General features: G+C 36.3%; 46 protein-coding genes, 2 pseudogenes and 1 riboswitch (1 of these 49 only partly in view). Of the genes and pseudogenes, 21 read left to right on the forward strand and 27 right to left on the reverse strand.

Annotation, left to right across the window (positions count from 1 at the left end; translation table 11 throughout):
• Positions 1-310: 310 nt before the first annotated feature.
• From AC1MGI_RS00310 to AC1MGI_RS00325, 4 genes are all read left to right on the forward strand, one after another.
• Positions 311-1789, forward strand: coding sequence for an MFS transporter (locus tag AC1MGI_RS00310; protein WP_480347663.1), 1479 nt, complete (start codon positions 311-313; stop codon positions 1787-1789).
• Between the two features lie 292 nt (positions 1790-2081).
• Positions 2082-2486: a CidA/LrgA family protein gene (locus tag AC1MGI_RS00315; RefSeq protein ID WP_480347665.1), complete on the forward strand. Its 405-nt coding sequence runs from the start codon at positions 2082-2084 to the stop codon at positions 2484-2486.
• Positions 2456-3148: an LrgB family protein gene (locus tag AC1MGI_RS00320; RefSeq protein WP_480347667.1), complete on the forward strand. Its 693-nt coding sequence runs from the start codon at positions 2456-2458 to the stop codon at positions 3146-3148. Before AC1MGI_RS00315 ends, AC1MGI_RS00320 begins: the two co-directional genes overlap by 31 nt.
• Positions 3149-3462: 314 nt before the next feature.
• Positions 3463-4047 carry a YitT family protein gene (locus tag AC1MGI_RS00325; protein WP_480347669.1) on the forward strand — a complete coding sequence of 195 codons (585 nt, stop codon included), beginning with the start codon at positions 3463-3465 and terminating at the stop codon, positions 4045-4047.
• 409 nt (positions 4048-4456) lie between these two features.
• Here AC1MGI_RS00325 and AC1MGI_RS00330 read toward each other — a convergent pair whose 3' ends face one another.
• From AC1MGI_RS00330 to AC1MGI_RS00340, 3 genes are all read right to left on the reverse strand, one after another.
• The gene (locus AC1MGI_RS00330) at positions 4457-4909 is read right to left on the reverse strand and encodes a YoqH family protein (protein ID WP_480347671.1); all 453 of its coding nucleotides are present in this window, start codon (positions 4907-4909) and stop codon (positions 4457-4459) included.
• A 387-nt stretch (positions 4910-5296) separates the two neighbouring features.
• Positions 5297-5509 carry a DUF3006 domain-containing protein gene (locus tag AC1MGI_RS00335; RefSeq protein ID WP_480347673.1) on the reverse strand — a complete coding sequence of 71 codons (213 nt, stop codon included), beginning with the start codon at positions 5507-5509 and terminating at the stop codon, positions 5297-5299.
• A gap of 13 nt (positions 5510-5522) precedes the next feature.
• A complete protein-coding gene (locus AC1MGI_RS00340; RefSeq protein ID WP_480347675.1) occupies positions 5523-6983 on the reverse strand; it encodes an MBL fold metallo-hydrolase in 1461 nt (486 codons plus the stop codon).
• A gap of 359 nt (positions 6984-7342) precedes the next feature.
• Between AC1MGI_RS00340 and AC1MGI_RS00345 the strand changes: the two genes are divergently transcribed.
• From AC1MGI_RS00345 to AC1MGI_RS00360, 4 genes are all read left to right on the forward strand, one after another.
• Complete coding sequence (locus AC1MGI_RS00345) at positions 7343-8017, forward strand: response regulator transcription factor (RefSeq protein ID WP_480347677.1); 675 nt, start codon at positions 7343-7345, stop codon at positions 8015-8017.
• On the forward strand, positions 8017-9399 hold the full coding sequence (locus AC1MGI_RS00350) for a sensor histidine kinase (protein WP_480347678.1): 1383 nt from the start codon (positions 8017-8019) through the stop codon (positions 9397-9399). The genes AC1MGI_RS00345 and AC1MGI_RS00350 overlap by 1 nt, the downstream gene beginning before the upstream one ends.
• A 75-nt stretch (positions 9400-9474) precedes the next feature.
• Positions 9475-10575 (forward strand): ABC transporter permease, encoded by a 1101-nt coding sequence (locus AC1MGI_RS00355; RefSeq protein ID WP_480347680.1) that lies wholly within the window; start codon positions 9475-9477, stop codon positions 10573-10575.
• Positions 10575-11261, forward strand: coding sequence for an ABC transporter ATP-binding protein (locus AC1MGI_RS00360; RefSeq protein ID WP_480347682.1), 687 nt, complete (start codon positions 10575-10577; stop codon positions 11259-11261). Before AC1MGI_RS00355 ends, AC1MGI_RS00360 begins: the two co-directional genes overlap by 1 nt.
• 110 nt (positions 11262-11371) lie before the next feature.
• On the opposite strand, the gene AC1MGI_RS00365 is transcribed toward AC1MGI_RS00360, so the two are convergent.
• The 4 genes from AC1MGI_RS00365 to AC1MGI_RS00380 form a co-directional block, all read right to left on the reverse strand.
• Positions 11372-12238 carry a YitT family protein gene (locus AC1MGI_RS00365; protein ID WP_480347683.1) on the reverse strand — a complete coding sequence of 289 codons (867 nt, stop codon included), beginning with the start codon at positions 12236-12238 and terminating at the stop codon, positions 11372-11374.
• 487 nt (positions 12239-12725) lie between these two features.
• Complete coding sequence (locus AC1MGI_RS00370; protein ID WP_480347685.1) at positions 12726-13919, reverse strand: NupC/NupG family nucleoside CNT transporter; 1194 nt, start codon at positions 13917-13919, stop codon at positions 12726-12728.
• A 298-nt stretch (positions 13920-14217) separates the two neighbouring features.
• Positions 14218-14319, reverse strand: a riboswitch (purine riboswitch).
• A gap of 254 nt (positions 14320-14573) precedes the next feature.
• Positions 14574-15032, reverse strand: coding sequence for a DinB family protein (locus AC1MGI_RS00375; protein ID WP_480347687.1), 459 nt, complete (start codon positions 15030-15032; stop codon positions 14574-14576).
• 85 nt (positions 15033-15117) lie between these two features.
• Entirely contained in the window at positions 15118-15528 is a 411-nt protein-coding gene (locus tag AC1MGI_RS00380) for a cytidine deaminase (protein WP_480347689.1), read from the reverse strand.
• Positions 15529-15659: 131 nt separating this feature from the next.
• Between AC1MGI_RS00380 and AC1MGI_RS00385 the strand changes: the two genes are divergently transcribed.
• A complete protein-coding gene (locus tag AC1MGI_RS00385) occupies positions 15660-16070 on the forward strand; it encodes a (deoxy)nucleoside triphosphate pyrophosphohydrolase (protein WP_480347690.1) in 411 nt (136 codons plus the stop codon).
• Between the two features lie 649 nt (positions 16071-16719).
• On the opposite strand, the gene AC1MGI_RS00390 is transcribed toward AC1MGI_RS00385, so the two are convergent.
• The 9 genes from AC1MGI_RS00390 to AC1MGI_RS00430 form a co-directional block, all read right to left on the reverse strand.
• Positions 16720-18540, reverse strand: coding sequence for an AIPR family protein (locus AC1MGI_RS00390; RefSeq protein WP_480347692.1), 1821 nt, complete (start codon positions 18538-18540; stop codon positions 16720-16722).
• Positions 18541-18542: 2 nt separating this feature from the next.
• Positions 18543-19568, reverse strand: coding sequence for a PD-(D/E)XK motif protein (locus tag AC1MGI_RS00395; RefSeq protein ID WP_480347694.1), 1026 nt, complete (start codon positions 19566-19568; stop codon positions 18543-18545).
• Between the two features lie 18 nt (positions 19569-19586).
• Positions 19587-22178 carry a Z1 domain-containing protein gene (locus AC1MGI_RS00400; protein ID WP_480347696.1) on the reverse strand — a complete coding sequence of 864 codons (2592 nt, stop codon included), beginning with the start codon at positions 22176-22178 and terminating at the stop codon, positions 19587-19589.
• Positions 22165-23643: an ATP-binding protein gene (locus AC1MGI_RS00405; protein ID WP_480347698.1), complete on the reverse strand. Its 1479-nt coding sequence runs from the start codon at positions 23641-23643 to the stop codon at positions 22165-22167. Before AC1MGI_RS00405 ends, AC1MGI_RS00400 begins: the two co-directional genes overlap by 14 nt.
• Before the next feature lie 137 nt (positions 23644-23780).
• Positions 23781-25583 carry a DNA cytosine methyltransferase gene (locus AC1MGI_RS00410; RefSeq protein ID WP_480347700.1) on the reverse strand — a complete coding sequence of 601 codons (1803 nt, stop codon included), beginning with the start codon at positions 25581-25583 and terminating at the stop codon, positions 23781-23783.
• A gap of 233 nt (positions 25584-25816) precedes the next feature.
• Positions 25817-26398, reverse strand: a complete 582-nt coding sequence (locus tag AC1MGI_RS00415) for a competence protein ComK (RefSeq protein WP_480347702.1) — start codon at positions 26396-26398, stop codon at positions 25817-25819.
• A 442-nt stretch (positions 26399-26840) separates the two neighbouring features.
• Positions 26841-27884 carry a DNA sulfur modification protein DndB gene (locus AC1MGI_RS00420; RefSeq protein ID WP_480347704.1) on the reverse strand — a complete coding sequence of 348 codons (1044 nt, stop codon included), beginning with the start codon at positions 27882-27884 and terminating at the stop codon, positions 26841-26843.
• 1 nt (position 27885) lies between these two features.
• Positions 27886-28977 carry a DNA sulfur modification protein DndB gene (locus AC1MGI_RS00425; protein WP_480347705.1) on the reverse strand — a complete coding sequence of 364 codons (1092 nt, stop codon included), beginning with the start codon at positions 28975-28977 and terminating at the stop codon, positions 27886-27888.
• 729 nt (positions 28978-29706) lie between these two features.
• Positions 29707-30618 carry an EamA family transporter gene (locus tag AC1MGI_RS00430; protein WP_480347706.1) on the reverse strand — a complete coding sequence of 304 codons (912 nt, stop codon included), beginning with the start codon at positions 30616-30618 and terminating at the stop codon, positions 29707-29709.
• Positions 30619-30956: 338 nt separating this feature from the next.
• On the opposite strand from AC1MGI_RS00430, the gene AC1MGI_RS00435 reads away from it, so the two are divergent.
• Together AC1MGI_RS00435 and AC1MGI_RS00440 are read left to right on the forward strand one after the other, a co-directional pair.
• Positions 30957-31175, forward strand: coding sequence for a DUF1659 domain-containing protein (locus AC1MGI_RS00435; RefSeq protein WP_062176294.1), 219 nt, complete (start codon positions 30957-30959; stop codon positions 31173-31175).
• Between the two features lie 29 nt (positions 31176-31204).
• Entirely contained in the window at positions 31205-31423 is a 219-nt protein-coding gene (locus tag AC1MGI_RS00440) for a DUF2922 domain-containing protein (RefSeq protein WP_480347708.1), read from the forward strand.
• Between the two features lie 224 nt (positions 31424-31647).
• Here the strand turns inward: AC1MGI_RS00440 and AC1MGI_RS00445 are convergent, their stop codons facing one another.
• The 3 genes from AC1MGI_RS00445 to AC1MGI_RS00455 all read right to left on the reverse strand — a co-directional run bounded on the left by AC1MGI_RS00445 (position 31648) and on the right by AC1MGI_RS00455 (position 35131).
• On the reverse strand, positions 31648-32106 hold the full coding sequence (locus tag AC1MGI_RS00445; RefSeq protein ID WP_480347709.1) for a FixH family protein: 459 nt from the start codon (positions 32104-32106) through the stop codon (positions 31648-31650).
• Between the two features lie 27 nt (positions 32107-32133).
• Complete coding sequence (locus AC1MGI_RS00450; RefSeq protein WP_480347711.1) at positions 32134-33534, reverse strand: PepSY-associated TM helix domain-containing protein; 1401 nt, start codon at positions 33532-33534, stop codon at positions 32134-32136.
• Positions 33535-34252: 718 nt separating this feature from the next.
• Positions 34253-35131 carry a radical SAM/SPASM domain-containing protein gene (locus tag AC1MGI_RS00455; RefSeq protein WP_062176266.1) on the reverse strand — a complete coding sequence of 293 codons (879 nt, stop codon included), beginning with the start codon at positions 35129-35131 and terminating at the stop codon, positions 34253-34255.
• Between the two features lie 1245 nt (positions 35132-36376).
• Between AC1MGI_RS00455 and ltrA the strand changes: the two genes are divergently transcribed.
• Positions 36377-38173 (forward strand): group II intron reverse transcriptase/maturase, encoded by a 1797-nt coding sequence (gene ltrA, locus AC1MGI_RS00460; protein WP_480345917.1) that lies wholly within the window; start codon positions 36377-36379, stop codon positions 38171-38173.
• A gap of 257 nt (positions 38174-38430) precedes the next feature.
• On the opposite strand, the gene AC1MGI_RS00465 is transcribed toward ltrA, so the two are convergent.
• The gene (locus AC1MGI_RS00465; RefSeq protein WP_480347713.1) at positions 38431-39324 is read right to left on the reverse strand and encodes a LysR family transcriptional regulator; all 894 of its coding nucleotides are present in this window, start codon (positions 39322-39324) and stop codon (positions 38431-38433) included.
• Positions 39325-39641: 317 nt separating this feature from the next.
• Between AC1MGI_RS00465 and AC1MGI_RS00470 the strand changes: the two genes are divergently transcribed.
• From AC1MGI_RS00470 to AC1MGI_RS00480, 3 genes are all read left to right on the forward strand, one after another.
• On the forward strand, positions 39642-41588 hold the full coding sequence (locus AC1MGI_RS00470) for an FUSC family protein (protein ID WP_480347714.1): 1947 nt from the start codon (positions 39642-39644) through the stop codon (positions 41586-41588).
• 459 nt (positions 41589-42047) lie between these two features.
• The gene (locus tag AC1MGI_RS00475; protein ID WP_480347716.1) at positions 42048-42266 is read left to right on the forward strand and encodes a DUF1659 domain-containing protein; all 219 of its coding nucleotides are present in this window, start codon (positions 42048-42050) and stop codon (positions 42264-42266) included.
• A 29-nt stretch (positions 42267-42295) separates the two neighbouring features.
• Positions 42296-42514 (forward strand): DUF2922 domain-containing protein, encoded by a 219-nt coding sequence (locus AC1MGI_RS00480; RefSeq protein ID WP_480347717.1) that lies wholly within the window; start codon positions 42296-42298, stop codon positions 42512-42514.
• 163 nt (positions 42515-42677) lie between these two features.
• Here AC1MGI_RS00480 and AC1MGI_RS00485 read toward each other — a convergent pair whose 3' ends face one another.
• Both AC1MGI_RS00485 and AC1MGI_RS00490 read right to left on the reverse strand, forming a co-directional pair.
• Complete coding sequence (locus AC1MGI_RS00485; protein ID WP_480347720.1) at positions 42678-42887, reverse strand: hypothetical protein; 210 nt, start codon at positions 42885-42887, stop codon at positions 42678-42680.
• 282 nt (positions 42888-43169) lie between these two features.
• On the reverse strand, positions 43170-46253 hold the full coding sequence (locus AC1MGI_RS00490) for an efflux RND transporter permease subunit (protein WP_480347721.1): 3084 nt from the start codon (positions 46251-46253) through the stop codon (positions 43170-43172).
• A gap of 100 nt (positions 46254-46353) precedes the next feature.
• Between AC1MGI_RS00490 and AC1MGI_RS00495 the strand changes: the two genes are divergently transcribed.
• Together AC1MGI_RS00495 and AC1MGI_RS00500 are read left to right on the forward strand one after the other, a co-directional pair.
• On the forward strand, positions 46354-47187 hold the full coding sequence (locus AC1MGI_RS00495) for a TetR/AcrR family transcriptional regulator (protein WP_480347723.1): 834 nt from the start codon (positions 46354-46356) through the stop codon (positions 47185-47187).
• A gap of 146 nt (positions 47188-47333) precedes the next feature.
• Positions 47334-48128: a histidinol-phosphatase HisJ family protein gene (locus AC1MGI_RS00500; RefSeq protein WP_480347725.1), complete on the forward strand. Its 795-nt coding sequence runs from the start codon at positions 47334-47336 to the stop codon at positions 48126-48128.
• A gap of 125 nt (positions 48129-48253) precedes the next feature.
• Here AC1MGI_RS00500 and AC1MGI_RS00505 read toward each other — a convergent pair whose 3' ends face one another.
• Entirely contained in the window at positions 48254-50560 is a 2307-nt protein-coding gene (locus AC1MGI_RS00505; protein ID WP_480347727.1) for a glycoside hydrolase family 2 protein, read from the reverse strand.
• A gap of 228 nt (positions 50561-50788) precedes the next feature.
• Between AC1MGI_RS00505 and AC1MGI_RS00510 the strand changes: the two genes are divergently transcribed.
• Entirely contained in the window at positions 50789-52021 is a 1233-nt protein-coding gene (locus AC1MGI_RS00510; protein WP_480347728.1) for a helix-turn-helix domain-containing protein, read from the forward strand.
• A 243-nt stretch (positions 52022-52264) separates the two neighbouring features.
• Complete coding sequence (locus AC1MGI_RS00515) at positions 52265-53470, forward strand: MFS transporter (protein ID WP_480347730.1); 1206 nt, start codon at positions 52265-52267, stop codon at positions 53468-53470.
• A gap of 184 nt (positions 53471-53654) precedes the next feature.
• On the opposite strand, the gene AC1MGI_RS00520 is transcribed toward AC1MGI_RS00515, so the two are convergent.
• Together AC1MGI_RS00520 and AC1MGI_RS00525 are read right to left on the reverse strand one after the other, a co-directional pair.
• A complete protein-coding gene (locus AC1MGI_RS00520; protein ID WP_480347732.1) occupies positions 53655-54011 on the reverse strand; it encodes a nuclear transport factor 2 family protein in 357 nt (118 codons plus the stop codon).
• A 483-nt stretch (positions 54012-54494) separates the two neighbouring features.
• Positions 54495-55079, reverse strand: coding sequence for a LysE family transporter (locus tag AC1MGI_RS00525; protein ID WP_480347734.1), 585 nt, complete (start codon positions 55077-55079; stop codon positions 54495-54497).
• Positions 55080-55189: 110 nt separating this feature from the next.
• Between AC1MGI_RS00525 and AC1MGI_RS00530 the strand changes: the two genes are divergently transcribed.
• Positions 55190-55744 carry a helix-turn-helix domain-containing protein gene (locus AC1MGI_RS00530; RefSeq protein WP_480347736.1) on the forward strand — a complete coding sequence of 185 codons (555 nt, stop codon included), beginning with the start codon at positions 55190-55192 and terminating at the stop codon, positions 55742-55744.
• 254 nt (positions 55745-55998) lie between these two features.
• On the opposite strand, the pseudogene AC1MGI_RS00535 reads toward AC1MGI_RS00530, so the two are convergent.
• Positions 55999-56217: pseudogene (locus tag AC1MGI_RS00535) on the reverse strand (GNAT family N-acetyltransferase); the annotation flags it as partial.
• Positions 56218-56325: 108 nt separating this feature from the next.
• On the reverse strand, positions 56326-56631 hold the full coding sequence (locus AC1MGI_RS00540; protein ID WP_480347738.1) for a hypothetical protein: 306 nt from the start codon (positions 56629-56631) through the stop codon (positions 56326-56328).
• A 566-nt stretch (positions 56632-57197) separates the two neighbouring features.
• Between AC1MGI_RS00540 and AC1MGI_RS00545 the strand changes: the two are divergent.
• Positions 57198-57671: pseudogene (locus AC1MGI_RS00545) on the forward strand (hypothetical protein); it runs 701 nt beyond the window's last position.

Below are 57671 nucleotides of genomic sequence, written 5' to 3' on the forward strand. Positions count from 1 at the left end.
ACCCACTATTTTGTGATAGTAGATCGATTCATTGCTCCCATTAAACGGCTGTTTCTTCAACCAGAATCAATAGGCTTATCGAAAAAAAAAACAAAATTATTTTTTTTAAAAAAACATCTTGCTATTTAAAGCGCTTACATTTATTATTTAGTTAATAAATAGTTAGTTTATCAAACGAATAAATTATTTTGCATACATATCAACTGAACATGAGAAATAATTATTTCGTTAGATAATTTTTTTGATTTAAATTTTCTAAAAATTCTGTTAACCGAAAGATTCTACATCAAAATCAAAGGGGGTAATTTTAATGTCAAGTACTACAATGCAAGGTGGTCCCAAATACAACTCGTCGAAGTTATGGCAAATTGGTTTTTTTACATTAAATAACACATCAACAAATCTCCAAATGTTCTTGTTAGGGTTTGTCACGTATTATGCAACCGGAATTGCTGGACTCGCTGTTATGGTAATAAGTACGGTTTTAATGGCCACGCGCCTATTTGATGGTATTATTGATCCTACTATTGGCTATATTATCGATAAAACAGAATCCAGGTTCGGAAAATTTAGACCATTAATTATTATAGGATATCTCATTTCAGTAGCTACCATATTAATTGTATACAATGTAACTCATTTATTACCGGAATCCCTTCAATTAATTTTCTTTGTTGCAATGTTAGTAGTCAATAAAATTGGTTATTCACTTCAATGTAGTGTGACGAAAGCAGCGCAAACTGTTTTGACAAATGATCCAAAGCAACGACCACTTTATGCTATATTTGACGGAATTTTTAATGTAGGAGTGTTTACTGGCGGGCAAATTTTCGTTTCCTCTTATCTGATTGCAAAACATGGTGGATTTAATATGCCATTGTTTACTGAATTAAATTCTTATGGACTTATTCTTTCAGGCATATTTGCTATTTTAGCAATGGTGGGCATTTGGGCGAAAGATCGTAAAGAATTTTATGGCTTGGCTGAGGATACGACAAAAACAAGCCTTCGTGATTATTGGCCAATTATTAAAGGGAACAGACCATTGCAAATGCTCTCTCTTTCCGCTTCTTTTGACAAACTTGCAACTAGTTTGCTCAGACATTCAGTCGTAGTCGTCATGTTATTTGGTATTTTACTAGGAGATTATGCACTAAGTGGTACAATCGGATTAATTACACTAATACCACAACTTTTGATAACATTCATAGTGGTTTCAGTTGCAAGAAAATCAGGATTAAAAAATTCATATGTTAAATCGGCTTGGATCGGTATGCTGTCATTTATTGGTCTGATTGCGCTATTCTTGATCATTGACGATCCGACAACGATATCCCTTAGTAATATCGGGATAACCACTATATTGTTTTTAGTTTTATATTCATTAGGTCTTGGCTTTGGTGGCATTCCAACTACTCTTGTCGTTCCGATGATTGCCGATGTTTCTGACTATGAAACGGCTAAATCAGGTCGTTATGTCCCTGGCATGATGGGTACAATCTTCTCATTTATTGATCAATTAGTTTCATCTTTAGCTCCGGTGATCGTTGGTGCTGTAGTGGGCATGATCGGATATAGTTCAGAATTCCCGCAAGTTGGCGAAGCATTAACTACCCCTTTATTTGCAGTAACATTACTATTAGCATTCGGTTTACCAGCACTTGGCTTGGTCGTGTCAATCATTGCAATGAAATTCTATAAATTAGATAGTAAGAGAATGGAAGAAATTCAAAAAGAGATTGCAGAAATTAAAGAAAAAACTACTAAGAAAGAGTCTATTGTCTCTTGAAGTAAGGAATCTACACAACTTGGAGTTAAAAAATATAAGTACAATAAATCACGTTCAGTAATAAGGTTGTCTCGTAGAAATACGAGACAATTTTTATTTTTGTAGAAAAATTTTTCAATTGATAAAAACCTCGTTCATCCTGACTATTCGAACCTCAAACATGCCACATTTATCTTCTGAGCCATTAAACTATACATTGACACATATAATTATAGTTGTATCATAGTATGGTAAGTTTATAAGTTTTCATTCAAAGAGAGGTGGAAAGCTGTTCAAAACTGCAGCTAGATACATGAAAATCATAAAAATCATCATCCAGATTGCGATTCTTTATGCCTTTTCCTTTATCGGAGGTGTTTTGCATGACTTTTTTAATCTTCCAATTCCAGGAAGTATCATTGGTATGCTCTTGTTATTGGTTGGTTTGTCTTTAAAAATTATCCCGCTACAATTTATTGAAGCTGGAGTTGGATTTTTATTAAAATTTTTATCCTTGTTATTTATTCCAGCCATGTTGGGGATCATGAATTATCCTTCTTTGGTTTCGTTTCAAGGTGTACTATTAATTGTCATTACTGTCATAAGTACGATGATAACGATGGGGGCAGCTGGAATGATAAGTCAATATCTTGAAAAGCGGGCACAAATAAGAAAGGAGAAAAAGAAATGCAGCAAACACTATTCGCAATCATTGTAATCATATTAACAATTACCGCATATATTCTCATGAATCAGCTATATATACGCTTTTCTTACCCACTTCTCCTGCCTGTTTTGACAACAACAATCATCTTAATCATTCTACTTACCCTCTTTCATATTCCCTATTCGAGCTATATGATTGGCGGACAGTGGATTCAATCCCTTCTAGGGCCTGCTGTAGTAGCACTTGCCTATCCTTTATACAAACAGCGCCATATCGTCGTGAGCTATTGGTTCCCCATTATAAGTGGCGTATTCGTCGGCTTAATTACTGGTATGATCAGTGTTCTCCTATTCGCGCATGTTTTAGGAATCGACCAAACACTTATATTATCCATGTTACCTAAATCTCTTACTACCCCAGTAGCTCTCCAAGTTTCAGAAGTACTTGGCGGTATTCCTCCCATGACGACTGTCTTCGTCATGATTGCAGGATTCACTGGCGTCATCTTAGGTCCGACCTTCATGAAACGACTGCGAATTAACAGTTCATTAGGAAAAGGTATTGCCTTTGGTAGTGCTTCCCATGCTTTAGGCACAGCAAAATCCGCTGAATATGGTGAATTTACTTTGTCCATGAGTTCCGTTTCCATGACATTAAGTGCCATACTAGGATCGATTATCGGACCAATCGTCGCTTGGCTCATCACAATTTAAATGATCTACCTGAAGTCACAGCAATATAGGAAGAATCAAGATTTATTGTATAAGGCGGAACGTCAGGAAAATACAGCTTTACTAGATTAAGAATAATCTAGTTTTAATAAATCCCAATCTCTCAGTACCATAAATGAGAGATTGGGATTTATTGTTTACGCAATTGCATCCAATTGTGGAATTTTGTAAAATGCGAAAGTACGTCTCCTCAGTTATTTCACTTCCATTCCTTTGTGTAATGATGTATCAAATGAATAGATTATAGCAATTAGGAATATTTCCGGGACAACCATCATAGGTATTATGTAGGCTTTTTGTTAGTAATTAATGGGGTGGTTAAGATTTTTGCTAGAGTGGCAGCTTTGGTGATTGGCAGCATTCTACTTGGAATTGGGATTAATGGATTTTTGGTTCCCCACCAATTGCTTGATGGGGGAATTATTGGTATAGCACTTATTCTGCATTATTATTTTGATTTTCACGCGGGATTATGGTCGGCGTTGTTAAGTATTCCATTAATCATCTACGCGTGGGTAAAGGATCGAAAACAGTTTCATGGTAGCGTTTATGGAATGATTGCCACAGCCATTTTTATTGATTTACTAGCTCCATATCAGTTTTTTCTGCCGATTTGGCTGAGTGCCATTCTAGGAGGGGCCCTTTGTGGAATTGGAGTTGGCTTAATGCTTCGGTATAAGACAAGTACTGGGGGGACCGATCTAATCGCCTACTTCATTGCGAAAGCCACTCCACTGAATATTGGATTTCTTATTGCGTTCATGGATGGATTAATCGTTTTACTTGGATATCAAACATTAGGTCTACAAAGTGTCATGTTCTCAACGATTACAATTGTAACCGCAGGCCTCCTCGCATCCGTATGTTATGAGCGATTTTAAGTAGATGAACAGTTATTTAATTTTAAATATTTCTGTATCGTAGGATGCCCCCGTAAGATTACGAGATACAGCCTTATTATCTTTATATATTTGGGGTACCGTCAGGAAGTTTACAACGTTAAGGAAATCTAAAATAAAAAAAGCCAAATGTCTCGGTTTTGTATGAAGGACATAGGGACGGGGCTTCGCGACTTACTAGTATAGTCAATCTATTTATCAGGTATACTGATTTTACCTTAGAAAGCATCTAAAATTCCGGCTCCGCACCGCAACCATTGAGATTAGGCGAATGTAGCGTGCTACAGGATGAATCCTTCATAGTAAATGGTGGCGTTTTAACGCCATATTTGTTTTGTAAGTGAGAAATTTGACTTAGTTACTTCATAAAAGCTACCTTTAGCTGAATAGACTACTTACAGGATTTAATGCTTTTTGTTAAAATCCTTGGTCCTAACTTCTTAGTTTTTGAATTAGAAAGACGAACTTGAACTTCAGCATTTTCCATTTTTGCTGTAATTAAATCAAATCTTCCAGCCCACGTTGGACTTTCCTCTTCTGTGGTAGGGTAAAGCCTAAATCGCCAACTTATTTCATCTGGTATAAACGCAAAACCTTCATAGCTATTATAATTTCCATAAGCTGATGGTTCAGGAAGGTGAACAGCAAGAATACTTACATTAGTTCTTGCGAAACTCGGTGGGTGTAATTGCACTTTATAGATTAGCGCTACACCCTTGGCATTTTTTAGATTTTTATCAACTGGTTCTAATAGTAAACTACAAGGCATTGAAATCGCATTAGTTTGAGATGGATACATAGCTAAAGTAGCGAAAAGAAAAATAACCAAAACAATTTGTTTCATAGTACACCCCTACAATTTCTTTTGGTTAATTTACCCGATTTCTTACCTAATATTAAATAATATCTCTTCTATAAAATGGCCCAATACAAAAAGACGCCTTCTTACTGCAGAATTGCGCCCCTATTACGGAAAATCAAAAATATTTTTAAGGCTTAAGAGCCAGTTTACGCTTAGTTGACCAAGCAGAAAATTGCTCGTTTTTTGTATATTTGGCGCTTACCTTGAAAATGAAGGGGTATCTACATCCTCATACAAAAAAGGATTAGACCTCGCAACAACTAAAATACAGTATAAGATAAGTGTGTAAAACACTACATACTGATTTAGTGTGCGAGGTCTAATCCTTATGGGACACCCCCGATTCTTTTTCCAAACATATTTCTTTCTTTAATCTTCCCAAACACTTTCCATAAGCGATTTGATCTTTTTCCTACGCTTTTCCGTTTCTTCTTCATGAACTACCCATTTTCCATTGACGAATTCCACGACATCATTGACTTTCACCTTAGCTTCAACTAACTCTTTTGGAACATTTTCTGTGTTTCCATCGACTTCAATCACAACAAAATCCCCTTCAAATCGATCAATGATTCCTTTCATGCTTACACTTCCTTTATTTTGGAGTAAAAGCTGTTTTCGTGGTTGTAGTAATACCATTCGCTGAAACTGTAATGTCGCCATCTACCGTGAATCCAGCAGCCGCTCGACCTACTCTAAAGGCAAGAGAGGCAACACCATTTGCATTTGTCACACCTTCATACACCGTATCTTTCGACTTAAATTGAAGGTTCAAATGAACATTCGCTCCATTTACAGGCTTACCATATTGATCTTTTACCGTAACGGTCACTGTAACTTCTTCGTTTTGATTTGGAGTCGCTTCATCTATCACAGCAGTAGCCTGTAAGCTACTTGTCACATCCGGTATACTTGCTGGTGGAGTTACAACTGGATTGGGTGTCGTTTGGTTATTCGCTTGTGTCTGTTCCTGTGATTTAGGTACAGGTGTATACTCCCATGCCTGTTTGTTGATATTGATTTCTTTACCACCTGTCTTAAACACAATCGTTCCATCGGTATCGTTACGGTATATCTTTATTTTCTCATTGTGAATTCGTTCTAATACTTCGCTAGTCGGATGACCGTAACTGTTTTTTCCTACTTGAATCACTGCGTATTTCGGTTGAACCGCTTGTAAGAATGCTTCACTAGTAGAGTGATTGCTACCATGGTGACCGGTTAAAAGGACCGTAGATTTTATCATTTCACCTGACTGAAGCCATTTTTCCTCTGTTGGTATTCCCGCATCCCCTGTTAAAAGGAATGATTGTTCACCATATTGAAGTCTGACAACTGCACTCATTTCATTCGCATCACTTGCTGTATCGTCCAGCGGAGCAATCATTTTCGCTTGTACCATAGGGTCTAAATGAAGTTCGATGCCCGCTTTCGCTGTTGTTACTGTTAATCCTTTATTTTGAATCGATTGTAAAACCGATTCAAATGTTTGTGTATCTCGTTGTACTTTCGGCATATATATTTTTCCAATATCAAAAGAATCAATGACCGCATCCATTCCGCCAATATGATCGGCGTCAGGATGTGTGCCAATTAACACATCAACCTTAGATACTCCTAACTCTTTCAAGTAAGCGACCATTTTGTCTTCATCATCGTTATTACCAGCATCAATGACCATCACTTTTTTATTTGGTGCAATAATCACTTGTGCGGCTCCTTGACCAACATCGACAAAATGTACGGCCAATTCTTCTGTTAATGGCTCGGAGACAGCTACGTCATTTGCTTTCTTAGTCTCTTCCGTTTTCGTTTCTTTTTGTTCCTTTATAGGCGTTGCTTCTTGTTGATCTTCTGTTGGAGCATTTGTGGTAGGGTCCGTTGGTATCATGGCTCCCCCGATCATAAACACTACGAATGCAACCACAACAAACAAGGAGCTTGCCTTCCTAGAGCGCAATCTTATAAATTTCACGCTTCCTTTTATCACACCAAGAAGACCGATAAAAAAGCTAAAAAAAGCGACTAACATTAATATTGTTGCTAAAAATTCCATTTCCTCTCCCCTGTCCACGTTTTCTATCATATTTGATTGTAGCAAACAAATTCATCCCCTGCTGAACCAAGTTTATCCTACTTCCAATTGTCGATGTTATAGACAAAGTGAACATGTGCCCCCTTTTCGTGCCAGATTTAAGATTGCCAAGCCAGAATCAACTCTTTTCGCGCCGGATTCGGGATTTGCGGGCGAGAAACCATACTTTTCATGCCCGATTCGAATTTTGCGAGCCGCCATAATCTGAAGAGGCAAAATGTAGAATATAAAAACAGACCAATATTTCATCTTCTTGACTGGATGCTGTATATTTAAGGTAAACTTCCGCTATCATTCTAGTTTAGGAGCTGTATATCCAGATGATCCGTATTTTAATTGCTGATGATGATCAACACATTCGTGAATTATTACAACATTTTTTACAAAAAGAAGGCTTTTCCGTTTACGAAGCAGCTGATGGTGTAGAAGCTTCAACGATTCTATTGAAACAGCAAATTCATTTAGCCATTGTAGACGTGATGATGCCGAATAAGGATGGCTATCAGCTGTGTGAGGAAATAAGGAGCGATTATGATTTCCCAATTATTTTATTAACTGCGAAAGATCAGTTGATCGATAAAGAAAAAGGCTTTGCTGTTGGAACGGATGATTATGTCACAAAACCGTTTGAACCGAAAGAATTATTGTTCCGAATTAAAGCCCTGCTTCGTCGTTTTCAAATGGTCAATGCTGAGAAAATCGTGCTCAATCAAACCATAATTGACCGTAAAAGTTATGAAGTACATGCTAATGGGAAGCTACTAATGCTACCCATGAAGGAATTTGAACTATTAGCACAGCTAGCCAGCTTCCCTGATCGAATTTTCACGCGAGATGAATTAATCCAGCTAATCTGGGGTGCAGATTTTTCTGGGGATGACCGCACAGTCGATGTACATATTAAACGGCTACGTGAACGTTTCTCGAACCAAGATGGCGATTTCATGATTAAAACGGTACGAGGGGTTGGCTATAAATTGGAGGTTGCCAAATAGTGAAAACTCTCTATTTACGTATCGTTTTTACCACCATTTTTGTGATGATTTTAAGCGGAATACTAGCCTTTATCCTTGCCAATTTCTATTATCAAAATAAACTTAAACCTTTTAACGACAGTAAAGTGACTCGACTTTCGAAAGACATCGTTAATTTTTATGAAAAGAATCAAGAAATTCTGCTTAACGATTATTTAGAAAATACCGCCGATCTTGGCTATCAATTATATGTAGTCGATCAGGATGGGAATAGTTCTTTTTATGGTGGAGAATTTAGAAATAAAGAGATCAATTCAGAAATCATTCAGAATGTGCTCAATGGACATGTGTATCACGGCATTTTGGACTTCCCCTCAAGTGCGTTTATAACAGGTTTTTTCGATAATGTATTAACAAACACAATCGGGGTACGAATGACTGTAGACGGCAAGAACTATGCACTCTTCATTCGTCCGAATCTCGATATGCAGTTTGGTGAAATGCGGATTTTCTTTTCCGTTCTTCTCATTCTTTCGCTCATAGTAAGCATCCTCTTCGTCATTATTAGTACGCGGTATATTGTAAAACCGATTATCAAACTAACCGATGCAACAAAAAGGATATCCACCGGAAAATATGATATTCAGCTTGATATGAAACGACGAGACGAAATTGGCAAATTAGCTGAACATTTTAAAGAGATGGCAAAGAATTTAGAACAACTTGAGAGTATGCGACAAGAATTCGTTTCGAACGTTTCCCATGAAATTCAAGCCCCACTCGCATCCATCCAAGGGTTTTCACATACATTGCAATCCGATACTTTACCTGAAGAACAAAGGAAGCATTATTTAGCCATTATTGAAGCAGAAACGAAGCGAATGTCCCAATTAAGTAAGCAATTATTGATGCTTGCTTCATTAGATAAAGAAGAACATCTAATAAAAAAGAGCACCTTTAATGTTGCCGAGCAAATTAAACAGGTCATATTTATGTCTGAATGGAGCTGGCAAGAAAAAGAGATAGCGATTGACTTAAGTTTACCCACAACCTTCATCTATGCCGATCAGCATCTCCTCCACCAAGTATGGACGAATCTTTTAACGAACAGCATTAAATTCACCCCTATTGGTGGAACGATATCCATTCGGCTCACTGAACAGGAAAATGATTGTATCGTTGAAGTACAAGATACGGGCATTGGGATTGCCCAAAGCGAGTTAGCCAATATTTTTAACCGTTTTTATAAAGTAGATCAAGCTAGAACTCCAAGCGAAATCGGAAGTAGTGGTTTAGGACTTGCGATTTCGAAGAAAATTGTCGAACTTCACTCTGGACAAATCTCCGTTACAAGTCAAATTGGAAACGGAACGACTTTCCACATCCAGCTTCCGAGAATGTAAAGAACTGTTCATACTCCGTTCATATTGCTGTATTATCCTATATTTAAGTTATTAATGAATGGAGATGAACAAATCATGTTTCTCGCATTAAGGGAAATGAAGCACGCTAAATTACGGTACGTATTGATTGGATTCATCATGATCTTACTTATATGGTTGGTCCTGTTTGTTTCCGGATTAGCCAAAGGGCTGTCTTCGGATAACGCATCGTCGATTCAAAATATGAATGCGGATTACTTAGTCCTCCAACAAGATTCAGACCATCGCTTAACCCGTTCAACCTTATCTGATAAAAATCTGCAGGATGTACGCGAATACACCGAAGAGGGGCAGGCTACACCACTTGGCGTGCAAATGACAACCATTACGAAAAATGGCGCTTCAAAAAAAAGTGATATTACGTTTTTCGCAATTGATATAAACAGCATGCTGGCTCCTACGATAACCGAAGGAAAAATGCTCAATCATAGAACAGCCCATGAAGTAGTAGCCGATCGTTCATTACAACACGAAGGATTAAAGCTCGGTGATGAAATAGAAGACTTGGCATCAGGAGAAATTTTCACAATCGTCGGGTTCACAGAAGGTCAATCTTTCAGTCATACACCAGTTGTTTATCTGAATTTCAACGGTTGGTCTACGATTTCTCATAATCAGACCCCGAATCAAGACGTGTTTAATACGATTGCTTTAAACATTTCGGCAAATACAGCGAAACAAATTGAGAAAAATCTTCCAAACGTTGACGTGATTAGTAAAGATCAAGCCCTGCAAGGCATCCCAGGCTATAAAGAAGAACAAGGATCACTAATGATGATGATTGCATTTCTATTCGTCATTGCTGCATTTGTTTTAGCCGCATTCTTCTATGTGATGACGATTCAAAAAATGAATCAATTCGGTGTCTTAAAAGCAATTGGCGCCAAATCAACATACTTGGCACGGACGATTATTTCCCAAGTCGTATTCATTACGATTATAAGTTTACTAATCAGCATTTCCCTCACCTTTGGTGTATCGTTCATTTTACCTGATAGTATGCCTTTTGACCTTAGTGCTCAATTAGTGATAGGCTGTTCGTTTCTTTTCTTAGTAGTATCGATGATTGGTGCCTTACTATCGCTATACCGGGTATCGAAAATTGATGCAATTGAAGCAATCGGGAGGGCTGCATAATGGAAATTCAACTACTACTTGAAAATATCAGCAAAATTTATGGTGACGGCGATACGTCTGTGAAAGTCCTGGATGATGTATCATTACAAGTAAAAGCGGGTGAATTCGTCGCCGTTGTCGGCCCATCCGGATCAGGAAAAAGTACCTTCCTTTCCATTACAGGTGCATTATTATCACCAACAAGCGGGCGTATCATGATTGGTAGTAAGGAGATCCACAAGCTTTCTCCAAAAAAAATGAATCAACTTCGATTAGAAAAAATCGGCTTTGTCTTTCAATCGGCAAATTTAATTCCTTATTTAACCGTTCAAGATCAATTGTTGCTCATTTCCGAATTAAGTGGAATGAATAATAAAAATGCAAAAAAAAGAGTCGATAATCTGCTTGATCGACTTGGCTTAAATCATAGAAAGAACCATTACCCAGAAAGCTTATCCGGCGGTGAGCGTCAACGCGTTGCCATCGCGCGCGCCTGGATGAATAATCCTGATATTATTTTAGCAGATGAACCAACCGCAAGCCTTGATTCCGAACGAGGTCGAGCTGTCGTTCAAATGCTCGCAGATGAAGTGAAACTGCACAAAAAAGCCGCCATTATGGTTACTCATGACAAGCGGATGCTCGATTTATGTGATCGTGTCGTGTATATCGAGGATGGAAAACTGTCAGAAAAGCAGAAAAAGTAGGAGACTAGTAACAAAGCGGACCACTCTATTATGAGTGATCCGCTTCTTTATGTAGCTTAATGCGATGAGCCCCTCAGTTAAAAAATGAATCTTAAGAGGTTCAATTCATTTTAATGAGCCGAACTTTTTCTAAAGTTACTACCTGAAACATCAGCAACATTCTCTATGGCGATTAAGGCTTTCGGGTCTATTTCTTGAGCAATGGTACGTAAACTAGATAATTCGATCCGAGATACGATCGTATATATGATCTTTTTGGGCTCGTTACTATAAACACCCTCACCATGAATATACGTAATGCCGCGACCTAATTCCTGTATTAAGGAATTTGCAATTTCTTCTGGTTGATCAGAAATAATCGTTACTGATTTTAATTCTTCCATACCTTCAACGACAATATCAATCATTTTATAAGCAATAAAATAAGTAATAATAGAATACATAGCGGTTTCCCAACTAAATACTAATAAGGCAGCAAGAACAAAAATGAATAAATTGACAATCATGACAAATTGCCCGACTGAAACAGGTCGTTTCTTGCTTACAAGAATGGCAATAATTTCTGTTCCGTCTAAAGCACCACCTGTTCTAATAACTAAACCAACACCTGCTCCTAGTATGACTGCACCTACTACCGTTGCTAAAAATAAATCATCTGTAAAAGGCTCAAAATGATGTAAATAAGAAGTAAATATAGATAAAACGATAACGCCATATAAAGTATGAAGGGTAAACTTCGTACCTATTCTCTTATAACCGATATAAAGAAATGGCAAATTGAAAATAATGAGAAATAAACTCATGTTTAAACCAGTTAATTCCGCTGTGATTATCGAAAGACCAATTATCCCACCGTCTAAAATATCGTTAGGAACTAAAAATAATTCAAGCCCAACAGCAGCAATAATCGCACCAATTGTAATCATAATTACTTGTTGAATCTCTTTTACTACCCGTTTTTTCTTTGTCAATCCCATCTAAATCAAGCCTTTCCTATTTGAAATACATGATTAATCATACATGAAATAAAGCCTGAAAGAAAAAAAGAAAGAACTATTGATTAAAAAAAGGAGTCTATCGTTGGTAAAAACCCTACGAAGATGGGGAAATCGATCATAATAGGGACCATAATTCGGACACGCATTTTTTCTCTGTTTCACACATCTATTGTTAAGGTACTTATCATTTAGGCAACAATCACCTCCATAGAAGGGGGATAGAGTACGCCATTTCGCTCCTTGTTATGAGCAATTTCCAGGTACAACAAGATTGTTATTGAAGTAATATACTCTAAAAACGAGAATTACTTCATGTCAAATTCACTTTCCCCTATAAAAAAGGGGATGCCCCATAACAAAAGACAAGACCCACATCTACTTTATATCGTTTATCTACGTATCATAATAAACGGTGGATAGACTGTGAGGTCAGATCTTTTTGGACATCCTCTTGATGATTGCTTTTTTACCAAACAAATAAACCGACTATCATCGCACTTAATAGTGAGACCGCAATACCACTAACGAGAAGCTTCCAGACGTTTTTACCGATAATCGCGGATTTGCCTTCCGATAATACCGAATTATACGTTCCATAAATCATACCAACTGTACTAAAATTCGCAAATGACGTTAAGAACGTCGTTGCAACAGCAATCGTATGTGGTGGCAATGTATCTAAGTTGTTCTTTAGATCCATCATAGCAACAAATTCATTCGTGGCCAATTTAATTCCCATTAACTGCGCGACATACATAGCATCATGCCCTGTCAAACCAAGTAAAAAGGCAAATGGGCTAAAAATGACTGAAAAGATTTTCTGAATCGTCAGACCATCTACAATGACACCCAAAATCCCATTAAGACCAGCTGTAAGAGCCACATAGCCAATCACCATCGCTAAAATAACGATAACCATATTCATACCGACTAACATACTATTCGAAATCGTTGAGAAGAAATCTTTTTTCTCCGATTTTGGTGGTACATAAATAATGTCTTCTTCTTTTGGCACATGGATTGGATTTAAAATACTAACTAAAATGAGTGCATTTAAACAATTTACAGGTATCGCCGTAAATACATATTCTGCCGGGACCATTGATAAATAGGCACCAATAATCGATCCGCTAATACTACTCATACTCATAATTCCAAAGGTAAGCAAACGATTGTCCTTTAAAACAGATAGCTGATCACGAATGACAGCTAACGCTTCCGTATTTCCTAAAAACATCATTTGAATCGAGAAAAAGCTTTCTAGTTTGGGCAAGCGCGACACTTTAGAAATCACCCAGCCCACTTTATCAATAATCCACGTTAAAATGCCAAAATAAGATAAAATATCAAAGAAAGTAACGACAAAAATAATCGGTAACAATGCACTAAAGAAAAAGTCTACTGTTTCATTTGCCATAACCGATGGAAAAACAAAGGCAATTCCTTCACTTGCACAGGCAATTAACCACGTAAAGAATGAGGCAATTTTAGTAATGATCCAGCTCCCTATTTCAGTGCCTAACATAAACCATGTAATAAGCACTTCGACTACGATCAGAGAAATAACCGGTCTCCATTTCACTTCTTTCTTATTCGGAGAACATAAAAACACGACGCCTAATACAACAAAAACGCCTAAAAGATTTAACAAAAAGTACATGAAAGCAGCTCCTAGATGTGGATTTGAACAAGATTAACAGCGTATTCGTCTTGACGATTGCAACTATATCATTTTTACGAAGTCATTCATTGACCTCTTTAATGGCTAGGGTGCTGGATTTATGTGTAGAAACACTACTATAATTATCTACAAATAAAAACCCTTTATACGCCATACAACAAAAAAGCTCTTACTTTTCATATATTCTGATCAACAGAAAGAATGAAAAATAAGAGCTTTAAAGGAAGAGAACTAGATATTATACAAAACATATCTACTACATATTTCTTCCAATCTACATTAATTCAAACTTTCTTGTAGTCTAGTATTTTACGGCTACTAGGTAGAGACGATCAGACCATATTACTGATAATATACAAGAAGTATTTATAACTTGATTCAATTGGTATGAACAAATAGTACGCGTTCGCTTCTGAATAATCAATACTTTAAACCTTATTCGGAATAGCAAAATTCGCGGGAAAATTCATAATCATTTATCAGGACAAATAATTAATTTACAGACATGAAAAGAGATGCCCAAAAAAGGGTCAGACCCCGCAACAACTAAATCCAGTAAAAGATGCGTGTATGAGACACGACATACTGATTTAGAGTGCGAGGTCAAACCCTTATGAGACACGACATCTATCTTTATAATGAAGCTTCAATTAAACGCTTCATTGCTTGAACTTGTCCTAAGTGTAGCGATTCATGAAATGCTACAAAATTGGCTAATTCACCAACAGAAGACATTCCCAAAAATGGTTCTGGCAATGTTTCTTCAAAACGACCATCTGGGATCTCCATAAGACGAGTAAACTGTTCCTTCAACTGCTCAATTAATGCTTCAACAGTCGGAACCTCACCTTGCCAATCACTTGGCTTAGTACGGGTTCCAAACAACTCCCCATAATTAGCTGGTAAACCGCCACTTTCCGGAAAGCCTAATAAAAAGGTCTCTGCAGAAACTAAAACATGGCCAATATGCCAATGAATCGTATTATTAAAACCTTCTGGTTGTACGTCCACTACCTGATTAGATAAGCCCTCCACATTTTTGATGAAATATCCTCTTGTCAATTCAAATTGCTTCTTGATTAAGTTGCTCACGGTATCTCTCCTTTAACGGTATATATGTAGAAGTATACTGACTATGATTTACCAAGGCAAATATTGTGTTTTGAATATCTACCCTTTAATCGTGAAGATCTTGATAAGCTCGAGACCAATGAAAAGGCTGTACTTCTTCTAATGATTTATACAGCAGTTGATTATCAGAAGTAGTCACTGCTACTTTTACATCATTTCCCCAATAAAATAGTCTTTCCTGGCATACCCCACAAGGAGTTAAGACCTTAAACGCCTCATTTTCGTCATCTCTTACAACACAAATGGAATGCGTTACTTTTGTATTAAATTTATGTGCCTCCAAAATAGCCCCTGTTTCAATACATAACTCTGTTGACGCGTTAATAACTTCTGGTGCAACACTTGTTAATATGTCTCCTTTGCTCGTATACACTGCACAAGCACCACCCCAGCCTACAGGATATCTCTTTTCAATTAATTGAATTGCCGCCTGATAGAGTCTTTGTTCAATACTCATGTACATCCCCCCATTTTATCATTATAAATGTCAAGACAGACTACCCAAAATCATATCATATGGTTTTGATATATAGGCTCTGACTATTAAAAATGTTATTATATAGATAATAAAGTCTAGCGGAGGTTTCTATGAAAAAAGTAATCAAGGTAGTTGCAGCAATCATCGAGAACGATCAAAATGAAATTCTTTGTGCTTTAAGATCTCCCGAAATGTCTCTTCCGAATATGTGGGAATTTCCAGGTGGCAAAGTAGAAAAGGATGAGGATATTTATTCTGCATTAGTACGTGAGATTGATGAAGAATTATCATGCAAAATCGAAACAACAGAACTCTTTAATGATAATACTCATGAATATGAAACCTTTATTATTCATTTACTCTCCATAAAATGCAAAATTATTGATGGAAGACCCCTTCCAAACGAACACTCTACATTCATCTGGCTCAAAAGAGAAAATTTAGCTTCATTAAAATGGGCACCAGCAGACATACCTGCCGTTGAACAATTACTTACTGAAAAAATTAGTCTTCTCAACTGAGAAGACTATATTTTTATCGTGAATTCCCTATACAAGTTTGCAGGGATTTCATGCTCTAATTTAATTTTCACCGTTATTGGCTTCTCACCCTCATATTTAACTGCATTTCCTTTACCAATATAAATAAATGAAGATTGATTCCTCTTGCTTCATTTATATTCTAAATAAATGACCTATTAGGGATAGTTTAACAACAGAGTAGCTTAAAAAACATGAAGGCAATAATCTAAATCTAAACTTGAACAAGCCTAAAGTATCAAGTGATTTTTGAAAAAAGGATTAATAGAAATCTATATGTATTTCCGATATTTAAACCTGATATATAGCTGATTGATAATGCTGTTGGAAGATGACACGTAATTTATATAGGTTTTGTAAAAAATACTAAGTTTTTTCGGAAAGCAGATATAACTATACAAAAATACAAAATCGTAATATTTATAGATTCTGTTTTTGGCCCACAGTTCCAACTCACGATTGTCAACTCTCCTAGATCAAGTTCAGTATATTGTGCTAAAAAATTTAGAGGAATTCGGAAAAAGACTTTGAGGCAAATAATTATCACAAAGAAAATTAAATAAAGTTTGCAAAAAGAAAACCCTTTATAAAATAGAAATCATCTATTTTATAAAGGGTTCCTCCTACAAAATTATATTAAATTATTCAATTCCTTTGAGCAGCTTTCTTTAAAGTTGATCCAGCATGCTTCCTGTTTAGCCCACTGTGTAACATTTCTTTCACCAGCAGATTCTTTTAAGAAGAACAGTGTTTTATCTGCAATTGTCTGAATCACGTCATCCCACTTATCCGATAAAGTTTGATCATTCCAAACCTCAACTAAATCAATCTTATCTCCATATAATTGGTGAAGTATTGCTACGGTGTAGTATATGACATTTGCTTTATAGCCGCGAAGTTTCATTTCATCGACTATTTCTGTAACGTGTTTATTAATGATGGTTCTAGCTATAATTTTTTGATAAACAGATAGTGTCATTTTGGCTTTAGATTCTCCATCTGTTTTCCAATAATTCTTATTAAGTTCCATAAATTTTTTAAAAGCTTCTTCTCCGCCTTTACTTGAAACATGCGGGAAACCTTCCCATGACATAAAATGCTTCGCAAGATCGACTTTTGTAATTACTTTATCTTTCGGATACAATTTTTTGAATTCATTCTGTTCTTTGCCTCTCTTACGCCTGTTGATATCAACCATATACTGACCTCTAGCACGTTCAAAGTACCATTTTGTTTCTGGTTTACGTCCATCAAATGCAGGAATCCAAATATTACGGGAAAATTTCTCTAATTCAGACATGAACCTTGTATTAGCAAGTAAATCTGATTTATTTATTTTATTCTGTGTATTGGCATATTCTGAAATTCGGGACACCATGTCATCTTCAAGATAGTGTTGATCACTGTATTGATTCTCATTAACCTTTAGAATTGTTAATTTAGCTTGAACAAATACATCTGTAAGGTCAATTCCATCTTTGTATGCTTGATGAATCGATGCTGTAGTCTGACCGCCGTTAACGATCTGCCAACCTGTTAACCCTTTAAATCTATACAGGTTTGCACCTTCTTGGACTTTTTCAATATCTCCGGAACGTGCTACAGTTGAAATTCCATTGTTATAAGCAACAAACATCTTTCTTTGAAAAGGATCTTTTAAAGTATCTCGTATTCCTTTATTCGTTCCTCCTCTTGCCTGTAAAAACGACCTTACGTTTCTTTCAACTAATTTAGGTCCCCATGCTTCATAAGCTCTTGCTAATAAGGTGGCTGGAATAAAACCTACATAACAATCAATATTTTTCGATCCCCCATGAACAGGATCAGGAACATACATCATATCAAACGTATTATTAAATTCGTTTTCAAAATCAATGTAATCCGACTGTATCCCTTGTTCTGCTGTTACTAATTGTTGAACACGATCAATATCCCAAACTTGAACGTTCACATTATCATAGCCTGGTATCTGAATGTCAACTGCTTTATTAGCTAAATAATACATATTAGTAACTATAATAATATTAATTTCGTCGATAGTTGCCCCTGTTTCTGTAATTATCTTAGCTAAGTCAAAGGTTTGCAGGGAATGATCTATTGTAGGCATGATAGTTTTTATATTTGTAACAAATCTCTTTGCTTTATTTCCTAACTCCGTTACTTGAGTTTTGTTAATGGTAAGCAGATCTTCTTCATTTTGCTCAAAGTTATAGTCTGTAACATATAGATCAAGCGCATTATTATCTTCATCATAAGCAAAAGCATTAATTATAATATTTTTAGCAGAATCTATATACGGAGGCTGCAATATTTCAGGTTCGTCAGTTCTATCCATAAAAGTTAGCATTTTTTCAAGAAAAGGTACGAGATAACTGCCGCTTTTAGTTGCAAGTTCTTCTATTTCTTCCATAAATTCTTTTAGAAATTCACTTCTTTGTTTATTCTCTAACATGATTATCCTTCCAGTCTAAAAAATTGGTTAACCAACTCTATATCTCTTTTAAAATCTAAGCAATGGGATAAATCAATATTGTAGCTGACATGAGATATCCCTTTTGGTAAATCTTCCTTAATAATTCTAGGGAAATCGGGCTCTGCTTCGTATAACTCAATTTTTTCTACAAAATAGTAAGTATCCATATATTCATCTTCTCTAAAACCAATATCAGTCAGTAAATCATTATATATTAATGCGATACGGTCTGATCTATCTGCTATTTTTTTACGTACCGTTTCGGATAGACTCTGCAAGGAAACACCATGAGTTTTGCTTTGCTCTAAGAAACATACATATATATAAATTGTTGGAATCGCTTCGCTAATTTTTAACTGATTTTCATTCGAGATTTTGATCGTTTTAGCTATTTTATCTGCTGATGTTTTGATTTCAATACCGCTCTTTGAACTTTTAAAGTCTATTCTTCCTTTAGTAGGTCCTTCCCAATGCTCAATGAGTAGCGGCGGCTGTCCTGGAAAATTATCCAGCCATTCATTAATAAACCATAATTCACCAAACAACCCTCTTTGCTCTTCTTCCGATAATCGCTTGAAACCGCCTCGTTGAAAAAAACTTCTCCATCTATCTAATACTTTATAAACCCTGGAGAATAAAGATTCTTCATCAGTATCTTTGATCAAGTGATCTACTAAATTTTGAAGTATATCATTAAAAATTTCTTCGTCATGCTCTGCTTCTTGAGTAAGAATAAGAAAATAATGCTGTCTCAATAAAGTGATTTTTTCAATGTATTCTACTTTAATAGACAAACCTCGCCATTTAGGCAAAGCCTTAATTTGCTCCTTTTCCCAAGGCTCTGTTCCTAAATCTATATACAGCTGCCTGTTGAAATTACTACCATCTATTCCTGCTATTAAAATAGGCGTTTCCGAAGTTAATATTTTCAGTTTATATATTTTACTTTCCTCTTGTACCTTTATATCCTGTATCATTTGATCATACTCAAGCTTTAAATTAACCAAATATTTCCCTCCTTGATATTATTTTACTGTTCTATTCACTTGATATATTTCTGTATCTTCCTGTTCAGATTCAGGAAATGAGATTGCAATTCCTACAGGTACTAAGCTCTTCGAGAATGACACCTTTAAACTTTCAAAAACTTGAACTTTGGGATTTAATGGATAAATGAGCAAAAGTCCATTTTCTTGGTCAATCTTTTTATGATTAGGAGAAGCGATTGCTTTTATATCAATTTTGTTTGTATAATCCGATACAGCATCCACTTTAACTCCACGAGCAACTGCTTGTTTAAGATCAATACTCCCAATAGTTACTGGGTACTCACCCACACCTTTCCTATCTTTCAAATCCCCTTCAAGAACAGCAACTGTCCAATTTAACAACTCACCTTTATCATTTGCAACATCTATATATTGTACAATTTTTTTTGAGTCCACCTTTTCAGCATCTGAATGAGTTTGATATTTTGTTAGATATTCTTTAACGATTTGAGAATCAACATTTTCTGCACCATAATATGTTGTTTTTCCTCTTCCCAATTGTTGAGGTGATATGTTCTCTATCATTTTTATAGTTGCATCCATGTTATTTTTATAAAATTCTTCTCTAGTGTCAAATAATCTAGTTTGCTGAATGGAGCCTCCATAATTAATATTATTTATCTCAGCATTTCTCATCTTTAATGGACTAGTTAAAGTCATTGTCGGATGGCTGAGCATTTTAATCGCATATTCAGATGGTGTCTGGCTTTTTTCGGCAAGACGGTCAAATTCTCTCCGAAGCTGGACCATAGCAATAGCTAAATGTTCAAAATTTGAAGCAATATCTTCAGTTGTATAAATTCTGCATAAATCCATATAACCTGTTCTGAAACCAAACCAGCGTCCCATCTGCATAAGAGTGTCATACATTAAGGTATTTCTGAAATAATAAGTAACACTTAGACCTTCTAAGGTAAGACCTCGAGAGAGTTTATCTCCGCCGACTGCTATTACATTCAGACCGACTTCCTTATATTGATTATAGTCTAATGCATCCTTACTATTTCCATTAATCTCAAATACTTGTACATTTTCTACTATGATTTTAAGTTCTCCATAGATTTCTTCCCATTTAAATACAGGATGATTTTCTGGCCATTCTTTACTGGTTGGAACAATATCATTCTCATATAAATCTTTCATCTCATCGATCAGTTTGCTCTGAGGGTTATATCTCAATTGTTTAGAAACTGCATCAAAAGTTCTAGTTACTTCATCTTTCACACTAGATTGGACGTCTTTAAATCTCGAAGTATGAATGAGCATCGAATTATGCTTATTTCGCTGCCCTCTTAGATTTCTAGTCGCAATTGTCATTAAAAATACAAGCATAGCCTCTCTCATTTGAGGCGGTACTTCTTCAAATTTATCAGCGTCAGACTTCTTTTTTATAGTCGTAAAAACATCAATATCTGCTTCTTTTAACTGCCTGATTAGACTTGGACGCTGGTCATCAGCATTTTCTTCAACGTTAAAGAACTCTTCTGGTCCGCAATATCCTGCTGCCTTTGGAAGCCCGACGAGAAAATCTTTTGGATACAGATCGTGACCTTCATCTTGAGTTTTTCCGTCCATACTTATAAGTAGGTTTGCGAAAGGAGTAGCCGTATAACCAACATATGCCTTACGATCAAATACTTCTAAAATTTGACGAATTAATCGATTAATGGTTTTAGGATCCTCGCTCTTATCAGGATTTGATGTATCTACCGATGCCTGATCAGCTTCATCATCAACAATTAAAATAGGAATATTCAAGTTAAATAGTTTCTTATGATTTATCAGCTGATCTCGAAGCGACTCTAATACCGTTTTATTTTTTTTGACTACCATAAGCGTTGGAGAATCTAAATTGCTATGTCCGCTATGTTCGGCAGAAATATCTTTCTCAACAGTTGTCCATGAAGAAATAATGTGTTTAGCATCATTCTCTCTAACCTGTAATACCCCGACAGGATTTCCATAATTGTCATTCCTGCCAATCACTTCTTCATTTAATCTTAGCTGGGTTTGCGCCCTAAGATCATTATGAATACCAGCTAGAACTATCACTAATTTATAGCCTGCATCAAAGGCTTTATTAATCAAACCTGTAAAATTGGCAGTTTTTCCGGATTGTACATACCCTAAAACTAAGCCTCTCTTGTCATACGGTGTCATAGAATAAGGATTGCCCATAGAACTCATTATTTCATTGGTTGTATCATCAATAGCTTGGACAGATTCTACAGGCCAATTTTTTATTCTAGTCAAATAATCTCGGTATCTCGGCCAATAGAAACCATTAGAAACGATTTCTGGTTTAAACCATCCTTCAACAGGTTCGTTTCTCATGACATAATTCTTAGGCAAATTAACACCAATATTAAAATTTATATACATTTCAAGTGACCATTTCTGATAATCAGCTTGGTTGATTGGACCATTTTTTGCTTCAAATGCAAGCTTAGCAAACTGTAAAGCTTGCTCTGCTGCTGCTTCTTCATTGGAATATGCATCTTTCAATAAGAAATAATTTGTATTAAAGGTTTGTTCAAATATAGTTTTAACTTCGTTATTTTGAGACAATTAATTCGGCCTCCATTAATATAGTTTTTAAAGTGACTCTATTGAGTCCGTCAAATGCAGGCTGGGTACTAAGAATATTCAATAATTGTTCTTCCCCATCAGCTATTTTCAAGTTAATAATTGTCGATGCAAATTGAAGGACTAACTCCCTGTCAGCATCTGATATTTCTTGAATAACTTCTTCAGATACCTTTGGAGAATCAATAATATTACTAGGTGAACCGAGCTGTACAAATTTCAGATATAGGTTAAGCAACCTGGCATTTTCATCATCTAAATTTTTAAATAACTCACTTAAGATCGGATGATTTCTATTTAATATAAAGTTCGGTCCTTCTTCTCTTCCTGACTGCTCCCAAGTATTTAAGCTCCCCTTAAATGTTTGATTTGGCTGTGTACTCTGTGTACGGAAATAAAAAATATCCTTTGAAATTTTTCTTGCAACATTAGAAATGCTTTTCAACCTTCTTTTCGCCTCTTCTGGCAGATTGATACCCGATTTTTTAATATCTACCTGCCATTCAGCGTCCGCATCGTTTGGAAGATCAATTCGTATTCTAGCCAACTGAGATGATACATCTTTTTGAAATAATCCCATCCAGTTTCCGAAATGCAAAAGCCTATTTTCTCTATACACATATAAACCCTGATGGTCTCTCCATCCTTTATAACCACCGGCTTTTTTATATTCTGGTTCAGTCAAATGTGAAGCATGGGGCAAAATATAGTATTTAACTCGAATTCTATGGTCATTAATTCTAAGCATCTGGGTTTCCCCTTCTATTGTCGCCTCATTATATCTCATGAAGGGATCCCAAGGAATTATTCCATTACCATTTATATGGATTTTAATCCCGCTATTCTCAATGATGGAGTGGAAGACAAATTCTAAATGTTTTTTTATTCGGTCAACCTTATTAAAAAAGCTTCCTTCCTTGATTGTATTTTTCATACCATAGCCCATAAATCTATCTAGATTATCGATACATACAATCGTACCGTTGTTACCTTCAATTTCTCCTATTTTCTCTTTAACATCTTCAGGAATATTGGTGAATAACTGCCATTCATTACAACTAGACACATGGTCCAAGTCCCAGCATCTTTCAAAATATTGCCCTTCAAATTTAGTAAGGACGCTCAAACGCTTACCTAGTGAAAACGAAGCGGTTTTCAAGCCCATTCCAAATCTCCCCAGCTCTTTTGCCTCTCTTCTTGCCCGTGGATCTTTAGAACCAATATTCATAGCTGTCTGCAACGTTCTATCATCCATCCCAACACCATTATCTTGAATAATGATCATTCCGCCTAATGCTTCATAATCAAAATTTATTTTAATTTTTGATGCTTTAGCATCTAAACTATTATCAACCAAGTCAGCTATTGCGGTACTGGCATTATATCCTATCGATCTTAATGCTTGAATTACTGGAGTGGCTGAAGGTTGTGTGATTACGATATCCATTTAATAACTCCCGTTTCATTTTTTGTTACTAACAATTATATCAAAAATATTTTGAAGGAAAGATAACATTACGTAATTAACTTTTTTTCCCAAAATAAAAACAACTGTATCACTACAGTTGCTTTTATTTTTAAGCTTTATTTGTGATCTTCCCCAGAGAATCTTGCGAAGCTTTGGTCTAATTCTTCTTGTAATCCTTCTTCAGGAGATTCTCCTAAAATATTCAGCATTTGTTCAGCAACTGCTCTCGCCATTAATGGAGGTACTGCATTTCCAACTTGTTGATATTGCTGATCCTTTGTACCGACAAATTCGAAATCATCTCTAAAAGATTGCAATCGAGCAGCTTCTCTAATACTTATAGCAACTGCTGTTTCTGGATGGCTCCACATAGATTTCCTTACATTCACAACAGTGGGTGATGGTTCATCATAGTTGAGTCTTAAATAAACAGTATTTTGCGTCCTCGATGCATCTGCATAAGTACTTTTTAGTTCTACAGGTAAACTGTGAAAATTTTTACCCTTAAGTTTTTGAATCTCCTCAAATCTTTTAACACTTAATTCATTACTTTTTGTATTCACATGATTTTTTATCTTATTATCTTTAGAATTTTTCCTAAAGTAGTACTGCAATGGCGTTATAATTTCAGTTATATCATAATTTTGTGCTGACACTTGAATATCAGTATTCGGAGGAATACTCTCTAAATCCGCTATTGCGTCTTTTGTTGTGAAATTTTTATTTATTATTGGCTCAGGTAATTTTACTTCTTTAGTTTTTTTATTCCCAGCTTTTACTCCAAGAATCATAAATCTATTTCTTTTTTGAGGAACACCATAGTTTGAAGCAGTTAATACATTTGGATCTATTTTGTAGCCGAGCCATTCAAAGACTAGTTTTAAATACTTCACTATATTATAAGTTTTGACTTTTGCTTTGATAAGGCTACCGTCTATTGTATTCTCGTCTATTATAAAATCAATTCTTTCTCCCTTTAATTCCTCTAAAGTTAATAATAGCTTATTTAAAGTAATTAGAGGAACGATCTGATCATGAAAATCACTGCTTAAAATTTCTTCAAAGTGTATCCTGATCAAAGCTTCTTCAGCGTTATCAAATAGAATTGATGCATTGATTTTACTTATTTCTTCATAATCTTGATTTTCTTTATATAGATTCAAGTGTTGAATCAAATCTTGAATTTCTTTTTTTTCTTTATCATCTTTTAACTTTACTGTTCCCTCTATATTTGCACGTTTTTCAATTACTTTTAATCTTGAAAGGGATTCTTTTGACAAAAAGTGACTAATTCGGCAATTGAGATAATAATTGTTTTCTAAGTATTGTTCAAAAATTGGACGCAGATGGCTGTAATCATTTTTTACTAATGTAATTCCCTCTTCTGTCCATAAAGTTTCATCATCTCTTTTGCCTTTCAAAATTTCCTTCATATGCTCTTCCGATCCTAAATGAAATTTTGAAGTAGGATCTCCATCAGATATCGTTATAAAAAATTTATGAGTCTTAGATTCCATCGTTTTCACATTTTCCATTAAAAATGCTACTGGCTTAATCTCCATAATAGATCTTACAAATTCTTTTACCAGCTGGTTATTACCCGATATCAAGTAATTTTTTTGCCTGTTTGCATTTGAGAATCCTTGACAAGGAGGGCCACCAATTACTACTATATTTTCTTTTGAAGAAACATTTTTCATTTTCAAAAATTCTTGAAAATTAATTTTTGTTATATCACTAATACCATTTTCCGTCTTAATAATTATATTTTCATCTTCACCATGGTTTTTTATATATGTTTTAGCTGCTGATTCGTTTATTTCAACAGCACCTAAAACTTCAAATTTACCAGTTTGTTCGAATCCATTACTTAAACCACCGGCTCCTGCAAAAAGATCAATAACTTTATACTTCTTCATTTTCCCAACTCCTACCTTGCTTACCGAAAACAAACACTTGTTCCATCTATTATATATTCTATAAATAGCATATAGCAACTTTGTATACAAACAAATACTATATTATAATGTAATGATACAATATTTTCACCAAATAATATGATCTATTTTCTGGTAACCATAGATCCTATTGATTTTATTAATTCTCGTAACAAAAAAACAGCCAACTCCAAAAGTCAGCTGCTTCATCTATTTTATTCCTCTTCTTCCTTCCCCTCTTTTCTCAAATGCAAGTTATATTCTCCCTTTTCTTCTATTATTGTAAATCCGCTACCTGGTTCATATAGTAAAGTCCTGCTTTTTTCAATCGTATGACGTACTTGTAAGGTAATCTGAAGCACAGCTGCGTAGCCGCGCCGTTTATCGACTTGTTCATTTTTTAGTAAAATAGTAATGCTGTGTCCATACATTAAGTGTAAAATCGTTTCTTTATTAGAAATCACCTCAGGTCTAATGATTTTTGAGGTAACGATCCAGATTTTCTTTTTACTATTTGATGCGTGGAAAGGAGCTAGAATAATTCCATGCTCGGCATTTAGCGCAACTGGCAAAAAGTATTTCCCGCCAAGAATCGAACGTGCTCCTACTATGGCCCCATCTAAATCGCGTGCATAATAGTTAAAGGATTCCTCGAGTACATCTTTAACTGGCTTTTTAACAAGGATAGAACCTTTTCCTTCTATTACCCTGGTATTTTCATTTCCTTGCTTGTCATATTCGGAAAATAAGCATACTGTTTCTCTGTTTATTATATAGAATCGTTTACTGAACATCATCGACACTCCTCATTTAGGTGATTGATTATTCACACGTTCCTTTGTTCCGATTTATCCCGCATTAACGGGCAGTAAGCCCCCTACCTCAAGGCTTAGAGGAATCAAAGAAGCGTAGGTTGGGGGATAACTGCCCGTAAAAGCCCGATTGGTTCAACTAACAATCAGTGGGGGGGAAGAAAACCCCACTGATTGAAGTTTCACTTTATTAGCTAAAACCAATCCTTCATTTCTATCATCCATACACAATACATTTTCTGTTTCCATACACTTTCTCTATTTGGTCTGTTTTCCTTTTTAATCGCCAATTCTTTACTAATGATTAAAAAAAGGTATACTAGACAATAAGACAGGATTCATCCTGACTGAAACGCCCATGAGCAACGTCTTCGGAGGACCCTTGCTCATGGGTTCTTTCTTTTTTTTCGCTATTTTCACATGATCATCACCTCCCACAAGTATAGAGCCAGTTTTGTAGTTTATTAATATTGCTTTTGTCATTTTCTAGATAAAATAGTGGCTTACGTCCTTTAAACGCACCTCTGAATTCTTCTTGCCAGATTGGATTATCCGGTGTCCAGTCTATATCCTGTAAACTTGCCATTCTTTTCACGATGAGTTCTTGTCGATTTGTAAAGGGCTGATTTTCCATTTTGTCGTTGGCAAATTGAGCAACTGCGGTTAGGATTGGGTAGCTTGCTAACATAGACTGTTGATAATCGCCGATTTCCTCTGGTGGACATAGCTTAAAGAGTTGATCAAGCCAAAGGTGGATGAGTTGGAGGTATTCCCCGTTTTGTAAATAGGTTGTTTTGATCTTGTCTTCAATGTTCGTTGCGAAGTGACCCGTGATGAAGATACCAACGATTTGCCTTAACTGGGATAGCGAAACTAAATTTTTATTTTTCGGTCGGATAATGTTTTGTTTTTCCAACTCTACCCCGGCTATTTTTAAGTTTGAATGACTTTGCAACACTTGATTTGTGATGACATTCAAATGGTTCCGAGAATCAAAAGATATCCGCTTGGAGAGAGCTACTTTCTTCCCTTTTAAATTCACATCAAGGTAAAGCTGCGCTGCTTCTGCTTCTGAGAGGTTTTCAAATACTTGGAGTGCGATATGTGTTTCTTTGATAAGATATTTCAGCTTATAAGCTTGCTCTACCTTCGTATCATCAAATGACTTTAACGCTTTGAAAATGCTGTCCTCTAGCTGCACGAAGGCTTTCATTCTTTGTGAACCGTCAATAATTGAGAATTTCATTGTAGATGAATCGTTGATTTCTCCTTCCTCCAAGTTCACAATCAATGGTGGAATATAAATATTTTCTGTTAGGGCGTTTTCCAATAAATAATTTCTGATAGAGCGGACCCTTGTCTGATCTGTCTCTCTTACCTGTATTTGGCCATTTCGAACGAGAGAAATTAGCTCTTCGATAGAAAAGGAAGTCATGCTCCTTTTTTTTGTACGTAATTCCTGAAGGTTCATCCTACCACGTCCTTTCTTTTTCCAAACTGTCGCAAAATGCTATCGCTGTTTTTTGCATGCTTGTCGTTCTTGAGTGATTGTTGATTCGTTTCCTTTGCTGGTCGTAGATGTGAGGATAGTGTGGATCATCATGCTTCCATGTACAATATGTTTGAAGTTTCTCCATCTGCTGAAATGCTTCTTCGTAGGAGAGTTTATGATGTTTATGCAATAGAAAAGCTGTCAAACCAAGTGCTATTTGGATACCGCTATAGCCAGATGTGAATTTCTTTCGATTCGCTGGATTCCTCGGGAAAATCGTGAGCCAAGTTTCAAAAAATGCCGTTCCGATTGTAACAGCTTCTTCATTCGTAAGTCCTCCGAGCTTGACCCGTTTTGTACTAACCGTTAAGTTTCCATCGAAAAGAGCAAGCAAACAGCGTCTCATGATTGTGAGGGAAGTAAGCGCCGAGTTGCTCATCGAAATCCGTGATAGTTTATCTTCAATCTCCATTTTAGATGCCAAGCGGCTTGCAATTTTCCGTGTAATGTCTGCATAATGGTCTCGCTGATCATACTGCATCACCAAGCCTAAATGCGGTTCTTTTCTTTTTGTATTTAAATCTGAAAAAAGCTGCTGCTCCTCTTGCTTGTCTAAGTCGAGATAAATTTGGACGCTAATCGGATATGTCTTCAACTTGTTTATTTGTGCTTGAATTTTCCTTAATTCCATTTGATTATCCATTAGTTCTGCCGTTTCTTGTAAGCCTTGCAGATGAGTAATCGCCGCAATCAATCCTGCAGTTCTGTGCTGCCCGTCAAGTATATAAACTTTACAACCATCTGAAAGTTCGCCACCTCCATCGGTTTCGACAATGTTCCCTCTACTAGAGAAGATAAATGGCGAGAAATAGAAATCATTTTCCTCCAATGTTTGAATGATAAAATCCCGGATTTCAAATTTCCGCTTTATATCTAACTTTCTTTGAACCTCTTGATCAATCTCAAAAATCGCTTGCAATGTCTGGAATTTAATTTGCGAAATCAAGACTTTTTTCCCAAAAGATTGAAAACATTTACCTGGTATCGTGACTTTCATTTCTTGATATGTCATGTCTTACACCTCTTTGTCGAACTATAGTAATGGTTATCTTTGCCTATTATGCTATGAAGCACTCTTTTTGTAAAACTCTCTCAATTACTAAATGGAGAAATTCCCTTTACACTCTTTAAAACTCAACTCGTTTTGTTCTCTAACTCTTGACATATTTAATCCTTTGATTTATATTATAAATTTTCTGTATGCAATTCCTGATATTTTAATGAAATGTAGCGTTTTCACCTACTAATCCTCTATATAATTTTACTTTTAATTCCAATATTATTAATTGTTTGTAAAATTTTTCTTTTTTCCGCGAAAACGCTTTATCTTTTGTTTCTAGTTCAAAAAAAAAGCTTGCAGGACAGGTCTCAATCTGACCACTCTGCAAGCTTTTTTCTTATTTTCACTTTGTTGCAATCGTAATGCTGCTTGTACCTATACGTTTAAGTACGGTTCGCTTTTCACTTTAGCCCATTACTTCTCGATTTATCCCGCATTAACGGAAAGTCAAGTCCCCCACTAATTGAAGTTTCACTTTATCTTGTGTATACTTCCATATTGATCCATTCTTATAACATCGATTTTTCATCTCAACAGTTACATCTTTCATCCAAAACGTTTAACAACCTTCTCCATCTAATCGTTTTACCCATTCATTTTCCTCCCACATAAGACTTAAGAGACTATCATCTCTTAAACGACTTTGCTCTTTTTGAATACACATTTTATCTGCGTACTTGTTTAAGAGGTTAGGCGTAAGACAAGAATTCCTACAACCGTAACGATAAGTCCCGTAATTTCACGTTTACTCATGTTTTCTTTCAAATAAAAATGAGCATATAAAATGACGAGTGCAACGCTCATTGCACTAATGGCCGAAACAATTCCGGTGATCCCGCCGCGGAATGCGGGAAAGAGAAACATCATGCCCGCTATATTCGTAATTCCTACAAACATTCCCCAGCCTAACGTTCTTTTCAAAGTCCAGTGCGGAACGTTATTTTGTTGTGTAGTCTTGTTTGACGCTTCCCCATACTGATCTTTTTCCTGAACAATAGATTTACTCTTTGCGTAAGAAATGGCCCAGGTAATACCAAACAATACTGTTCCGGTTACATACATGATGATTAGTGCCGGGAGTGTTGCAGCACCAGCAATGGTTGATTGTTTGATGGACACATCTGAAAAGCCGAAGAAAAGCATCGTTAGAATTCCCCATTGAATCCCTTTTAACTGATTGAGCTTCAAATCCTGTGAATATTTAATAAGGATGAGGCCTAATAAGACAATAAAAAACGCGGTTAATTGCCAGGTTGATAAAGCCTCTCCCCATAGTATGTAGGCAACAATTACGACAACTAGTGGCGGCAGTCCTGAAAATAAAGCAATAATCGAGGCCTTACCCACCGCATACCCTCTATACATAGAAGCGTTGGCTATATATGAAAACAATCCCATTAAAACTCCATACCATGCGCCGTTCGACCACGGTTGTTTGGCGATAACATTACTAATCAAAGCAATCAAAGTACCAGATATATAGACGCCTAAAAGTAATAGATTACGATCAATCGGTCTTTGTGACGTCCATTGATAAAGAATTCCCCTAATCCCGAAGCAGATAGCCGCAGCTCCTGCGAAAAGAAACCACATGTCCTTTTCTCCTTCCTATTCTCTAAACATGCTACTCCCTTTCCCCTTTGTGTTAGCGAAATAATAGTAGTTATTTACTTTCCACATTACCGTCAGCCATTCCCCCCATCTATTTCCATTCAACCATAAGGGAACTGAATTATTCTGTCAATTGAAATAGTAAATACACCGAAAAAGACCGCAAGACTAAGGCTCTAAGCGACCATTGAAGCGGATTCCTTTAACGCTCTAAAAAATCGAAATTCTATCTTTCAATCTAGAAACTCATTTAAAACTTTCCCCCTATACTACTTTTTCTACTTTAACGCTTATAAAGAAAGTGAAAGGAGGTGAGCAACATGGCAATTGAAATTCTTGAAGCTGTAACGATTCGCTTAGAATTTGAAACAGGCATGGACGAAAAAGGCATACCAATTGTGAAGCGTAAATCATTTTCCAATGTAAAAACCGATGCTGCGTCAGATGATATTTTAGCAGCAGCTGAAGCGATCGCAGGGTTACAAATGCATCCTCTCGCAAAAGTCGCTCAAATCGGGACAACTGTTCTATCTAATTAATTTTCTAAGGAAAGAAAGGGGTGAAGAAAATGGCAAAAACACTGGAATTATTGTTTCTAACCGAAGGCGGTAAATCAGCGACACTTTCTGTTACTGACCCAATTGAACCGGTTGACGTCGAAAAAGTGAAAACAGCTATGGATGCAGTCATAGCGAGCAATGTGTTCACAACGGCGTCCGGATCATTCATTAGTGCGAAAGGCGCAAGAGTTGTCGAGCGCAATGTGAGTGAATATGAAGTGAATTAATCAGAAGAGGCCGAGGCTGTCCTGTAATTAGGATAGCCTCGACCTCTTTGTGTAAAGTGACAATCAAGTTATTTAATTTTAAAATCCAAACAGGCATAACAATCGGGGCAGCACTACTAGAACCGAATTTCACAGGTTTGCTTAGCCGCAGGTAAAAATACGAATTTTATCGGCAGCAGGGTATACAGGTATTGTCATACATCTCTCTTATCTAAATCAATCGTTCAATGATGATTCCCCTGATGCTTGCTTTTCTTAACAGCTTCTTCTCCTAAAGCATTTATTTCCTCTTCTGAGACTTCCCCAACAATAAGTTGTTTTTTAGGCATGACATGAAGTCCTCGAGCATTGACATGAGTTTGAACATAATAGATTCCATCTTTACTAAACTGTTTAGAAACAGTATATGTTCCATTACCTGTAAACTCAGCTTGAAGCATTTCACTACTTTGAGTAGTAGCATTCCAAATTTCAAATTGAACATCTTGTGCATCATCTACATTGCTAGATCCCTGCGTTACATGAACTTTGAATATACATTCTTGGTTCAGCGCAACATCAGGTAGTATGATGTCAGCATCAATTACTTGCATTTTTTCTTGAGAGGAACTGCTAGTTGCATTACATCCACTAATCATACAAACAAGTATAAATGCTGATAGTATGAAAATATATTTTCTCATGGTACTCAAATATCCTCTCTTCTTCTATTAATTCATCCACCCTCTTAACGGCTTAAATTTAGGCATAACAAAACGATCTAATAAAAACACCAAAATTATAGAAATACCAACTAACGGCATTACTATTCCTAATACAAGCATGATAAAAAATACAGTTCTAGTTAGTTTCTTATCATGAACTTTAGAAGGAGCACCTAATTTACCAGAAGGTTTACGTTTTTTCCACATGATAAATGAACTAATAACCACCCCGATTAATCCTATACATACAATGAGACCAATGATTTGATTGGCTAATCCAAATAATCTTCCTTCATGTAATGCAATACCGACTGTTATGGCCTTTGCGGTAATTCCATAATCATCAAAACGAACATCTGTTAATACAGCTCCACTGTATTGATCAATGTTTAATGTAGCATTATCTCCTGGTTTTGTATGGGAAGTTGTGACGGTATATACGCCTTTTTCAGACTGTGGCATAGATATGCTGTAAGGCTTTGCCACCTTGTTATTTCCAGCAATATAAGAAACGTCTTCCAGTGAAATAGTTGAATAACTACTTTTTTTAGAAGAAGGCACTACTAAATTTTCAGTTGCCCACGGTCCATCTTGTGCAACATCTCTCGTTCTAATAATAGACTCTGGTTTTGCATCCCAGCTGTAAGCATAGGGAGGAGTTCCTGTATTAGTAGCAGTAGCGAAACGGTTTATTTGTTCCCCCATTACTCCTGACCACGGAAGCCCTGTCCCTATTAAAATCAAAACGAATAACGACAACCAAAAGGCAGGAACAGCGTGCATATCTCTCCAGAATAGCCGGCCTTTCTTATTGAATCTAGGTAGAATAGTCCCCCAGATAGACGCCTTATTTCTAGGCCACCATATATATAAACCAGTTATAAGCAAGATCACACACCAACATGCAGCAAGTTCCACCAAGCGGTTGGCGAATGTACCGCCTATTATTAATTCGCTATGCATTTTTTTAAATATCTCTGTAAATTTCTTCTCTGAATTTAGCGATCCATTTATTGTACCTGTATAAGGATCCACAAATACCGAAAGTGATTGTCCGTCATTAGAAATACTAATTTCTGATGTTCGTAATGGGTCATCATACGTTTTATACGAATTCATAATCCCTTCAGGGTACTTTTCTTTTACCAGACTTATCTGCTCTGAGGGAGATATTATTGATGAATGACTCCCCTTCACATAGTAGAGGTCCTGATATAAAATTGATTCTATTTGTGGCTTGAATAAGTACACAGCACCACTAAAAGCTAAAATAATTAAAAATGGGGAAAATATAAGTCCTGCGTAAAAGTGCCATCTCCAAACGATTCGATAAATAGACGCCTTGTTACTTTTACTTTCCTTTTCATTATGTTTTCGAGGCTCTTCATTAAGTTTTAATGCTTCCATATCTCTTCTCCCTTTATATTAATTAGTCCAACAAATTCTACTAATTGGCTTTATGTTACAATAGATGATCAATTTACACGCATATTGCTTTTTTTGTATTCTGAAATTTACAAATTTTTATGTTCGAACCATGTTAAAATTTGTTAGTATTGTTCTCTCAATAACATTAGACACCTCCAATTTTTTTCGATTTATATCCTAAATTACTCTCATTTAATGCACCCGTGAATTTAAGAAAGTACCATTATCAGTGTACTTTTTGGGATGCCAACGATTTAAATCTCATATTAACCGATTTTAATTTTTGATAATTGTAAATAACGGTACATCTTGTTAATCTGTAACATTTTTTCAATAATCGATTAATAAATCCCTTATATAACAACATTTTTTTCAAATTAAATTCGGGTTGTGAGTGTAAATGTTATACAAATGCTAGTCCCTTTTGTAAAGTGACAATAAAGTTATTTAATTTTAAAACCACAAACACGCATAACCCCGTTCTGATTTTAGAACGGGGTTAAAATAAAGTTGGTTATTTTCAAATGTAAAATATTCACCTCTTAATCCTATAACAATAAAGTCTTTTAAATCTAAGTGATATTCCACAATTTGATTACTATATTTAACTTGTGTACGGTTCACCACGTTATATCTAAATGAGGTAATGAGTTAGAATGACTCTATCTCACTTACTAAATCCTAACCATTTGCCTATCTATTTTCCAAACCTTTTGCGATATCCGCATTTTCTACATAGTTCCTCCACTGCCACTCTTCGTGAAAAACCATCTACAAGGTTCTTTGCTCGATCCATCTCGATAATATCAGAAAATGAATCATCATTAATATTTCCAAGATTGATAACTCCCTCACCATCTAGACAGCAAGGAATAACAGTTCCGTTTGCTAAAATACCTGCTTGATTTCGCATGCCATAGCAGAAGCCCTTCCCATCATCTTCTTCTTCATGTAACGCAGGCCACTGAAACTCATAATCTTGATTGATGAAGATGCGGTCCGCAATTTTCACGCCGCTTCCTGGTACAACCTTCTCTTCAATTTTGTAGTCTAAATCAAATTCTTTCTCAATCATTTCTAGTAATTCTCTGTTTCGTTTTCTTTCAATATTCGTCGTATTGTCTTGTGTAAGGTTCCATAATCTCAGAGAAACAATCATTTCTGATTGACTCGTTGCTTCTTTAATAAAAGAAAGGATACTTTTCACATACCCTTCCTTATCTTTAGAACCAATATGGCCATCAAAGCTATGGAGTGAGAAATTCATTTGTCTTAGCGCAGGCTTATTTAATAATTTTTCTCTCTTTTTATTAATTAATGTTCCATTGGTTGTGATATTAACTTTAAACCCTTTTTCATGACTTACGTCTAACAATTGGCCTATTTTAGGATGGAGCAACGGCTCACCTTTTACATGTAAATAAATGTAGTCTGTGTGCGGTTTAATTTGGTCTAATCTCTTAGAAAAATCCTCCACAGAAATGAATTGCTTCTGTCGTTCTGTTGGCGGACAAAAGCTACATGCAAGATTACATACACTTGTAATCTCTAAGTAAAACTTCTTAAATTTTTTCACGATCAATTCCTCACTTCTTTGACTACTTAGAACAGGATGAACAATTGTTCTATCACTATTACAGCATACTTGCTCCCAAATGAATACTCCCCCACCTAAAATGCTAACACATTTTTGAGGAAGGGGTTTCTGTCGTATCGATGTATTCACCTAAAAGTTCTATGTGAACCTGAAAGATTAACGAGCAGTGGGGCTGTTACATCGGTGGACTAAACACTCCCAGACCCTCTATCCCATTGGTTCTTGTAGGGCTAAAACCACTAGTTCTCTTCTACTTCTTTACGGCTTTTCTTGAGTAGCTTAGATAATATTTCATAAACGATTGGTACAACAATTCATGTTAATAACGTCGAATTGGTTAAACCACCGATTACTGTAATACTAAGACCTTTGGAATTTAACTCGCCGCTGTGGATTTAAAATAAAGTTCGATAATTTATAAAAAGTCTGATCATTTATAATAAAAATTGATAATTTGTAAAAAGGTTTGATAAAACTATCTATTTTGTAGGGCATTTCTTTGTTCAACAACCGGGCCAGCGCGACAAGTTCTGTGATAAACGCCTTATGGCGTGAAAACACAGGAAGTTTATGAAATTAGCTTCAACTTTACAACGGAGGATAGGAATGACGAAGCCATGTTTTCTGAAACTATCTCATCAAGACTCCTGCGTGCGTCATGAAAGACAGTTCATGGGGTTCGAAGCACAGGTAGAGTCGGCAGAAGGAAAGCTAAAGCCATTCCTATGGAAAAGGTATGCCAACCGATATGCCGGGTGGCTGAAAAACTAGATAGGGTGAGGATGTTCCCCTCTAAAGGAACTGACGAACTTCTGAATTTAAGGGTCTATAGATTGAACATAGTGAAAGCTATGTCCCATCCTACGATGGGGTGAGTGGTGTAGAGTAAAATTTGGCCCTCTGAAATACATTATACTGAACAATGGCGGTATCCAGCTCACAGGTTTAAAGGAAGCACCTACGTCTAGAACGGATAGCTATGTTGTAAGGTACTTGGGAACCAAGAGACGTTGAAACAAGGACTGTCATCCTTAACGGTTGCTATAAGGTGAAAACCGAAATGCATTTGCTCTTGTGAAGGTAGGGGTACGACCGACGAAACTTCTGTAATGGGAGTGGAGGAACAGCCCCAAGTCTAACGAATGAGAACGATTATTTTCTTCACGTGAATGACACCGATCGGGTAAGAATGTGGGAACATCACCCATTAGGAGGGATGCCACAGTGTCAACTTTGAGATATTGGGATTACTACAATATGACGGAAACCTTTACGGATTTATATGAAAAAGCTAGTAATAAGGATATTTTCAGCCATATCTATGAAATCATCACATCCAGAGAGAACATCCTATTGGCTTTTCGTAAAATTAAATCTAACAAAGGGGCTAAAACACCTGGTACAGATGGAAAAACCATCAATGATATCAAGGAGCTCACGGAAAATGAATTAGTGAGTGTAATTCAAACAAAACTAGAGAACTATCAACCTAAGAAGGTCAGAAGAAAATGGATTGAAAAGGAAAATGGTAATCTAAGACCGCTTGGAATTCCATGTATTCTTGACCGTATCATTCAACAGTGTTTTAAACAGGTTCTTGAGCCAATTGCTGAAGCCCATTTTTACAAACACAGCTATGGCTTTAGACCGTTAAGGTCTACTCATCATGCCATGGCAAGAGTACAATTTTTAATTAATCAAGCGCAGCTACATTATGTAGTTGCGCTTGATATTAAAGGGTTTTTCGATAATGTGAATCATACACTTCTTATCAAACAATTATGGAATTTAGGCATTCATGATAGAACAGTGTTAGCCTGCATATCTAAAATGCTAAAGGCCGAAATTGATAAAGAAGGTGTACCATCTAAAGGCGTCCCTCAGGGTGGGATTTTATCAACTCTATTATCGAACGTGGTACTAAACGACCTAGACCAGTGGGTTGCTGACCAATGGGAGTTCTTCCCTCTCTCGAAAAACTATAAATCTAAGGCTGGAGAAAGGTACGCTAAGAAACGCACAAGTCTCAAAGAAGGGTACCTTGTCCGCTACGCGGATGATTTTAAAATTCTCTGCCGAGATGGGAAAACGGCTCAAAAGTGGTATCACGCGGTTAGATCATACCTCAAGGAACGGTTAAAACTAGACATTTCACCGGAAAAATCGCAAATCGTAAATTTGCGAAAAAGAGAATCCGAATTCTTAGGTTTTACAATTAAAGCGAATAAGAAGAGAAGTAAAAGAGTTGCCCACACGGGCATTAAACGGAAGAAGCGGGAGAAACTCAAAGAACAAGCTAAAATCCATATCCTACGGATAAAAGCATCCCCTACCACTCAAAATGTTTTACGCTTTAACAGTTTTGTTTTAGGCATTCACAATTATTTTAACCGAGCTACACATGTCAATCTAGAATTCTCACGTCTTGCCTACGAATTAAAAGCCTTTCTGTATAATCGCCTTCGTCCCGTGGGGAAATATGGACATCCAATCAATCCTAGTACTGCTTACAAAAAGTTCTATAGCACACAAGTTAAAACGTTCAAAATCGCAGGAGTCCACCTGTTTCCGATTGGGGACGTTAGAACAGTAAATGCAATGAACTTTAGTCCAACCCTATCCCTTTTTACGGAGGAAGGCAGAAAGAGAATTTACGATAAACTGAAGCCGAATGTCAGCCTAGAAATCAGCAGACTAATGAAGGCAAATCTTCCAGGTAGGACGGTTGAGTATATGGATAATCGCATCAGCCGTTTTAGTATGAAGATTGGAAAATGTGAAATCACAGGTTGGAATCTAACCGCTAATGAAGTTCACTGCCATCATTATGTACCAACACATCTTGGAGGAACGGACAGATTCAACAATCTTCGCATCCTTCATAGGGACATCCATCGGCTAGTGCATCGTAAAAATACAGAAATAATCACATCAGAAATACAGAAATTCGGTTTAAATTTTTCAATGATAAAGAAACTAAACCAATACCGAATGGAATGTGGGCTTGAAAAGGTAGATTAATCTCACGTCTAAGGGTAACGAAGAACTTATAATCCAGTATACATCGATAGATGGAGCGCCGAATGCTGGGAAACTAGCACGTTCGGTGCGGAGCAGGGGAAAAGCTGGAGATGACTTCAAAGGCTTACCTATTGCTACTTTAATGAAATAAGAAAAACGGAAAAATGATTAATCTTTTTTTAAAATACGCTCCTTTCTTTTGTTCGTTTATTAAGGTTATTAGTATCAATTTGATCAAACATTATTTCAAAGCTACATTAGCCTTCATATTCAGACAACCGCATTGTCTTTTCAACAAAGGTCTTGAACCTCTCTACTGCAGGTGGCATATATCCATTTGTTCTCCAAACCATTCGGATTACTCTTAAACTTTGTGGTTTTCGAATACGAATAAGTGAAATTTTTCTTTTATCAAGACCAGGTATAAAAGGAATGAGGGCAACGCCAAACTTTGCTCCAACAAGTCCTGCGATGGTTCTCTCCTCAAAGCCTTCAAAAGACATTTTCGGATGAAATCCAGCTTCATGGCAAAGCCTCTCAATAACATCACGCATAGCTGTTTCATGCTTGAAAAGCACAAATGGATCATTGGCTACTTCACATAAATCGACTTCATCTGTACCAGCAAGTCTATGAGTAATGGGTACAATTAAAAATAATTCATTATTCACGATTGGAATAGAGCTAAGATTTTCAATCGGTTCTTGTGGTGAACAGAAACCAATGTCAATTTCCGTAGATGCTAATTGGTTCAAAATCTTGCTTGTTGCATGCTGATACAATTGAAAGTTTATTCCTGATGCTTCTTTTTGAAAGGCACTAATTAACTCAGGCACAAAACTGGAGCCAAGAGTTTGAATAAATGCTAGTGAAATCGTTCCATGAAGGGGATTTATTAAATCATTAATTTCTTGTTTTGCAGCATCTATTTCTGATAAAGCTCGATTTGCATGCTGTAGAAAAATTTCACCATATTTATTTAATATGACTCCACGACTTTTCCGTTCGAATAAAGGAACACCGATCTCTTCTTCAAGTCGAGAAATCGAACGACTCAATGCCGGTTGAGAAATAACTAATTCAACAGAAGCCCTCGTAAAGTTCTCAATGTTCGCCAATGTTTGAAAATATTTTAGTTGATGCCAATCCATGAATAATTCCTCCAAAAAAAAGGTGATATTACAATAATGCATGGAATTCATAAAAAAGACAATTAGCTATGTATAGCTTTACAGAAGTATAATAGGAAATATCAGTTTTTTTATTAACAGCTCTTCCTTGTATTTGGTAGGTTCATGTAGGTGCTTACAAATTTGGGAAGGTGGATACACTATTTTTATAAGTAGCCATTATTATATGGCCTTTTGCCGGAGAATGGGTAAATAAAGGTTCATAAAAAGCTATTACGACTCTGTTCTAAGTATATTATTAGGTTAATGATTTTAGCAAAGGAGCAATCAGGATCAGTATGAAAGAGACATCTAAATCTACCTCTCCCAAATCCCCATCCATTATAAAACAGGCATTGACTGTGAATCGTAAGCCGTTTCCATGGATAAAGGCATTTTCTGCGGGAGTAGCGGCAGCTCTGCCAGTTATGATTGGATTATTATTTGGAAATCTAGAATATGGGTTGATAGCTGGGATGGGAGGCTTTACCTATCTTTACGTATTTAATATTCCCTATGCTCAAAGGGCTAAAAAGTTATTTTTTGTCATACTTGGAATGACGTTAGTCTCTGCATTAGGGACTCTTGCTGCCCCTTATCCACTTGCAATAGCGATTTTGATGGGGATTATTGGATCCGTAGCTATGTTTATTTTTGGAGCTTTAAAAATTAATGGACCGTCTGCGATTTTTTTCGTTTTAGTTTTTGCTATGACAACAGGTATGCCTGTTCATCCAGAGCTTGCCCCATTGCGTGCTGGCCTTGTATTTCTAGGAGGAGCCCTATCGTGGGTGATTGCCATGATCGGTTGGTTCTTTGATCCCCATGGTCCGGAAACAGGTGTAGTAAGAAGAGTGTATTTAGAACTAGCAACATTTCTTGATTCAATTGGTACCGAGAAATTTAGTGATGCGAGACATCGTGTTATGTCCGTTTTGAAAGAAGCAGAAGAAACACTTGCGGCAGGATCTATCCCTTGGCGACAAACGGATCTATTTAAACGATTATATGTATTAAACGATCATGCAAACAAGCTATTTTTATACATCCTTGAAGCTTTTTCAGAAGGCAACTCAAGCATTCCAGCGGAAGTAGGAGAGTCTGTTCGACATTTGGCACATTCACTGAATCAAAAAACACAAAGTGAGAGTGTTGTTAAAGAAATTCTTCTGCCTGAAGAGATCGATCAAAAAATTGTTCCACTAATTGAAAAAATTTATGAAGCCGACGCGATTATGAATGAACCAGTATCCAAAATTAATCAAGTGATTCGAATTTCCAAACCGTCACTTAAGACAATCCTATTGGGTGCCTTTGATAAAAACTCGATTGTTTTCCTTACGTCTATACGACTTGGCATTGTTACGATTATCGCAGCGATTATCGCCTATCAGCTGGATTTGACACGATCCTATTGGGTGCCGCTATCCTGTGTAGCCGTTTTGGCCGGATCAACAATGGTCGCTACCTATCATCGTGCCATTCAAAGAGGATTTGGTACAATCATAGGTATTCTGATCGCTAGCTTGATTCTTGCTAGTCACCCATCTGGATACATTCTCACTTTCTTGATTCTGCTTTTGACATTTATTACAGAGTTGTTTATTGTGAAAAATTATGGTTTAGCTGCGTTATTCTTTACACCAAATGCACTGTTGATGGCTGAAAGCACGAGTCATGGCAGCTTTAGCTTTTCTTATTTTGCCTCAGCTAGATTAATTGATGTTTTTATTGGGATTGTGATTGGCCTTATAGGAATATGGATTGTAGGTAGGTATTCCGCCTCTAGTCGTCTTTCACATTTAATAACCAAAACGCTTCGAAGTCAGGCGCAATTTTTATTCGTTCTTTTCTCTGATCAAGGAATTAATTTTAATGCTACAAAAAGCAAGGAAGGCATGAAAATGCGGACAAATTTAGCTAATTTAAAAACATTATATAATACAGCTGCAGGAGAGATTCCAGTTAATCAAAGGGCTTTTGAATACTACTGGCCGGTTATATTTTTCATCGAGCAATTAGAGTATTTATTGGAGAATGCTGCAAAAGCTACTAGACGTCCTATTCTTACAGACGAAACTCTTGCCGGATTGCTTTATGTTTTTGAAACGATGGCGAATGCCACCGCTCGAAAACAGTCACTAGATATTAAAAACGTCCCTGAAATAAAAGAGTTTCCAAGTATACAGAATGAGATTATTGCCTTGCAAAAATCTCTTCAAAGGGATGATAGGCTTCCTGTATAAGAAGAAGGATCCAAACAAACGTAACGGTTACAATATTTTTATTATTCCTTTAAGAGGCGCCTTTCCATAGTATGGATCTGCGCTTTCTTTGCATAAGAACCAGATTGTTTAAGTAGGAAACTGATAAGTAACGTTGAATTTTATTAAGAAGGTGGTAGAGTAAATGATCAATCTTTTTTATAAAAATCAATCTTAATACTACAATATAAGAATCCATTTTGAACAATCTTTTTTATTAAATGGATTCTTTTTGTTTATCGTAAAATGCTGGCTTGTTGGGTATTTTTGATCAAACCTTATTTAAAAGCTACAGCCGTAGCTACTGATTGCAGTTAAGGTGTTCAGATATTAATTTTAAAAAAGGCGGAATTCAATCTAGAAACTCGTTTAAAAACTTTCCCCCCGATGCTACTTTTTCTGCTTTAACGCTTATAAAGAAAGCGAAAGGAGGTGAGCAACGTGGCAATTGAAATTCTTGAAGCTGTAACGATCCGCTTAGAGTTTGAAACAGGCATGGATGAAAAAGGCATACCGATTGTGAAGCGTAAATCATTTTCCAATGTAAAAACAGATGCTGCTTCAGATGATATTTTAGCGGCAGCTGAAGCGATCGCAGGGTTACAAATGCACCCTCTATCAAAAGTCGCTCAAATCGGGACAACGGTTCTATCCAATTAATTTTCTAAGGAATGAAAGGGGTGAAGAAAATGGCAAAAACACTGGAATTATTGTTTCTAACCGACGGCGGTAAATCAGCAACACTTTCTGTTGCTGATCCAATTGAACCGGTTGACGTAGAAAAAGTGAAAACAGCTATGGATGCAGTCATAGCGAGCAATGTGTTCACAACAGCGTCCGGATCATTCATGAGTGCAAAAGGCGCAAGAGTTGTCGAGCGCAATGTGAGTGAATATGAAGTGAATTAATCAAATGAGACCGAGGCTGTCCTGTATTTAGGATAAGCCTCGGTCTCTTTTCAATAAAGTGAAACTTCAATCAGTGGGGGTTTTACTGCCCGTTAATGCGGGATAAAAATAGCGCCAACTTCTATCTTAATAGAAATCGGCACTTCGTTTATTCGCTATACGTTTAGCGTGACTCTTTTGTCGGTTGGCACACTTCACATTTACGTTGGTTATTATTTTTAAATTTGGTAAATGTTTTTTCAAAATTGCTACCACATGCACATTTAAATAGTAACTTTTGCGAAAAACCGTGATATTCCGTCGATAGTAACTTACTTTCTGAATTGTTCGCAACAAATTCTTTAATTTTACTGATCGTCCATCGTTTATTCATTCTCTAACACCTCCATATTTACGCTTTAGCGGAGGCTTTTCTTGGCATCCGTTCATCCGTTCAATTATGAGCAAAGGTCGTAATTATCCTAAGTGTCTCATTATAGCATGAGCTGACACACAATCAAACAGATCGTTATTTTGCACGCATACTAGATCATTCCAAACTGACGTATCGTGTTTGATCTACCTGTTCGTATTAAAGATATACAAGGCTTTAGTCCCCCCTCAAATTGGGGTTTAAGAAGCCCTACAAGATCATGCTCTTGTAGGGCTAAAACCATTAGTTCTCTTCTACTTCTTTACGGTTTTTCTTGAATAGCTTCGATAAGATTTCATAAACGATTGGTACAACAATTAATGTTAATAACGTCGAACTTGCTAGACCACCGATTACTGTAATACCAAGGCCTTTGGAGATCAATCCACCGCCGCCTGAGCCAATCGCTAATGGGATCAATGCACCGATCGTTGCGATTGCGGTCATAAGGATTGGACGTAGACGCGTTACGCCAGCCTCAAGAATCGCTTCGCGCATATTCATACCATCACGTTCCATATGAATAATACGGTCTACAAGTACAATGGCATTCGTTACAACGACACCGATTAACATTAATAGACCCATCATAACAGAGACAGAGATCGTTTCACGGCCGATTAATAAGCCAACAAATGAGCCAATTACTGCAAATGGTAACGAGAATAGAATCGCAAATGGCGCGACACCTTCACGGAATGTAACCACAAGGATAAAGTAGACGATCGCAATTGCCGCAGCCATAGCTACACCAAGTTGTGTAAATGTTTCAGTCATGTCTGCCGTTACACCAGCAACATCCACTGTAACACCTTTAGGTAAATCTAATTGATCAATCTCTTTATCTACTTTAGCTGTTACTTTGGAAATATCATCACCAATAATTTCCCCTGAAACTGTTGCGTAGTATTCACCTTTACTACGTGCAAGAGTATTTAAAGTCGTCCCTTTCTTAACCGTTACAAGTTCAGAAAGTGGCATTGTATTACCTTGCGCTGTTGGTACTGGTGTTGCTAAAATATCATCGATTGACTTTGGCTGTGCAGCTTGTTCTTGTTGAACAATTACATCTAATGTATCACCATTTTTTTCAACCGTTGTTAAAACATCTTGTGTTTTTGCTGGGCTTAACATCATGACGAGTTGCCCTGTTGTTAACCCATACTGCAGCAATTCATCTTGCGCTACGTTGAACGTATATTCAACATAGGCATCTTCTGCACTTGAAGAAACATCTTTTAAACCGTCCGTTTTCTTCATTACGTCTTCTACTTGTTTTACCGTTTCATTTAGTTTATCTAGATTTTCACTATAAAATGAGTAGCTTACTTCATTTGTCGATCCCGACATAGATGAGAAGTTCTGGCTCTTCCATTCGCCTGTTTGACCAATATTCGTCACATACTTTTCAATTTCTGTGCGAACCTCTGGAAAGTTATCCATTTCCGGGTCAAAGATTAGGTACATTAATCCGCCACCTGCTCCGCCACCCATCATCGCTGACATCTGATCGCCACTATCTGTTACAGAAACTTGAACAATATCAATATCATCATGTTTAAGTAACTTCTCTTCGACAACATGAATGTTTGCTAATGTCTCATCCTTAAGCTCGCCTGCTTTTGGTGTGTACGTTAAGTACATCACTTTATCTTCTTCACTGCCCATGAAACTAAAGCCGATTAATGGCGTTAACGCCAAACTACCAGCTAATAAAACAATCGCAATTAGGGAAGTAATAACTTTATGGTTAAGTGCTTTAGTAAGGATACCTTTGTACCATTTAGCTAATTTACCAGCCTCTTTATGGCTACTTTCGGTTTTTTCACCATATAACTTCTTCTTAAATAAGAAGTGGGATAGCGCCGGAACGATTGTAATCGCAACAATTAACGAAGCAAAAAGCGCAAACGCCATTGTTAGTGCGAACGGCATGAATAGCTCGCCGACCATACCACCAACGAAGATAAGTGGCGCGAATACCGCAACTGTTACTAATGTAGATGACATGATTGGTTTGAACATTTCAATTGTCGCTTCACGTACAAGTGCGCGACCTGTTAATTTCTCTTCTTTTAAATGTAAACGACGATAAATATTTTCAACGACTACGATGGAGTCATCAATTACCCGACCGATGGCCACCGTAATCGCACCAAGTGTCATAATATTTAGCGTAATATCCATCCAGTTTAGTATCAGTAAAGCCATGAAAATTGAAACTGGAATCGATACGATCGAAATAATCGTTGATTTAAAATCACGTAGGAATAGAAGGATAATTAATACGGCAATTAAACCACCAAATAACGCTTTTTCAATCATCGTTGAAACGGATTTTTCAATTGGTGCACCTTGGTCAAGAGTTACATCGATGACAAGACCATCGTATTTTGCCTTTTCTTCTTTGACTAACTTCTTCACACTGTTTACAACATCAACAGTGTTTGCTTGTTGCCCTTTGACAATTTGAATCGCAATAGCCTCTTTACCATTTGTACGTGAAACGGATTGTACTTTACCAACTACATCAATGGTAGCAATATCGCTCAGTTTCACAAATGGTGACGGACTTGCAGCTGTTGGTGTTACCGGAATAAGCATATTCTTTAATTCATCAGCTGTCATGAACTTACCGTCGATTGCTACGGCTTGTTCCCCTGCTTTAAACTCGTAAAGACCTAGTGAAACAGCTACGTTACTCGCTTGAATCATTTGCTTTACTTGATCTTCTGTTAAGCCGAGTTCAGTCATCTTTGTTTTGTTATACGTAAGGTCTACTTCTTCAATATGCTGACCTGTAATTGCTGCCGACGCAACACCATCGATTTTCTCGATTTTTGGCAGTAAACTTTCCTCTACCGTTGACGTTAATTCAACAATATCCTCTTTTGAACTACTTACACTTAAGGCAACAACTGGCATCATGTTCATGCTAATCGCTGTAGTTGTCGGCTCTTGTGCTCCTTCTGGTAATTTCACTGCATCTAACGCAGATTGCAAGGCACGTTTCGCCTCGTCCATATCCACACCATATTCGTATTCCACTTGAATACTTGCCATGTTAGAATAGGAATTTGAATAAACGGATTTCACGTTTTCAAGATTTTCTACCGCTTTCTCTATCGGCATGGACACATCTTCCATTACTTTTTCAGGAGTTGCTCCAGGATATACATCCATGACCATTAAGTAAGGAATCGAAATATTGGGGATCGTCTCCATATTCATTTTCGTACCTGAATAAATACCAGATACCGTAATGATAATAGTAAGCAGCCATACCGCTAGTTTATTCTTTAAGACAAAATTGACTAACCCTTTCACTATTACACCCACCTTAAATTGACTTATCAAGCTCATTTATTTATAATAATGACTAGTGAGTCATTTGTCAACGATAGGGTATCTAGGAGCGATATAAATAATGATTAAGAAACAATTAATTATGGAAAAGGCGTTAGATCTTTTTGCAAAACAAGGTTTTGAAGCCACTTCTGTTCAACAAATAACAGAACATTGCGGGATTTCCAAGGGTTCTTTTTACTTATCTTTTAAGTCAAAGGACGAATTGATTTTAGCATTAATTGATCATTTTATGATGCAAATTACTTCTGATATTGACTATGCGGTCAGAAACACAAATGATGATAAAAAGCTTTTATACGAATTTTATTACACCATGTTCTATACGTTTCATAAGCATTCTGATTTCGCCAAAATTCTTATTAAAGAGCAAATACAGTCATTTAATGAAGTACTGATCGAAAGAATGCATAACTATAATCAATTAAACGAGAAAATTATCTTATCGATGATTGAACGTCTATATAGGGAAGAAGTCGAGCTGATCAAATATGATTTAATTTATTGTATTAAAGGCTTTATGAGCACTTATTTAGAATTATTTTTATTCTATAACGTACCGTTGGATCTGGAGTTACTGTCTCAATCCCTTGTGGAAAAAACAAATTTACTAGCAAGGCATACCACGATCCCATTTATTTCACAAGAACTGATCGAAATGATTAACCAGCCAATGAATGAAAAGATAACGAAGGAACTGCTGCTCGAGATCATCGATCAAAAAATGGAAGAAATAGAGGAGTCGATCGAAAAAGAATCGTTAATCCTCCTAAAGCAACAACTACTTGAACCAACATTAGTTCCCGCTATTGTAAAAGGCTTACTAGAAAACATTCGAAATCACCCTCATTGTAAAGGGATTTCTTATTTACTTCGTCGTTATTATGAATTTTAAAAACTAAGAAAGGCAGAACGCTTTCACTTTTAAGCATTCTGCCTTTCTTAGTTAATCCTTCATTGCCACGTACTGTTTCTTTTGCTAGAATCATGTATCATTATTTATACCTTTAGTAAAGTCATGAACGGAGAGGATGCCCTGTTATGCGTTTAATCGATTATCATCACCATACAAATCATTCGTTTGATTCTACCGCTTCCATGAAAGATGTATGTAAAACCGCCATTGAGAAAGGAATCAGAGAAATTTGTTTCACAGAACACTTTTCGGTTAACCCCCTCGCTCCCACTTATGGTCATATGAATTTCACACATTATTTTAACGAGATCAAGGAATGTCAAGAAATATACGGCAACCACTTGGTTATCAAAGTTGGCATTGAACTTTGTGAACCACACCTGCTTAAACAGGAATATGAAGCGGCACTGTCACCATTGGATTTAGATTTCATCTTAGGGTCTGTACATAATATTAACAACCTTAAATTACGTAGATTTTTGGAGAATAAGGATACCTATTTAGCGTATCAAAGCTATTTTGAAGAAGTGTACAAGATGGTTTGTTGGGCAGATATAGATGTGATTGCACATTTAGACTTACTCAAACGCTATGCCGTCAAAACGATTGGCATGTATCATTTTGAAGATCACAAAGAGATATTAGAAGCGATTTTAATGAAGGCGATCGAACGAAACATCGGCATTGAAATTAATACTTCAGGACTTAGAGGAAGCTTGAAGCAAGCTCTTCCTTCTATTAATATCGTACAACTTTATAAAGAATTAGGCGGCGAAATTCTAACAATCGGTTCTGATTCTCATTTTGCGGACGCCGTTGGTTCGAATTTTGAGGATGCTGTTGATATGGCGATACAATGTGGTTTTACATCGATATTCACTTTTGAGCGTCGAAAGCCGATTGCGATAAATCTCGTATAAGTGGAAAAGGAGTTGCCCATGTAAGCAACTCCTTTTCCACTTATTCACATCTTTTACGTTGCTAGGAGCGTATTGTTACTTACAGATGATGATCCACGAATCTGCCACTCGTAATTGCGCTTCAATTATGATTTTTTAATTTGTGTTAGTTCTTTATTAAGTAGATACATCAATTTTTCATTAAACAAGTCTTCGTCCATAGATGCGATGAAATCCAACTGCATTCCCTGTGCCATCCCAAACATTGGGTGCTCTGCAAAATTACCTAAATACTTTTCAAGCACAGCTTTCGCTTCTTCATTTTCCATAAGATCTTTAAATGTGTCAGCTGTTGAATACACATCATCAGTAATGTGAATTTCTTCAACTTCCTCTGCATCATCACCTAGATCAGGCATTTGGAACCAGTTCGCTACTAATCCACCTGTTTCCGCTTCAGGAGCCTCATAACTTGGGTTAGGTTCTGTCACTTTGTTAAACTTAGCCACATCTTGTAATTCAACACCATCATGGTTCGAAATAACTTTGATCTCGTTCATGCCATCTTGTAATTCAATATGTTCAAAAGTAAAGATTCTACGACCTGATTTCGTTTCTAATTCTTTGCCGTTTACATAAAGCGTGAGTTCCTCACAATTCGAATACACTTTAACAGAAATGGTGCGATCAGCGCGATCGATATAGCGTTTGCTTGTAATATGCACGAATTTTTCATCTGACCAATTTGCTTTATACATATAAAACGCGTCTTTTTTAATCTTACGATCGTATGTGATTAACCCTTTGTTATTTCTTCCCTTAACGCCGCCTTCATCTCTTATATTGGCACCGAAATCAAACATATTCCATACATATGTGGACCAGAGGTAAGGACGTTCCGAGAAAATTTTCCAAACCTTTTCATGATAAAGCGTATGGTATTCTTCCGTATAGTCTTTTACTTTCGGATCATTGCTATGATATTGTAAAATACCCTCTGCCCCGTATTCTGAAATCCCTAATTTCACCGTAGGATTCGTCTTATGAAATCCATCAAGCCAACCGGCAAAATCTTCTGCTTTTCCTTGATACCAACCATAATATTTATTATAGCCAACGATATCTGTCATATAGTTATATTCATCTTTATCTGGCACGAACATCACATTCGCCATTGTCGTTAATCTTGTCGGATCTTCTTTTTTCGTTAGCTCATTTAATTCTTTCACAAGTTTTCTAAGTTCTGGTCTTTCGCCACTAATTTGGATTTCATTTTGAATTCCCCAGAACATAATTGACGGATGGTTAAAGTTTTGTCTAATTAATTCAATCATTTGCTGTTTAGCATTAATACCTTCTAATTCTGTTTTTGACATAACAGAGATAAATGGTATTTCTGCCCAAATAACCATACCTTCTTGATCACATAAATCATAGAAATATTGGTCATGTTGATAGTGAGCTAATCTAATTGAGGTAGCTCCTACCTCCTTAATTAAGTCCATATCTTCTTCGTGCTCTTTTTTAGTAATTGCCCATCCCATATCTTTGCGATCTTGATGTCTTGAAACACCATTTAAGGCAAGATGTTCACCATTTAAGAAGAAGCCTTTCTCAGCGTCCACTTCAAAATATCTTACACCGAAAGGAATCGATAGCTCATCTACAATATCGTTAAAGCTCTGCAAAGATACTTTCGCTTCATACAGATACGCATTTTTTCTACCATTCCATAATGTTGGGTTTTCGATTACAACTGGTACTTCAACTTCTTTTGTTTCACGTGAAGCTAGCACGACTTCTTTTGCAGCATAAGCTACTGTTTTTCCTTGTGCATCTACTAAATCGACCCACAGTCTTACTTTCTTTTCTTCCTCATGATCATTGACTACTTTAGATTTAATCGTTAATGAAGCCTTCTCTTCGTTTACTTCTTCTTGAATGACATAGATTCCTTGTGAACCATAGTCCATCAAATCAAAGTGAAGATGATTAGCAATCACTACATTTACATCACGATAGATTCCACCGTAAAAGGTAAAATCGGCCATTTGTGGATAGACATCATCAACAACAGTATTATCTACCTTTACAGCTAGCGTGTTCTTCGTTCCAAATTGAGTAACATCACTAATATCAAATCTAAAAGTAGAATAACCACCTTTATGTTGTCCCAGATGTTGACCATTCATATAGACATCCGTAATACTGTTAGAGCCGTTGAACTCGATATATACTTTGTTCCCTTTTGCTAATGTATCTACGACAAACTCTTTTCGATACCAACAAGCCCCTTTATAAAAATCAAAGCCATTTGCTCCATCAATAGCGTTCCATGTGTGGGGTACATGAACAACTTCCCAGCTTTCATCATTATAAGCTTGGTCCATTGCTTGTCCTTCATCTTGCTTTATAAATTTCCATTCATCATTCATATTAATAATTTTTCTCATTGTAATTCCTCCTAAATTTATCTTTTTATATATGGGAACGATTACATTTCAGATAAAACGACTATCAACTATAAGTACCTTCATGACTAATTCCGTATTCTTACGTTAATTATATTGTAAGGTTAATATTTATTATCGTATTATATTGATATAATTAGTACAAAAACAACTTTTTTTTACATATTTACAGATATACTAGTTGAAAGAATCCATCGAAGAGGTGATTATATGTCAGAGGAATCAAGATTGTATTTTAATGATTTCAATAAAAAATGTACGATAATAAATGCGATTACTAAAATGGATGTTCGGTTAATTGATAAAGACGGGAATGCTACTTTACAGCTCGTTAATCATCATATTCCCGCTGTACTACAAAACAGCAACAATGAGTATTTTACAATTAATGAGACACTAAGAAAGAATGAAACAAATAGCTACTATTATCATGTAAATTCGTTTGGCCTTGAGTATATTGCAGCTGGTATTTGGAGAAATAGCATATTTTATGGTTCCGTATTAATAGGTCCTTTTATTTCAAGTATTCCTAGTATTGGATTTATTAGTGATATTTTATCTAAAAACAAGCTGCCTGTTAGTGAACGAAAACAGCTCGAAGAATTCTATACATCCTTAACCGTTATTAGTAGTATGGATTCTAATAGCATCGGCGATTTACTTGTTAATATGTGTCTCCATAAACATATTGATTCACAACTCATAACCTCTGAAATCATCACCCCACCACTAAATAAAGAGCAACTAAAAACCAATATTGCTGAAAGTAAAACGATGATCGAGGCTAGATATCAATTTGAGAAGAGAGTAATGGATGCGATTGCCAAAGGAGACAAAGAAGAAATCGCTCGGATTGCAAATGAAAGTAATAGTCTCTTACATATTTCAGATAGAATCCCCGAAAGTCCGATTAGATCGGCAAAAAATATAACTTTGGTTATGAACACGATTTGTAGAAAAGCTGCTGAAAGAGGAGGAGTACATCCCATTTATATTCATACTATTTCAGAAAAATTTGCTATCCTGATTGAAAGAGCACCGAATCTACCTCATTTAAAAAAATTGGGCATCGTGATGATTAATGAATATTGTGAACTTGTCCAAACATTTTCAACACGTAATTATAGCTTCATCGTCAAAAAGGCAGTTGATTATATTCATTTACACTTAGAAAACCCTTTAACACTTCATGATCTCGCTGCTACTTTACACGTGAATCCTTCCCATCTTTCTCGCAAATTCAAGTCAGAGACGACTAAGAATATCATCGATTATATGAATCAAAAAAGGGTGGAAGAAGCTAAGTTATACCTCCAAAGAGGAAATGTATCGATTACAGAAATTGCTTTTATGGTCGGATTCAATGATCTCAATTATTTTAGTAGAGTATTTAAAAAAACGACAACATTTACACCATCGCAATATAGTAAACGATTCCTTTGAAAGGGGTTACCAAAGTGTAGGAGTCAGACCCCGTAACAACTAAATACGGTGGATGAAACACTACAAACTGATTGAGAGTGTGAGGTCGGCTCCTTACGAAATACAGTCGCCTGAATTATCCATGTTATACAATCCTTTCTAATTGACAACGATCCATCAAAAACTATAAGATAGGGAGCGTGCCAAAATGAATCATGCCAATTAAATGGTTGGTTTGAGTAACTGTAGAAAGAGAGGCAATATATGTCAACAGAACAACGTAAAAAGATGATCGTTCTTATGATCAATATGTTTATAGCAATAGGAAGTTTCGGAATTATTATTCCCATTTTACCAGCATACTTAGCATCCATTAATCAAGGTGGAACTGCTGCCGGACTTATGATTGCAATTTTCGCAGGAGCTCAACTTATTTTTTCTCCGATTGCGGGAAAATGGACGGATCAATACGGTCGTAGAAAGATGATTATCTACGGACTAGTTGGCTTGACGCTGTCCATGTTTATCTTCTATGCCGTTAATTCCATTTGGCTGCTATATGCTTCTCGTGTTGTCGGCGGAATTGGTGCTGCATTACTTGTGCCAGCTATATTTGCTTATGTAGCCGATATTACGACATTCGATCAGCGAGCAAAGGGCAATAGTTTAGTATCTGCGGCCATGTCACTAGGAATTGTCGTTGGACCAGGGATTGGTGGATTTTTAGCTGACTTTGGTTTAAAGGTTCCATTTTTAATTTCTGCACTTGTATCACTTGCTGCTGTCGTGTTTTCAATTTTTGTTTTAAAGGAAAGTGAAACGAAAGAAGTAGCACAAGCTACGGAAATGGCAGAAGAAGAATCAATGCTTCGCCAAATTGCCACGTCTGTTAAGAAGCCATATTTTATTCCGCTTATTATTACCCTCGTGCTGAGCTTTGGGTTAATGGCCTATGAATCCATAATTGGTCTGTATCTCGACAATCAATTTAGTGCGACACCTCAGGAAATTGCCACGATGATTACAGCTACTGGGATCGTTAGCGTAATCGTTCAGCTTTTTGTCGTGGATCGGGTAGTTCGTCGTTTTGGAGAAGTTTCTGTATTAAATATTTTTATCGGCATCGCAGCCATCGGATTTCTACTTTCACTCTTTGCTTCTAGTTATGCGCTTTTCTTTGGAATTTCTCTCATCATCTTCCTTTCTACCTCCATCCTCAGACCAGTCCTAAACACACTGATTTCTAAGATGGCAGGGAACGAACAAGGCTTTGCGATGGGAATGAATAACGCATATATGAGCATTGGGAATGTGCTTGGACCAACCCTTGCCGGATTGATGTATGATGTGCATATTACGTATCCATTCATTTTAGGGCTTGTTCTCTTGGTCATTACATTATTCATTACGATGGCTTGGCAAAAGCGGTCTCTTCACGCGAAAGCATTGTCGAAACAGCCGTCAAGCTGATCAAAACAAAAATATAAGTGGTTGTACCAAAAAAGGATCTGATTTCACACGCTAAACATTATTTATTGTATCAAGTAAATGATGTAGTAAATGTGGGGCCTGATCCTTTCTTTATGGGGCAATCTCTTATTTTTTTTATATCCATATGTATTAGGAGAAATTGTATACACGATTAACTAATTTATCATTCCGAACTTTCTATCGTACCTTGATGAAAAACCATCTGCCATCTACCATCTATCTGTTTCCATACCGAGCTCCTTAAACTTTCTTTCATTCTCGTTTCATCTTTCAAATCATACATGGTTAACACTGAATCTGACGATAATAGTTTGATCTCAAAGTTCAATACATACATCAGCTGTGTAGCAAGACCATCGAGACAATCCTGTTTATTCTTCTTCTTACCAGAGCTTGTAAACTCAATAAAATCATCTGCCAATAACTTCTCAAGTTCTATTTTAGATTGACGAATTTCTGGTGTTAGTAATTGTACTTCTAAATCATATAACAGTTCTTTTAGCACAGAACCACTTTCCATATGTAAGCATCTCCTCAAAATTACAGATTCCCAATACTTCTTTTCTATTTCTACAGGTAAAGAAGCTAGATTCGCTATTTATGTTAATTATTAATTGTCTAGTGAGGTCTTCATACCTTAACAATCCATATTAAGCACTCTCATTTTCCAGAAAATTGCTACTACTCAACTTGGCGTTAATGCGGAATATTTTAATACACCGGTTATAGGAGCAAGGCCAAACATAAAAAATAAATACCCTGCCCCAAATAATAGTTTCCCCCACAACGAATGTTTTTCATCTCTTCCTCCCCTTTGTATTTTTTATTTTACATAACTTTTGTTATAGACAAGGATTAACTCATCATCTTATACATCATAAGTTCTTTCTACTTTAACTACGCTGTTTTTTCCAATTATAACCTATAACATTTTTCAACGTTCAATAAAAAAAGAGTTGCCACAGCAACCCTTTAACATAAGCTCCTTATAAGCAACCTATAATTATTCTACAAGAATCGATACTGCACTATAAACCAATAACAAAGCCATTACCAGATTAAACTGACTTCTATACTTAGTTAGGAATATTTGAAAGAGAGAACCGAACATACTCCAACACACTGTACTAAGAAAACCAACAAAAGCCAGTAATATTGAAAAAGCTAGTAAGCTGAAATTAGAACTGTGATAAGGAAGAATAAAAGTTGATATGGCCGTTATACCGTATAAAATACCTTTTGGGTTTACGAATTGTAAAACCATACCTGAGAAAAAACTGTTATGCTTATCGTCTTCATTGTCTTTATCATGATTTTTACTCATTACAATTTTTATAGCCAGATAGACCATATAAACGGCGGCTAGAATCGTCATCGCAAATTCGATTTTCGGTATGAAGTTTTTAAGCAAAAGATTAAAATAACTGCTCAATAACATGATGACAAAGAAGCCCGCACCAACACCTACACAAAACCTAAGTGTCTTTTTAAACCCAGATTTATTAGCAAATAACATGGCCATAATATTATTAGGACCTGGAGTAAAGCTTGAAATAAAAACATAAAGCATAAACGATAATAATGGCATAATTTTGCCCCTCCAAAACGTATGTTATAATGACTGTAATAGACACTATAAAGATTTACTTTATAGTGTACGATACAATCGTTATATTGTAAATACAGGAGGTGAATTTCATGGAGGAAATAAATCTTATTATTGCAAAAAACTTAAAAGCTTTAAGAGATGAGAAAAAATTAAGCCTTGAGAAGGTCGCAGATTTAACTGGAGTAAGTAAAACAATGATTGGTCAAATTGAAAGAGGCGAGTCAAGTCCGACGATAACAACAATCTGGAAAATTGCACATGGCTTAAAGATCTCATTTTCATCGCTAATCAATAATCCGCAGCCAGATACAAAAGTTATTTTAAAAAGCGAAGTTCAAGCACTATCTGAAGATAACGGGAAGTATCGAGTGTACCCCTATTTCTCCTTTCAAGAAGATAGACGCTTCGAAGTTTATTCAATCGAGATCGAAAAAGGTGGATTTCTAAGTGCTAATTCGCACGGCGACGGTACTGAGGAATTTTTAACCGTCTTTGATGGAGAATTAACTATCAATGTCAATAACATTAAATATACAGTAAGTAGTGGTGATTCTATCAGATTCAAAGCTGACAGACCTCATAGCTACCATAATTCAGGGGAAACATTAACACGATTAAGCATGACGATCTACTATCCCGCTTAAAAAGAAGCTTGTTTGATGTATACATTTATAACATGAATGCTCTTTGATAAGAAAACAACCCTTATTAAAATGGAGCTTATTTGTCATGATATATGCAACCGAAACCGCGACGCGACAAACGCGAGAAAACATGGGTCGATTTCTAAATACCATCATTGTAGAGAACCAATATTTCACAATATATAAACGTTGACAATAACTATAGGCTGCCTGAAGGTTGACAGCCTATAGTTCAATTTTAAGCAGACTTTACACGTTTTTAAGACCATTCTAACTGTTTTTAATAGATGACCATCAAAGTTATCATCAAATTCTGAGACAACTTCAAACCCTTTAGCCTTGTAAAAGGTTGTGGCAATTTTATTCTCTTTTTCTACGTTGATAAAAACGGCTTTGACACCTTCTAAGTTTTTTATGCCCTCTTTTTCCATAGCTGTACCTATTCCTTTCCCTTGATATTCAGGCAATAAATAAAGTGAAACTTCAATCAGTGGGGGGTTCTTCATCCCCCACTGATTGTTAGTTGAACCAATCGGGCTTTTACGGGCAGTTATTCCCCACCTATGCTTCTTCGATTCCTCTTAGCCTAGGTGGGGGGACTTACTGCCCGTTAAAGCGGGATAAATGGCTCCAAGCTCCGTTTCTCCTCTCTCTTTTACCGGAGAGAAGTTTGCAAAGCCCATGATTTCCCCTTTAACTTCTGAAATAAAAATACTAGATTGCTCTAAACGTACTTGCATCATCTCATCATTGTAAGCGGAATTTAAGAAACTTTCTTGAATTTCGTAGGGGATGATGCCTTCATAAGTAGTCTGCCAACTTGTTTTTGCGACTTGTTGAACCTGCTTTATGTCTTCCTTTTGCATTCGGCGAATTGTACATTCCATATATATCAGCCTTTCTGTTTATTACTGAATACTAATATTTCCATTCATCATAACATTCATTTCAGTAAATAAATTATTTTTCACTGCCTCTAAAATTCCAGCTTTATCCTATTTTATACACATTACAACTGCTAACAAAAAGAAAATTCCCTATCAATTTAATGTGTTTTTACCCAATAAATGTAACCAATATATAATGAGCGTAGTATTTTGTTGCCAAATCGTTCTATGAGTATTTTTACGACGGAACCCTTGAATCAATGAAAATAAATATAATCTACCATGATATTTATCCGTTGCAAATTACGAGACTTTGCATCTAATAGATTATGAATATGTATTTTTGGAATTTTTATTTGTGGATCACTGTAATACGATCGCCGCTTAATTAGCTTGATTCAAGGAACTTTTTCTATGGAGGGGTTCCAATTAATCTAAAATTTATAAGACTGAATAAAGATTAGGAGGTTTTAGAAATCTAAAAAAGACTATGGGTATTTATTTGAAATTAAATAGAATGCCTCTTAAAAAGTCCTTTGAGGTTCTAAAAGTTAGGAGAATAAGTCATGTCAACAGGGATATTGGAATTATTTATACCTAGACCTAACACAGCCATAGTGACTAAATCAGGGGATGATTCTAAAGGATCTATTGGAGGAAATCCCTTTCATACAATTAATGGCGCAATATCAGCCATTCATACATCAGGTGCTACTGGGATCACAATTCTCGTTTATCCAGGAATTTACGACGAAAAGGTGGTCATGCCTTCGGGTTGTTCCTTAAGGGGTGTTAGTTTATTAACTTTAACGATTCGTCAACAAAATGTAACGACTAATACAACTTTATTAACCATGGGTGAGAATTCAAGAGTAGAGGATGTTAACTTGCTTTTAACTTCAGCAAATCATGTTCAATTAGTTGGCGTGGCTTTTCCCGGAACAACTTCACAAACAGCTAAATTACGATCCACATCTATCACAGTAGATAACTCCACTGCTTTGACGACAGGTACATCTAATGTTTATGGCGTTCATTCA

The organism is Peribacillus sp. BM1, from assembly GCF_056679975.1.

What these genes read in the sequence shown, in the direction of transcription:
- AC1MGI_RS00310 (WP_480347663.1), top strand. Translation starts at nt 311, where the DNA reads ATGTCAAGTACTACAATGCAAGGTGGTCCCAAATACAACTCGTCGAAG.
- AC1MGI_RS00315 (WP_480347665.1), top strand. Translation starts at nt 2,082, where the DNA reads ATGAAAATCATAAAAATCATCATCCAGATTGCGATTCTTTATGCCTTT.
- AC1MGI_RS00320 (WP_480347667.1), top strand. Translation starts at nt 2,456, where the DNA reads ATGCAGCAAACACTATTCGCAATCATTGTAATCATATTAACAATTACC.
- AC1MGI_RS00330 (WP_480347671.1), bottom strand. Translation starts at nt 4,909, where the DNA reads ATGAAACAAATTGTTTTGGTTATTTTTCTTTTCGCTACTTTAGCTATG.
- AC1MGI_RS00335 (WP_480347673.1), bottom strand. Translation starts at nt 5,509, where the DNA reads ATGAAAGGAATCATTGATCGATTTGAAGGGGATTTTGTTGTGATTGAA.
- AC1MGI_RS00340 (WP_480347675.1), bottom strand. Translation starts at nt 6,983, where the DNA reads ATGGAATTTTTAGCAACAATATTAATGTTAGTCGCTTTTTTTAGCTTT.
- AC1MGI_RS00345 (WP_480347677.1), top strand. Translation starts at nt 7,343, where the DNA reads ATGATCCGTATTTTAATTGCTGATGATGATCAACACATTCGTGAATTA.
- AC1MGI_RS00355 (WP_480347680.1), top strand. Translation starts at nt 9,475, where the DNA reads ATGTTTCTCGCATTAAGGGAAATGAAGCACGCTAAATTACGGTACGTA.
- AC1MGI_RS00360 (WP_480347682.1), top strand. Translation starts at nt 10,575, where the DNA reads ATGGAAATTCAACTACTACTTGAAAATATCAGCAAAATTTATGGTGAC.
- AC1MGI_RS00365 (WP_480347683.1), bottom strand. Translation starts at nt 12,238, where the DNA reads ATGGGATTGACAAAGAAAAAACGGGTAGTAAAAGAGATTCAACAAGTA.
- AC1MGI_RS00370 (WP_480347685.1), bottom strand. Translation starts at nt 13,919, where the DNA reads ATGTACTTTTTGTTAAATCTTTTAGGCGTTTTTGTTGTATTAGGCGTC.
- AC1MGI_RS00380 (WP_480347689.1), bottom strand. Translation starts at nt 15,528, where the DNA reads ATGAGTATTGAACAAAGACTCTATCAGGCGGCAATTCAATTAATTGAA.
- AC1MGI_RS00385 (WP_480347690.1), top strand. Translation starts at nt 15,660, where the DNA reads ATGAAAAAAGTAATCAAGGTAGTTGCAGCAATCATCGAGAACGATCAA.
- AC1MGI_RS00390 (WP_480347692.1), bottom strand. Translation starts at nt 18,540, where the DNA reads ATGTTAGAGAATAAACAAAGAAGTGAATTTCTAAAAGAATTTATGGAA.
- AC1MGI_RS00405 (WP_480347698.1), bottom strand. Translation starts at nt 23,643, where the DNA reads ATGGATATCGTAATCACACAACCTTCAGCCACTCCAGTAATTCAAGCA.
- AC1MGI_RS00410 (WP_480347700.1), bottom strand. Translation starts at nt 25,583, where the DNA reads ATGAAGAAGTATAAAGTTATTGATCTTTTTGCAGGAGCCGGTGGTTTA.
- AC1MGI_RS00415 (WP_480347702.1), bottom strand. Translation starts at nt 26,398, where the DNA reads ATGATGTTCAGTAAACGATTCTATATAATAAACAGAGAAACAGTATGC.
- AC1MGI_RS00420 (WP_480347704.1), bottom strand. Translation starts at nt 27,884, where the DNA reads ATGAACCTTCAGGAATTACGTACAAAAAAAAGGAGCATGACTTCCTTT.
- AC1MGI_RS00425 (WP_480347705.1), bottom strand. Translation starts at nt 28,977, where the DNA reads ATGACATATCAAGAAATGAAAGTCACGATACCAGGTAAATGTTTTCAA.
- AC1MGI_RS00430 (WP_480347706.1), bottom strand. Translation starts at nt 30,618, where the DNA reads ATGTGGTTTCTTTTCGCAGGAGCTGCGGCTATCTGCTTCGGGATTAGG.
- AC1MGI_RS00435 (WP_062176294.1), top strand. Translation starts at nt 30,957, where the DNA reads ATGGCAATTGAAATTCTTGAAGCTGTAACGATTCGCTTAGAATTTGAA.
- AC1MGI_RS00440 (WP_480347708.1), top strand. Translation starts at nt 31,205, where the DNA reads ATGGCAAAAACACTGGAATTATTGTTTCTAACCGAAGGCGGTAAATCA.
- AC1MGI_RS00445 (WP_480347709.1), bottom strand. Translation starts at nt 32,106, where the DNA reads ATGAGAAAATATATTTTCATACTATCAGCATTTATACTTGTTTGTATG.
- AC1MGI_RS00450 (WP_480347711.1), bottom strand. Translation starts at nt 33,534, where the DNA reads ATGGAAGCATTAAAACTTAATGAAGAGCCTCGAAAACATAATGAAAAG.
- AC1MGI_RS00465 (WP_480347713.1), bottom strand. Translation starts at nt 39,324, where the DNA reads ATGGATTGGCATCAACTAAAATATTTTCAAACATTGGCGAACATTGAG.
- AC1MGI_RS00470 (WP_480347714.1), top strand. Translation starts at nt 39,642, where the DNA reads ATGAAAGAGACATCTAAATCTACCTCTCCCAAATCCCCATCCATTATA.
- AC1MGI_RS00480 (WP_480347717.1), top strand. Translation starts at nt 42,296, where the DNA reads ATGGCAAAAACACTGGAATTATTGTTTCTAACCGACGGCGGTAAATCA.
- AC1MGI_RS00485 (WP_480347720.1), bottom strand. Translation starts at nt 42,887, where the DNA reads ATGAATAAACGATGGACGATCAGTAAAATTAAAGAATTTGTTGCGAAC.
- AC1MGI_RS00495 (WP_480347723.1), top strand. Translation starts at nt 46,354, where the DNA reads ATGATTAAGAAACAATTAATTATGGAAAAGGCGTTAGATCTTTTTGCA.
- AC1MGI_RS00500 (WP_480347725.1), top strand. Translation starts at nt 47,334, where the DNA reads ATGCGTTTAATCGATTATCATCACCATACAAATCATTCGTTTGATTCT.
- AC1MGI_RS00505 (WP_480347727.1), bottom strand. Translation starts at nt 50,560, where the DNA reads ATGAGAAAAATTATTAATATGAATGATGAATGGAAATTTATAAAGCAA.
- AC1MGI_RS00510 (WP_480347728.1), top strand. Translation starts at nt 50,789, where the DNA reads ATGTCAGAGGAATCAAGATTGTATTTTAATGATTTCAATAAAAAATGT.
- AC1MGI_RS00515 (WP_480347730.1), top strand. Translation starts at nt 52,265, where the DNA reads ATGTCAACAGAACAACGTAAAAAGATGATCGTTCTTATGATCAATATG.
- AC1MGI_RS00520 (WP_480347732.1), bottom strand. Translation starts at nt 54,011, where the DNA reads ATGGAAAGTGGTTCTGTGCTAAAAGAACTGTTATATGATTTAGAAGTA.
- AC1MGI_RS00525 (WP_480347734.1), bottom strand. Translation starts at nt 55,079, where the DNA reads ATGCCATTATTATCGTTTATGCTTTATGTTTTTATTTCAAGCTTTACT.
- AC1MGI_RS00530 (WP_480347736.1), top strand. Translation starts at nt 55,190, where the DNA reads ATGGAGGAAATAAATCTTATTATTGCAAAAAACTTAAAAGCTTTAAGA.
- AC1MGI_RS00540 (WP_480347738.1), bottom strand. Translation starts at nt 56,631, where the DNA reads ATGGAATGTACAATTCGCCGAATGCAAAAGGAAGACATAAAGCAGGTT.